Source organism: Desulfosporosinus cupriresistens (genome assembly GCF_001707885.1).
Lineage (GTDB): Bacteria > Bacillota > Desulfitobacteriia > Desulfitobacteriales > Desulfitobacteriaceae > Desulfosporosinus.
The window spans coordinates 1-57,671 of sequence record NZ_MASS01000020.1 but is presented as its reverse complement, the minus strand read 5'-3'; the positions used below and the strand labels follow the sequence as shown (position 1 = coordinate 57,671).

Below are 57,671 nucleotides of genomic sequence, written 5' to 3'. Positions count from 1 at the left end.
AAAGACCTTTACAATGGCTAATATAATTACAAAGGTACAGAGACCGACTCTCATACTCGCGCATAACAAAACATTGGCAGCTCAACTTTACAGCGAGTTTAAGGAGTACTTTCCGGAAAATGCTGTGGAGTATTTCGTGAGTTACTATGATTATTACCAACCTGAGGCTTATGTACCCTCGAGTGATACGTTCATTGAAAAAGATGCTTCTATTAACGACGAAATCGAGAAATTGCGTCACTCAGCGACCGCTTCACTGCTTGAGCGGCGCGATGTGATCGTGGTGGCTAGTGTTTCCTGTATTTACGGTTTAGGTTCACCGGAAGATTATCGTGAGCTTGTTCTTTCGTTACGGCAGGGACAAGTTATTGATCGTAACGAGATTTTACGGAAGCTGATTTCGATACAATATGACCGTAATGATATAGCGTTTGCCCGGGGAACGTTTCGTGTCCGTGGAGATGTCGTAGAGATCTATCCCGCTGCGTCCAGTGAGCGGGTAGTTCGAGTGGAGATGTTCGGGGATGAGATCGAACACATTTACGAGATAGATGTCCTGACGGGAGAGATCTTAGGAGAACGGTATCATGTTTCGATTTTCCCGAACTCTCACTATGTAACGGCTCGTGAGAAAGTCACAGAAGCTGCAGATAATATTGAAAAGGAATTGGATGAACGGCTAAAGGTCTTAGAAACCGAAAGTAAGCTGCTAGAAGCACAGCGACTTGAGCAGCGGACACGCTATGATTTGGAAATGCTTAGGGAAATGGGTTTCTGTAACGGAATTGAAAATTATTCGCGCCATTTGACGTTCCGAGAACCGGGAGAGACTCCCTACACCCTCTTGCATTACTTCCCTGAGGATTTTCTCCTCTTTGTGGATGAATCCCACGTTTCGCTACCTCAGGTACGAGGGATGTATGAAGGAGACCGTTCGCGTAAAACTACTCTAGTGAACTATGGCTTTCGTCTCCCTGTGTGCCTTGGATAATCGACCTCTGACATTTACCGAGTTTGAACGGACAATAAAGCAAAGCGTCTTTGTAAGTGCTACGCCCGGCCCGTATGAAATTGCTCATTGCCCAACCGTTGTTGAGCAGATCATTCGTCCCACTGGCTTACTAGATCCGGAAGTTATTGTGCGCCAGACGAAAGGGCAGGTGGATGATTTGCTTGGGGAGATTAGAGCGCGGATCAGTCACGATGAACGAGTCCTTGTTACGACGCTAACAAAGAAAATGGCTGAGGACCTTACAGATTACTTCAAAAACCTAGAAATTAAGGTGAAGTACCTCCATTCAGATATTAAGACACTTGAGCGTGTGGAAATCCTGCGAGAGCTTCGCTTAGGCGCGATCGACGTAGTGGTTGGGATTAACCTTTTGAGAGAGGGGCTGGACCTACCGGAAGTTTCCCTTGTTGCAATTCTTGACGCCGACAAAGAGGGATTTCTGAGGTCGGATCGTTCCCTTATTCAGACCATCGGCCGTGCAGCGCGCAACGCCCAAGGTAAGGTTATCATGTATGGTGATAAGATCACCCGCTCAATGCAGCTAGCCTTGGATGAAACAAGTCGACGTCGAGCAATACAGCTGGCTTATAACGAAAAAATGGGGATTACTCCTCAAACGATTCATAAGGCAGTTCATGACGCGCCAGAGGCAACCAAAGTCGCTGAACTAAAGAAAACCTATGGAGCAAAACTACCACCCGAAGAGCTTGCCAATCTCATAAAAAATCTGGAACAAGAAATGCGCCTTGCAGCCCGAGACCTAGACTTCGAACGAGCTGCCGAAATCCGAGATGCTATGATCGAGCTAAAAGGGGAAGAAAATAAATACAAAATGACAAGCCAACAACGAGGTAATACGCGCTATAAGCGAGAAGGCAAAAAAGAAGGTAAGAAAGCAAGGAAATAATGAATATCATTTCCATCTTTCGTGTCGTGACGAGATAGGGTACAATGAAAGCAGAGCGAACACCAGTAAGGGTTATCCCCAACTTGTGTTCTGGAAGGACGCTAAGACACTTCCTCCCCAAACAGCAACTTAGGAGGCAAATCATGACCCAAGACTACTTGCGCGTGCGTGGAGCACGTGCTCATAACTTAAAGAATATCGACATCGACATCCCACGAGACAAACTGGTGGTAATCACCGGATTATCTGGCTCGGGAAAATCATCTCTTGCGTTCGATACAATTTATGCTGAAGGACAGCGGCGTTATGTCGAGTCCCTATCAGCCTATGCCCGACAATTTTTAGGTCAAATGGACAAGCCCGATGTGGATTCCATCGAAGGACTATCGCCTGCGATTTCCATTGATCAAAAGACGACTAACCGCAACCCTCGCTCGACTGTGGGTACGGCGACAGAGGTTTCCGATTACTTGCGACTGCTTTATGCGCGGATCGGTCATCCTCATTGTCCGCAATGTGGTCGAGGGATTTCTCAGCAAACCGTTCAGCAGATGGTTGATCATGTGATGCGTTATCCTGAGCGGACTAAACTACAGATTTTAGCCCCGCTCGTTAAAGGGAAAAAAGGAGAACATCAAAAGGTCTTTGAGGATGCTCGTAAGGCTGGGTATGTTCGGGTGCGTGTGGATGGAGAGACAAGGGACCTTAGTGAAGAAATAGATTTGGTAAAGAACAAAAAACACTCAGTTGAGGTCGTAATTGACCGTATATCTCTAAAACCTGAGAGCGCTGAGCGTTTGGCGGATTCTTTAGAAACAGCCCTCAAACTCGGTGAAGGAAATGTCATTGTGGACATCACCGATGGAGAGGAGTTGCTTTTTAGCGAGAATTTCGCCTGCCCGGATTGTGGGATTGCTCTCGAAGAAATTTCGCCACGTCTATTTTCCTTTAATAGTCCCTATGGTGCTTGCCCTACGTGTACAGGACTAGGAGCAAATCTTGAAGTGGACATTGATCTGCTCCTCCCTGACCGTTCCCTGTCTTTGGCAACAGGGGCAATTGCGCCCTGGGCCAAATCAACCTCGAACTATTATCCCAAGATGATGGAAGCCGTCGCTATAAACCTAGGATTCGAGATGGATACTCCGTTGAAGGAACTCGATGAGAACCAATGGAAAGGGTTACTGTATGGCACAGAGACCCCCATTCATTTTAAATACCAAAATATTTTTGATCAGCTAAAAATATTTAATGCCAAATTTGAAGGGCTAGTGCCTTTTTTTGGACGTCGCTATCGAGAGTCAACCTCGGATATGGTGCGCCTCGAAATCGAAGGGTATATGAGTGAACATCCTTGTCCTGCCTGTCAGGGAAAACGTCTCAAACCTGAAGCGTTAGCAGTGAAGGTGGGTGGGATCTCTATTGATGATTTGACTCGCCTTTCGATTACTGAAACAATTAGCTTCTTAAATAAATTAACTCTTACGCCGAAAGAAGAAACGATCGCCCATCAAATCTTAAAGGAGATCAGGGAAAGACTGGGGTTTTTGGTAAATGTCGGGTTGGATTATCTGACGCTGGCACGTTCGGCAGGTTCGCTTTCGGGGGGAGAAGCACAACGGATCCGCTTGGCGACACAGATTGGGTCAAGCCTGATGGGTGTCCTCTATGTTTTGGATGAACCGAGCATTGGGCTCCACCAGCGGGATAATGCTCGCCTGCTTTCAACACTTAAGCGTTTACGGGACCTTGGAAATACCCTAATTGTGGTCGAGCATGATGAAGATACGATGGTTGCTGCGGACCATATTATTGATATTGGTCCCGGCGCAGGGGCCCATGGCGGGCGAGTAGTGGCCGCGGGCACAATTGAGGAAATCAAAACTATCGAGGAATCGATTACGGGGCAATATCTATGTGGCCAAAAACAGATTTTGGTGCCCGAGAACCGCCGGCAGCCTAACGGAAAGTGGCTTGAAGTTTTTGGAGCTCGAGAAAATAACTTAAAGGATATTCATGTGCGTATCCCTTTAGGTCTGTTTACCTGTGTAACCGGGGTCTCGGGGTCGGGTAAAAGTACCTTGGTCAATGAAATCATCTACAAAGGTTTAGCAACCAAGCTTGGCAGCGCCCGGCATCGTGCTGGAGCACACGAGCGCTTGGAGGGATTGGAGCATTTAGATAAGATCATTGATATTGATCAGTCTCCGATCGGACGGACTCCCCGTTCAAACCCCGCTACGTATACAGGTGTCTTTGATTTTATCCGAGAACTCTTTTCCATTACACCGGAAGCAAAGATGCGAGGATACAAACCAGGTAGGTTTAGCTTCAACGTTAAAGGCGGTCGTTGTGAGGCATGTCGTGGAGACGGAATTATTAAGATTGAAATGCACTTCCTTCCAGATGTCTACGTTCCCTGTGAAGTTTGCGAGGGAAAACGCTACAATAGGGAAACTTTGGAAGTTCGCTATAAAGGTAAAAGTATTGCTCAGGTCCTCGACATGACCGTGGATGAGGCCGTGGAGTTCTTCAAAGCGGTGCCGAAAATTTCCCGGAAATTTCAGACGATGCAAGATGTGGGCTTAGGGTACATTCGCTTAGGTCAACCGGCAACCACATTATCTGGGGGAGAAGCCCAACGGATTAAGCTGGCCACAGAATTGAGCCGACGCAGTACGGGAAAAACAATTTATATTCTCGATGAACCGACGACCGGTTTGCACACAGCGGATATCGACAAACTCCTCCAAGTGCTCCATCGTTTGGTCGATGCAGGGGATACTGTGCTCGTCATTGAGCATAATCTCGATGTTATTAAAACGGCGGACTGGCTTATTGATCTTGGACCTGAAGGGGGAAACCGCGGTGGAGAGGTACTGATAGCAGGGAAGCCAGAGGATGTTGCCGCTTTGCCAGCATCATATACAGGACAGTATCTAAAACGTTACCTAGGGCATATTTGATATTAGTAGTTCGTGGTTCGAACCACGAACTACTAATTTGTCACAAGGGGAAAGGAATGGCCTTTTCTCTGTCGAATAATATAGAATAATGCTTAGAGGCACAATGGAATATGGGATATAGGATATAGGATATTCGTAGTTCGAACTACGAACTAAGGAGTGGTAAGGTCGTGGCGATTCGGTTAATAGCTATGGATCTGGATGATACGTTGCTTAGGGATGATTGGACAATTTCCCCTCGAGTTGAGAAGGCGATTCAAAGGGCTCAGGCCCAAGGCGTTAAAGTAACAATTGCTACCGGGCGTATGCCTATTTCTACCCGTCCTTATGCAGAACAACTAAAACTGGACGTCCCGGTGATTACATATCATGGAGCGATGGTTCAACAGGCTTTAAGCGGTGATATTCTTTTTCGGCGAGTTATTCCCAGTGCTGTGGCAGCTGAAATTGTTCGGTATGTTTTAGAACAGGGGGTCTATACCCAGATTTATCTTAAAGACCGTGTCATTACGACAAAACGGAATGGATTTTCGCGCGATTATGCGCAAATTTCCAGTGTCCGTATCGAGGAAGCAGATCTCTTAATCATCCTTTCCCAAGAACCCGAAGGAATAGAGAAAATTCTTCTGATGGGAGAGGAAGCGGAGCTAGACCAAATGGCTCCTTTGTTGAGACAACGTTATGGGGAAAAGGTGAATATTACTAAGTCCAAGCCTTGTTTTCTAGAAATGACGGATTGTGCTGTCAACAAAGGGGTTGCTCTGGCCGCATTAGCCGAACGTCTAGGAATTGTCCAAGAAGATGTGATGGCGATTGGAGATAGTTTCAATGATTTAGAAATGATTAAGTACGCGGGTCTAGGTGTGGCAATGGGAAATGCTCAATCGGCAATTAAGGAACAAGCGGATATTGTGACAGTAACGAATCAGGAAGATGGGGTGGCGGAAGCCATTGAACGCTATGTTCTGGATAGAACTCTTTCAGAAACAAATAATAGTAACAGTGCTTTTGATTAATAAAGTCGCTATAGGCACGATGCATCGTATCTAACAGAAAAATGGAGGAGTATGTAATGGATATGAAAACAGTTCGCCAAACTGCCCGAGAAAAGCTTAAGGGATTTTGTAGGGTTTGTCCCGAGTGTAATGGCAAAGCCTGTGCAGGTGAAGTTCCAGGTATGGGAGGACTAGGAACCGGGGCATCTTTTAAAAGTAATGTGGAAATGCTGGCTGCATTTCGTCTTAATATGAGGACACTTCATGGTGCTAAAAATCCGGATACAACCTACAAACTTTTCGGACTAGATCTGGCTACGCCAATTCTGGGCGCACCGATTACCGGTAATGTTTATAACATGGGTGGGGCTTTGAACGAAGAAGAATGGGCAGAGGCAATAATTCAGGGGTGTCTAACTGCAGGGACTTTAGCGTGTACTGGGGATGGAGCGGACCCGGCAATGTATAATTCTGGGGTGGATGCTATAGTCAAGGGCCAAGGTCGAGGTATTCCGTTCATTAAACCTAGGGAGCAGGAAGAGGTCCTCAAATATCTGCGGCGCGCTGAGGAAGCGAGGGTCTTAGCGGTAGGTATGGACATAGATGGAGCAGGTCTAGTTACTATGGCTTTAAAGGGACAACCCGTTGGTCCTAAAACAAAAGAAGAAATGAAAGAAATCATTTCCAGCACATCTTTACCATTTATTATTAAAGGCATTATGACGGTGGACGAGGCGGAAGTGGCGATTGAAGTGGGTGCAGCAGCAATTGTCGTATCGAACCACGGCGGACGAGTGCTTGATCATACGCCCGGCACGGCTGAGATTCTGTCGGAAATTGCTGCCGCCGTTCATGGACGAATCCCAGTAATCGTTGATGGTGGAATTCGATCCGGTACAGATGTATTAAAAATGTTGGCACTCGGTGCGGATGCAGTCCTGATTGGAAGACCGCTTATTATCTCCGCATACGGTGGAGGCGCCGAGGGGATCTCTTTAGCGCTTAAAACAATGACCAATGAACTAAAACAGGCTATGATTTTGACGGGTTGTGCAACACTTGAAGAGATCAACATGGATGTGTTGTTGTAAATATAGCTGAAGAAAATGAAGACAGGCGATTATCAATAATAAGGGAATACAATTGAAGATACTTAATGGAGTTTTGAACTATATTATTCCCGTTCTAGTTAAATAAATCTAAGAGTTTGTCCGTGATCTGATATTCCAAGTACAAATAAAGTATTATATAGCGAACTACGAATTACGAACATCTAGATTGGGGGTGGGCACTATGAGGATAAAACATTGGCAGAGATGGCGTGTAACCATTGTGATGCTGACACTTCTGACAAGCGTATATATAGGGGGATGTCATCCAGTGACGACTTCTACGTCGGGAACCACCGGGCCAATTCAAACCCCTCATTCCTCAGATCCAGCAAGCACACAGGTACCAACACCGGATCAGACGACAGAGCCAATACCCGAACAAGAGGCGGAACCAATGCCCAAGCAGGAGACAGAGCCAAGGCCTGAGCAGGAGACAGCACCGATACCCGAGCAGGAGACAGAACCGTTACCTGAACAGACTACGGAACCAATACCCGAACAAGAAACCGATACCGTTCCTCCAGTTCTTGCGGACGAAAGTGATGACAATCCTGCGCCCACGCCCCCAGCGGCTCTGCCTCAGACCCCAATTCATCCCTATTATCTCTTGAGTGGTATTCCACCGAGTGCGCCGGGGCTGGCCATGCGGGTAAGAGTGTTTAATGTAGAACCGAAAAAAATTGCTTATTTGACATTTGATGACGGTCCCTACCCTCAAACTACGCCTCGTATCCTTAAGATCCTTCAGGATGAAGGTGTAAAAGCAACGTTTTTCGTAGTGGGAAGGCAAGTGGAAAAGTATCCTGACCTCTTAAAAGCCGAATATGAGCAAGGGGAGGGGATAGGAAATCACAGTTATTCCCATGATTATAATTTGCTTTATCGCAGTCCAGAGACTTTTTTGGCGGAAATTAAACAGACGGAAGAACTTATTTTTAAAACCCTTAAAGTCCGTCCCAAAATTGTTCGGGCACCGGGTGGAACTCAGGGCCATTTTCATGTCAACTATTATAATGCACTCGATGCTGCAGATTACTTGATCTATGACTGGAACGTCAGTAGCGGAGACGCTGACGCTTCTCTTGTCCTGGCAGAGCAACTCGTTCAAAACGTGGAAAATCAAGTGCCGGGTAAAGCGAGGACTATTATTTTAATGCATGACGCAGGAGCTAAGATCACAACGATTGATGCGCTACCCCAGATTATTCAATACCTCAAGCAACAAGGATATTCCTTCGGTGTAATTACGCCGAAAGTTGCTCCAATCCTTTTCCCGGGGGGATTCCAGAGCTGAAATTCAGTGTCCATGAACAAAGGAGTCCAATGCCTGTTCAGGCATTGGACCCTTTGGGGTGTCTCGTTTCGTTATTTTGTTTGCTCTCGTGCATTCTGGCACAAGAATTGCAATAAGGGGCCTAAACCGCTATACTTAAAGCGAAGGGAAGTGGCAGAATTGCGTGTTCTTTTAGTTGCCCTCAATGCAAAATATGTTCATACGAATCTAGCCCTTCGCTATTTGCGAGAAGAGGTTCGCGCAGTTTATCCGGATGTCTTGCTTCGGGAATTTAGCATTAATGAACACCTTGATCAAATTGCCGGAGAAATCTATGAAGCCAAGGCCGATGTCATTGGCTTTTCCTGTTATATTTGGAATATGAAAGAGATAGCAGCGCTGATCAGGCGTCTTCACCCAGTTTGTCCAGATACACGGTTCGTCATCGGAGGCCCAGAAGTATCGTTTGAGGCTGAGGAGTTTCTTCGCGAGCATCGAGAAGTGGATGCCCTTGTTATCGGCGAAGGGGAAAAGACATTTTTAGAGCTACTTATCGGATGGCAAAACGGTCGTGACCTTTCTCACGTAGCAGGTATAGCTTGGTCAGAAAACGGTAAGATCACGGTCAATCCTCCTAGACCAGCATCGCCTGATTTAAACGATCTCCCGCTTCCATATACAGAGATTGAAGACTTCACAGGCCGTCTTGTCTATGTTGAAACAACTAGGGGATGTCCATTTAACTGTCAGTATTGCTTGTCCTCGACGTTTAAGGGTGTTCGATTTTTAGAGCCAGAGCGGTTTCGGAGAATGTTTCGTCACTTACTGGAAAGCGGTGTGGGAACAATAAAGTTTGTGGATCGCACGTTTAATGCTAATAAGCGTCATGCTATGGAGATTTTGAATATAGTGCAGGAAGAGAGCGAGAAGCTCCCCGATGCCCACCGAATTCGTGTTCATTGTGAAATAGCAGGAGACCTATTGGATGATGAATGGATGGATTATTTTAGAAATTATCCACGTGGTTTAATCCAATTGGAAATTGGGGTACAATCGACTCATTTACCGACACTTGAGATTGTTGCGCGCCCGCAAAATTTTGAGGACTGGAAAAAATTTATACCAGAATTGCAAAGCTTTGAAATACCGCTGCACCTTGATCTGATTGCCGGATTACCGGAGGAAAACTGGTCTACTTTTCGGATCTCTTTTAACGATGTCTACCTAATAAAACCAGATATGCTCCAGCTCGGGTTTTTAAAAGTACTTAAAGGGTCGGGGCTTCGTCTGCAAAGCAAACGTTATGGTCTCGTATTCACCCCAGATCCACCCTATACGATTTTAGAAACCCCGTTCATGTCACATAGTGAGATACTTCAATTGCAACGCATGGAAGACTTAATCGATAAATACTATAATTCAAAGAAGTTCGCCCACGCCTTGCATGAAATTCTTAAACTCTTTGCAACACCGTTTGATTTTTACGATCAATTCGCAGAGTTTTGGCAGCAAGAAGGTTGGTTTTACCGACAATGGTCAGGTAAAGCCCTGTTTGACAAACTCTGGGAATTCGTGGCGAGTACAGTACCCTATGACGCTGTTTTGTGGGATAAACTCCGCGATGCCTTGCGTTTTGATTATTACATGTGGGAGCGTCCACGCAACGTTCCTGATTGGCTCGAAGTAGGCTCGGAGGCTGAGGAGGAAGCAGAGGAGTGGAGAACTGAGCAGGAGACCATTCGGCGAGCCAGTTATTGGGCAAATGTGATTCCAGAGTCAGTAGAAATGGACCGACGTCAGTGGAATCGCAACACGGCAGTGGCCCGGTTCACTTCTGATGTATTAAAGGTTGGGGAATCCAACGGGTCATGCTGGTATCTTTTTCACTATCAACATGGGAGCGTGAAGGCCTACCGGTATGACGAATGAATGGAGTGCAGTAACATGAATTCCCGAAATTTTCTGTGTAAAACCTTATTGAGTTGGTTTTGCATACTTATATTGATAGTCGTTGCCGGGTGCACGAAAACACCCCAGACAGGACAACCAGGAGGACCGGCACCCGCAGTAGTCGAAGTCTGGCATACCCTACAAGGGGCTGAGGTAGCTGCTTTACAAGGACAGATTCAAACAATCATGAAGACCCATCCTGAGGTGATCATTAAGCTCAAATATGTGCCGGAACAAAACTTTGTAGCTTTTTCTTACCAAGCCGAAGCGGGAGGGAAAGGTCCGGAAATATTTATTGCTTCGAGAGAGATACTTCGCCAACTTTACGGGCAGGGGGCGTTAGCACCTACAGCATATCTGGATCGGGATGCTTTTCCTGCAACGTTGGCTGGTTTCCGATTTGGGGGAGTGGAGTATGCTCTCCCTTGGTTGACAGATGTTCCTTTGCTTTATTTTAGAACGGATACAGCTACTGTCCCTGCCAGTTTGGCTGACCTTTTTTCAACTAAAGGAGGGGTTTCCGTTACAGCCGCGGATACCGCCACACTTTCAGCATGGTGGAGGGGGCAAGGTGGGAAGTTGATGAATGCGGGCAAACCGGTTATCAACGATCCCAGCAACGTGGCGTTTCTTCAACAACTCTTGACTTGGCAGAGTAGTAAAGTCCTGCGTATTGATCCAAACACTTTAGCGTCCTTTGCGGGTGGGCAAACACCCTACATGATAGCGGGAGCGAGTCAAGCGAAACTCTTAAATGGGCAAAATGTGCCTTGGGGAAGTATGCCGCTGGTGGAATTGGTGAGTGGGCCAGGACAACCGCTTTTGGGATCGACACTGGGAATTGCTAATTCTGTGGTTGGGACAAATGAAGCAATGATGCCAGCGATTCAAACCGTGGAAAGCGCACTGCTTGCTGTGGGAGTTGAAGGAGCTCTGATGCAAGCTGGACGTCTTCTCCCAGCCAATATGGGATATTATCGTCTTCCCGAAGTCCAGAAAGGTGTCTTTCCCCAGGCAAATAGTGCTTTGACTAAGGCCTGGGCTTTGGAAGGAGATGCCCCTGAGTGGAAGTTGATTCCCCTTCAAGATGAAGCCTGGAGAAATTCGCTGGCAGGAAACGTCTCGCCGGAGGATGCACTCGCCAGTGCTCAGGGGAAAGCTGGAAAGGCTTTATCAGCTAAGTGACAGCCGTAATTTAAAATCAGAGCAGGGGGTGAAAGTAGTGGATAAAAAAGGATTAGAGCTAGTGGTCATCACGGGTTTATCTGGTGCTGGAAGAACTCAGGCAATGCAAAGTCTTGAAGATCAAGGGTTTTTCTGTGTTGACAATTTGCCACCCACCTTTCTTGTGAAATTTGCGGAGCTTTGTGCCCAGTCCCGAGGCAAGGTTTCTAAAGCAGCGATTGTTTGTGATTTGCGCGGAGGAGAATTTTTTTCCTCACTGAGTGAAGCCTTAAGCAATTTGGAAAAGGAGGGCTTTCATCTGCGAGTCCTCTTTCTGGATTCATCGGATGAAACGTTAATCCGCCGTTACAAAGAATCGCGACGTCGGCATCCTCTTTCTCCTCGTGGTCGAGTTCTAGATGGCATTCAGGCTGAACGTCTACAACTGGAGGAGCTAAGAATCCGGGCCGACGATATTATTGACACGTCCAACTTAAGCTCTCAACAACTCCGTAGTCAAGTGGCTGAGTTATTTGGTAAAGCACAAGGTCTGGAACAAATGGCTGTTTCCGTGATATCCTTCGGCTTTAAATATGGAATTCCTATGGACGGTGATCTTGTCATGGATGTGCGTTTTTTGCCGAATCCATTTTATGTTGAGACTTTACGTCCGCTGACTGGGGAGCATAACCTGGTCCAGGAATATGTCTTTGGCAATCCAATGGCCCAAGAGTTCATGGAGAAGTACCTATCCTTACTTGAATATATCCTCCCTAATTATGTTAAAGAGGGTAAAACACACTTGGTTATTGGGATCGGGTGTACCGGTGGACAACACCGCTCCGTGGCCATTGCGGAACGGGTTGGACAATTTTTAAAGGAACGTAATTACGCCATCAGTGTTAAACATCGGGACGCCTTGAAAAATCAGAAACATGGAACGGCGCGATGAAACCAAAGATGAGTGAGGGACTCTCACGCTATCTGAAGTGGCTTTACCCCAATCTGAAAGTGAAACGGTGGTTTCTCCTGGCGGTTCTCGGAATTTTCCTGTTCGCAACTGGGTTTTCAGTCATGAATGACGGAGTTGCGCTTGGCTATGCTGAGTTACAGTTCAGAGAGGTTATCTATCGAGTGACGGGCAGTACACCGCTCACAGCTGTGCCGGCCGGTGTGGTCATCAGTGCTTTAGGGATCTTTGCTATCATTCTAGGTTTTAAACGCATGCTCTACTCTATTATTTCATCAGTACTCCCAGATAACGAAGGAAGAATCGTGGATGTGATTTACGCCCGTCATCATTTGCGCAGAGGGCCTAAGATTGTCGTTGTCGGTGGGGGGACCGGACTTTCTGCTCTTCTGCGCGGACTTAAACAGTACAGTTGTAATCTTACGGCGATTGTTACGGTTGCGGATGATGGTGGAAGCTCAGGAAAATTACGGCTTGAAATGGGTATTCAACCCCCAGGGGATGTGCGAAATTGCTTAGTCGCCTTGGCAGATACAGAGGAGATTATGGACACGCTCTTCTCTTATCGTTTTGAAAGCGGAACACTGGAAGGGCATAGTTTAGGAAACCTGCTTCTGGCAGGGCTAACCGATACGTTTGGCGATTTTCAAAAAGGAATCGAAAAAATTAGTAAAGTGTTTGCTATCCGCGGCAAGGTATTCCCTTCCACTTTGGAACAAATTGTGCTTAAGGCGGAATTTGAAGATGGCTCCCAGGTTGAAGGGGAAACAGCGGTCCGTGACACCGAAGGAAAGATTCACCGGGTTTACCTGGAACCTAGTGATTGTCACCCTTTGCCTGAAGCTTTGCAGGCCCTTGAGGAGGCAGATCTTATTGTTCTGGGTCCAGGAAGTCTATATACAAGTGTATTACCCAATTTATTGGTAGGAGGCCTCAGAGATAAAATCCGGGAAGTAAAGGCTCCTTGTGTCTATGTATGTAATGTTATGACGGAAAAAGGGGAGACAGACGGTTACCGGGTGTCCGACCACCTTAAGGCCATTCTGGACCATTGCGGTCCAAACTTTGTTGATGCGGTACTGGCCAATAAGGGGGAAGTAACAGCGACGAGTTTAATGAGGTATGTCAAGGAAGAAGCCGTACCTGTCGTTACTGATCCTAAAGACGTCGAACATCTTGGTGCCAAATATTTTGAGGCACATTTAGTGCAAGAAGGGGACGTCATTCGCCATGATTCAGATCGGTTGGCAAAGGAACTAGTGCGGTTACTTTTTCGTTTAAAACCTATGGGAGAGAGAATTGCTTTAGTTGATGCGTATTTGCTCTCTCAGAAGCTCCGCGAATAGCGAAGCACGAAGTACGATGCACGACGCACGAATGGAGATGTTCGATATCGGGACGTTCAAAGTTCCCAGTCGAACCTCGTGCCTCGAGCCTCGAGCCTCGACATAAGGGGGTTGGAAAATTGTCCTTTAGTGCTGTCACCAAAGAAGAACTTGCACGTTTAGGCGGTCAGAAATCTTGTTGCGAGTTAGCAGAACTAGCGGCTTTGGTCCGCATGGACGGAACATTCCAAATTAGTGCAAATCAACAGTATGCCTTGAATGTAATTACAGAGAGTGCTCCAGTTGCACGTAAGATCTTTCGCTTGGCTAAGGATGTGTTAAAGCGTCCGGTGGATATTGTAGTTCGCCGTAAACTTAGGCTTCGTAAAAATAATTCATATTTAGTCAAAATCTATCTCCGGGGCCTAGAAGACTTACAAAACTTGGGCCTGGTTGATGAAGCAGGACAAATTTATCCTGGAATCTCTCCTAACCTTATAAAAAAGCGCTGTGATCAAAAAGCTTATTTGCGAGGAGCTTTTTTGGCGGGAGGTTCGATCAATAACCCTGAAGGCGAATATCACCTGGAAATTGTCAGTAATGATGCGCAACATGCTAAAGCATTATGTCAGTTGGTTAACCGATTTAAATTAGGGGCTAAAGTGAGCATGCGCAAGCATTGGTATGTAGTATATATCAAAGAGAGTGAACACATTGTAGAGTTTATTGGCTTTATAGGAGCTCACCGTGCCCTTTTGGAATTTGAAAACGTTCGAGTGCTTAAAGGGGTCCGGAATCAAGTGAATCGTTTAGTGAATTGTGAGACTGCTAATCTGGATAAAATTGTCGATGCCGCAGTGCGCCAGCTGGAAAATATTCAACTTATTGTAGATACGATTGGATTACAGTCTTTGCCACCCGCACTTAGGGATATGGCGGAGCTTCGGTTGGAATATCCAGATGCCAGTTTAAAAGAACTTGGAGAAATGCTACGGCCAAAAGTCGGTAAATCAGGAGTCAATCACCGGATGAGGAAGATTGATGAATTGGCGGAGCGAGTCAGGAACAAAAAATAGAACCCTAAAGTTAGGCACATGGGAAGACAACCTAAAATCAGAGATGGTGGGGGGAAATAAGGTGCGGTTAGGGTATGGACTAAGTATAGAGCAAACTCAAAAACTTATTATGACTCCGGAATTGCGTCAGGCAATTACTATTTTACAGTTGTCCGCACTTGACCTTTCCACGTATGTTGAGGATCAGCTTATGGAAAATCCTTTGCTGGAAACTCAAGAAGAAATTATGAACAGTAAAGAGGATGCAGAGCCCCCTGTGGCTGAAGAAAGTATCGCCGATGAGAAATGGGATGTAGACTGGCAGGATTATTTTCAGGATCAGGACGAAAATCGTGTTCGTCAGGAACGGGTGGTGGTGGAGGACAAACAACGATTTGATCCCTTTATAGCTTCAGCGCCAACTTTATTGGAGCACTTGCTCGAACAACTACATGTTCAGAAAGTCTCTGCTTCTTTATCCGTAGCGGAGTACATTGTTGGGAATTTGGATGACAATGGGTGTCTAACTCTGTCATTAGAAGATATTGCTCGTGAAACAAATGTCTCACTCGAAACAGCCGAAGAAGCGCTAGCCTTAGTGCAGACCCTGGACCCGTTAGGGGTGGGAGCACGAAATCTAGAGGAATGTCTTCGGTTACAATTACCGCTTCTGGGCAACTATCCGCCTGAGTTCCCGGAGTTTTTAAAGCATCTTGAAGATTTGGGGGCAGGACGTTTGCAAAGAATTGCTCATGCTTTGAAAATTTCGCTGTGCCAAGTCCAAGAAATGGCCGATCTGGTCCGCAAACTGGACCCTAAACCAGGTCTCAGATTTTCCACTCCCGGAGAGGTGCGCTATGTTGTCCCTGATGTCGTGATTGAAGAAATAGGTGGAGAGTTTATTATCCTGGTAAATGACATCACAGTACCCCGCTTAGGGATAAACAAGGCCTACCGTGATGTCTTAAGCCATGAGGAGGGTACAGACACCCGCAAATTTGTTGAGCAGAAATTGAACGCGGCGGCCTGGCTCATTCGTAGTATTGAGCAGCGACGTCTAACCCTTTATAAAGTAGCAAATGCCATCGTGAAGTGGCAAACAGAATTTCTTCGCTATGGGACCCGTCATTTGAGACCGCTTACGTTAAGAGATATTGCAGAGGAAATTGGAGTTCATGAATCGACCGTCAGTCGAGCCACATCTCATAAATACGTACAAACACCCCGGGGGATTTACGAATTTAAATTCTTTTTTGCAAATAGCATGGGGCGAGGTCATAATAACGAATCTAGTATAACGACTGAGGAAATCAAACTGGCTTTGCGTGATATCATTACGTCAGAAAATCCTAAAAACCCTTATTCTGATCAAAAAATAGCTGAACTTTTAAAGGCCAAAGATATGGGGATCTCCAGGCGCACGGTTGCTAAGTACCGTGATGAGCTGGGGATTGGGGCGACAACGGTTAGAAAACGCTACTAGGGAAAGTCGTATGGACACGCTCACTCCATCCGTTCGTAGGCCAAACTAAAGCTCCGTATAACATGCAAGAGCGAGTACCGGCCAAATTCGGCATCCGACGGCCATGACTCAAACAAGACGTTTGAGATTAGAGCACCGCCCGAAGACACTGTCTTCGCACGTATTAGCCCTTCTTGCAGGATGGCGGGGGACCGTGCCGCAATGCGGCTGAGAACGGTGAAAGATGAGTTTATCGGGGTTAGGAAGCATGAAGATTAAGATAGAGAGATGAGAAGTCACTGGAGAAAGCGTTGTTTGCGGTTTCTCCAGTGACTTTTATGTTTTAGAACAAGTCATATCATTTTATGAGCTTTCTGGTGAATAGGAGTGAGACATAAATTTATAAAGCACCCTGTCTTGAATATGAATTATCAGAATATTTAATCAATACCTTTAGGATGGCGTTACGAAACTTCTGGTTCCACAATATAATAAGTTAACTTTATTCGATGGCTAACCGCAGTTCAAGTAGCACTATCAAGGATCGAATATAGAATATAGAGTATCAAATTTGCCCTCTGGAATTTGCACGCAGATAATTTTGCTTTATTCATTGAATCTAAAGGAAAGAGGTGTGATGTATGGGAATGTTTCGTACATCAGGTTATGACCGGGTCTTGCTAAATTTGCGTGTGATGACGGTGGAGCTGGCGGAAGCTGTGAGAAATCAAATAAGTGCGGTGCTGGAAGCGTTTGAGCATGGTGAGGCAGTTCGAGATTGTGAACAACGTGATGATGTGATCGATCAAATACGAGACAGTATCGTCAATCGTAGTTTCGACATTATGAGTTTACAACAATTGCGGAGTCAGGATTTGCGTTGGATTCTCGGATTTCAAAGAATGGCCCAGGAGCTCGAACGGGTCGCCGATTACGCATGCGATATTGCTGAGCTGAGTGAGCTCAAGCCGGAGGGGAATTGGTCGCCAGATATTCAACGGATGGCCAAACAATTGCTAGCAATGACGAATTACACTCTGGCCATATTGAAAGAGGAGGTAGAGATCACCATAGATTTAACAGACCAGGATGATCTCTTGGACCATGTGTATGCCAATTTAAAAGTAGCTTTGCTTGAAGGCAGCCAAACTAAAAGCAATGACGGCCAATTAGGGTTGGGACTGGTGGTGGCTAGGACACTGGAGCGTATGGGGGACCATATCGTTAATGTAGCGGAGACACTTTTATTTATTCGAACAGGAAGTAGACGATTAGCCGGCGAGTTTCCTGTTACAACTCCAGACGGAGCAAACCTTCGTAGGCAATAGAAAAAGAGGGTAGAAATAAGAAACCAGTAGAGGAGTTGATGAACTATCAGCATGCTGGGGCCTGTTTTTATATTTCTGGGCGGTTTGGGACTTTTTATGTATGGAGTTCACACAACATCAGACGGCTTGCAAAAGTTTGCGGCCAACCGTCTGAAACAAATTCTCAACTCCTTAACAGAAAAAACGTTTCTTGCAGTTTTGCTGGGTATGGTCGTGACAGTGGCCCTTCAAAGCTCTGCCGCAACAACTGTTTTAGTCGTAGAGTTTGTTAATGCAGGTATGATGAGTCTAGCTCAGGCTTTGGGAATCGTCTTGGGATCCGCTGTAGGAACCTCTATTGTAATTCAGCTGATTGCCTTTAAGATGCTCAACATCGCCCTAGGTGCAATCTTTTTAGGATTTATATTGCATGTTTTCGGCCGTGGTCAGTGGAAGCATCTGGGTCAGTCCTTGATTGGGTTTGGGATTATCTTCGTCGGGATGGCCAATATGTCGGAGGCTTCAGCGCCCCTTAAAAATATTCCGGAGGTTTATACATTCCTTACCCAGATAGGGGCTCAACCACTCTTGGCCCTTTTGGTTGGGCTTCTCTTAACGACGGTAATTCAGAGCAGCACGGCGTTATTTGCGATTATGATGTCTTTAGCTGGCCAACAACTTTTGCATTTAAATGTCATGGTTCCTTTAGTGCTTGGCGCGCACATTGGGGGGACAATGACTACCTTGCTCTCTAGTTTTACGGCTCAGCAAAGGGATGCTCGGCGGGCGGCGCTGGCTAATACAGGTTATAAAGTTGTAGCCGCTATCGTAGTATTCCCCTTTCTCTCTGAATTCGCTCAACTGATCACTTGGACAACTCGCGACTTGCAGCGCCAAGTAGCCAATGCCCATTTGCTGTTTGCCCTCTTTATGGTTTTCATCTTTCTCCCTTTCAACACGTGGATCGCAAAGGCCTTAAAGTGGGGCATACCAGACAATCCGGATCAAAACCTTAACCCGAAGTTCAAAGTGCTCGATAAATCCTCGCTAGAAGTACCGACCGTTGCTCTAAATCAAGTGGAGGTTGAAATTATCGCTCTTGGGGACCTTATTCTAGAAAAAATGATGCAAGAAGTTCCAGCCGTAGTCCTGGAGCTGGATGAGGAGCGTGCAGTTGAATTTGCAGCGACTGAAGAAAAAGTCGCTTGGTATTACAGGCATATAACACGGTTTCTTACAGCTTTATCTCATAAGGGGTTAACGGAGGAGCAAGCGGAAGAATGTCTAAATGCTCAATTTATCTTGAAGGAAATGGACTACATCGAGGATATCTTTATCTCCATTAGGCAACTGATTCAAAAACTGCATCGGGATAAAATAACTCTTCCATTCGAAGACTGGGAACAGTTGCAGGAGCTTCATAACTCGATCACAAAAAACTTCGCCAGGATGATTCAAGCACTCCATAAATGGGATGTCGACTTGGCTGCCGAGGTAATCCGTGAGCATCCGGAAATCATGCGTCTTCAACGCAGTCTACAGTTTAGTGCCTTAGCCCAAACTCCGCACTGTGATCTGGACGAAGATAATTGCCTTAACCAAGAAAAACTTTGTTATGCGGTGGTAGATTTAATTAATCTTCTATATACGATTGATGATCATGTGGTCAATATTGCGCAAGTAGTCATGGGGATTGTGTGAGGTTTAGTCTCAAGGTCAAAGATTTGGCGGGTTCAGGCCTACGGTTGCCGAGAATCGCGCGGGGGGAGATTCTACGGTATGGCAGGAGTCATGGGGGACGGAGGGGCGAGGACTTGAGCATCAGATTGTGTCGAATAGATGAAGAAAGGGGAAGAAAATAAAAAAATTCCCCCAAAAGGTATTGAAATATCAGAAAAAAAGCAATATACTACAATTACAGTTTATCTTCATCTCAATCTTGCTCGCATCGAGAAGATGAAGAGGAGTACTTGAGTAAAGATCCATATTCCTCTAAGTATTGAAAAAAATAATATAATTAGGCTAGAGAGTATTAGAGAAGCCGAAGTATGCTAAAAATTCTATTTTTGAGTTTTAGCGACTTTGGCTTCTTGTTTTTTTCTTTTTTCTAATGAAAAGGAAAAAAAGAGAATATAAGGATCTTAATCTTGGCCTAGAGGTAAATAATAACCATACCCCTCTAGATCTACCGATACTCTAAGGTTCTACACTGGGTCGAGTTTAAGAAAGGGAGGGGGGCTGTGGATGTTGGGAAAGGCCAGCATTACAAACTAAGGTGGTCGTGGAGTTACTATCAAACCTGAGTGCTTGGAAATTGGTATCTCGGATTGACAAGGATGTAAATAGTTAATACGAACTTTAACAGGGGAGAGAGATCTTAATTTTACGTAATTTGAGGGGGAATCGTTAAATGGCAGCAAAGTTTTTAGCGGAAATGCTGGGTACTATGATTATACTTTTGTTCGGTTCGGGGGTAGTCGCTAACGTCGTATTAAACAAGACTAAAGGAAATAACGGTGGCTTTTTTATGATTACTTTAGGCTGGGCAGTTGGAGTTCTCTTGGCGATTTATGCCACAGGCCCAATAAGTGGAGCACACTTAAACCCAGCTGTAACGATTGGGCTGGCGACAATCGGATTGTTTCCTTGGGCAGACTTCCAACATATATTGCGGCCCAGTTCTTGGGAGCATTCATAGGCGCAGTGCTAGTTTACTTGCCCATTTGAAGCAATGGGCGGCAACCCCAGATCAGGGCGCTAAATTGGCCGTTTTTAGTACGGGACCAGAAATTCGAAATTATTCAGCGAACTTGCTGACTGAAATCATAGGTACTTTCATATTGGTCTTTGTAGGACTTTCCATTGGAATTTCGAAATCGGCAACGACTACTGGCCTTAATCCACTTTTGTGGGGTTTCCTAGTGTGGGGACTCGGTGTATCTTTCGGCGGACCTACTGGCTATGCTATCAATCCAGCACGTGACTTGGGACCCAGAATCGCTCACTTTTTGTTGCCAATAGCGGGAAAAGGATCATCAGATTGGGGTTACTCCTGGGTGCCTGTTGTCGGACCAATTATTGGTGGAGTACTTGGCGCTGTTCTATATAAAATAGTCTATATGGGCTAGAAATTCTTGAATATCAAGAATAAAATCAAGAGATGGAGTGATTTGCAATGAAAAAATACGTTATGGCTCTCGATCAAGGTACTACAAGTTGCCGTGCAATCCTTTTTGACCAAGAAAGTAAGATTGTTGGAGTTACACAAAAGGAATTTGCCCAAATCTATCCGAAGGCGGGTTGGGTTGAGCATGATGCAGAAGAAATTTGGAGTACTCAATATGGTGTGATTGCAGAGCTCATAGCTAAGACCGGGATTAAAGTTGATGAAATTGCAGCCATTGGGATTACTAATCAGCGTGAGACGACGGTAGTCTGGGATAAAAATACTGGTAAACCTGTGTACAATGCCATTGTCTGGCAGTGTCGTAGAACAACAGCTATTTGCGACGATCTCAAGGCCAAGGGTTATGAAGAGATGGTACAGGAAAAAACGGGTCTCGTGGTAGACGCTTATTTTTCGGGAACGAAAGTAAAATGGATTTTAGATAATGTAGAAGGAGCCCGTGCTAAAGCTGAAAACGGCGAATTGCTGTTTGGAACGACGGATACCTGGCTTATCTGGAAGCTCACTGGTGGAAAAGTACATGTCACGGATTATTCAAATGCTTCCCGAACTATGATGTTTAATATTCGTGAATTGCATTGGGATAATGAATTATTGAAAATACTTGACGTACCTCAAGTAATGCTGCCTGAGGTCCACAATTCCAGCGAAGTCTATGGTAATACCGATGCAGGAGTATTCTTAGGCTATGAGATTCCTATTGCCGGCGTTGCTGGTGATCAGCAAGCAGCTTTGTTTGGCCAAGCATGCTACGAGCCTGGGGATGCCAAAAATACCTACGGTACAGGTTGTTTTATGCTGATGAATACAGGAAGCAAAATACACGCCTCGAAACATGGCTTGTTGACAACCATTGCGTGGGGTATCGATGGTAAGGTAGAATATGCCTTAGAAGGCAGCATCTTTATTGCGGGGGCAGCAATTCAGTGGTTGCGAGATGGTTTAAAAATGATTGATGTAGCCCCGGATTCGGAGTATTTTGCTAAAAAAGTCAAAGATACCGATGGCGTTTACTTTGTCCCCGCTTTTGTCGGTTTGGGCGCTCCTTATTGGGATATGCGCGCTAGGGGAGGAATTTTTGGTCTGACTCGAGGAACAACAAAATCCCATATTATTCGGGCGGCTTTGGACTCCTTGGCTTATCAAACTAAAGATGTTTTAGGGTCTATGGAGGCCGACTCTGGAATCGCGTTAAAGTCCCTGAAAGTTGATGGCGGTGCGGTAGCGAATAATTTACTGATGCAGTTCCAAGCAGATATTTTGGGAACTCAGGTTGATCGACCCGAAATCATTGAGACGACAGCCTTAGGCGCTGCTTATTTAGCGGGTCTAGCAGTCGGCTTCTGGGCCAGCAAAGAAGAATTGGCAAGTCGTTGGTTGCTTGATCGGCGTTTTGAGCCTGATATGGCAGAAGAGAAGAGAGCAAAACTCTATAAGGGCTGGTTGAAAGCAGTCGAGCGTAGCAAAGATTGGGAAGAAGACTAAGAGTCAAGACGCTGCTTGAGGTATTTAGAAAGTGTTCAAGCGATGATGAGATTGTATAGCAGGGTAAAAGCATATAAGGCGGCTTGAGAATAAGTGAAGCCACCAAAGAGGCCATTGTGAAACAACGGTTTCTTTGGTGGTTCTTAATTTCAGGCAAGGAGGTAATACGGATGCGTGAAATCGATACCCAGGTCGTAGTAATTGGAGGAGGAGCAACAGGGGTTGGCATATTGAGAGACCTTAGTCTGCGTGGAATACCGGCGCTCTTGTTAGAACAAGGAGATTTAGCACATGGGACAAGTTCACGCTTTCATGGCCTTTTGCACAGTGGCGGTCGTTATGTGGTCAAAGATGATAAGGCTGCGCAGGAGTGTATCGAGGAAAATAGAATTTTGAAACGCATTGCAGCGCATTGCATTGAAGATACTTCAGGGTGGTTTGTATATCTAAATGGGGATGATCCAAGCTATTTGGAGTTGTGGATCAAAGGGTGCGCACAAGCAGGAATACCGGTTAAAGAGGTTCCGCTGGAAGAGGCTTTTCGGCTCGAGCCCTTATTGACACGCAAGGCGGCAAGGGTCTTTGAAGTTCCTGATGCCACCGTCGATGGTTTTAAATTGCTCTGGGCGAACGTGAAGTCCGCAGAAAAATACGGAGGAAATTATCAAACGTATTGTAAAGTTCAGTCGCTTTGGCTAGAACAGGGGCAAGTAATAGGAGTCTATGCCGAAGATCTTATCACAGGTGAAACGATCCAAGTGCGTAGCAAGATCGTCGTGAATGCTGCAGGACCTTGGTCTTCTGAGATTGCGGCAATGTCCGGCTTTGATGTGCACATCCAAAAAGACAGGGGGGCTCTCCTTGTATTCAACCAACGGATGTTTAAGCGAGTCATTAATCGTTTAAGAACACCGGGTGATGGTGATATTTTTGTACCACATGAGACCGTAACTATTTTTGGGACGACTTCCCAAACAGTGGACTTGCCCGACGATCATCAGGTTAATGAACAAGATGTAATGGATTTAATAGAGATCGGTCATAACTTGGTAGAAGAGATTGAACAGCAGAGAGTTGTCCGAGCGTTTGCTGGAATTCGCCCTTTGTATGAAAGCGTTGATGCCTCAGATCATGAAGGGCGTGGAGTTAGCCGGAATTTCTCGCTTATCGATCATGAGAAGAAGGACGGAGTTCGTGGGCTCGTTAGTATTGTAGGTGGCAAGTTAACGACTTACCGCTTGATGGCCGAGAAAGTAACCGATTGGGTTGTTGCGAAATTAGGGGTGCAAACGGTATGCCGTACTGCAGAAGAACCCTTGCAAAATGAACTAGCAACAGAAGTTTGGGATAAGGCTCGCCAGTTATTAGGTGCCGCGGCTGCAGACAAGATGATGGAACGATTAAACGAACAAGCCGAATCCGTCGTTGAGGCTATAGCTCGTCAACCCCTGCTGGGACAGTATGTTTGCGAATGTGAAATGGTCACGCAAGCAGAAGTGCTTCATGCTCTGCAAGATCCCTCGATTCACTCGCTTGATGATCTCCGTCGGCAGACTCGACTGGGAATGGGGACGTGTCAAGGCACCTATTGTACCTATCGGGCGACCCCTATGATTCAAGAGAGGTTTGGTGGTTGGGAGAGAACTATCCAAGAATATCAAATCCTCTTAGGCGAACGTTGGCGAGGAATAATGCCAGTTCTTTGGGGAGAGCAACTTCGCGAAAGTGAATTAGCACGGGCTTTGTTTTTGAACGTTCTGAATTTCAAAGCCGAAGAAAGTGAGGGATGAACGAGATGTGGGATGCCATAGTGGTGGGGGGAGGTCTAGCTGGTTGGACAGCAGGAATTCGAGCCGCCCAACGAGGCAAAAAAGTTCTTTTAGTTACGGAAGGGGTCGGAACACTCTTTTATTTCTCGGGGATTTTTGATTATGGAGACGTTGAGGGTCTGCGGCATTTGCCGAAACACCCCTATACCTTATTCGATTCACAGGCCATACTTCAAGGCCAACACTTTGTTCAGAAGATCTGTCCGGAGTATGTTGTGAGTGACCTGCCCCAGACTGCTTTTACTGTCTTAGGTACTGTGCGTCAAGGCGACCTCATGCCGCGTAGCATGGTTCTTCCCGACCGTCAAGGGCAGGGAACGTTCGTCCTTTTAGTGCCCGAAGGATTGAAGGATTTTTTCCCGGAGATCGTGGCAGCTAACATGACACGCGAATTTCCAGGTTGGCAGGTGAGCGTGAAGAAGATGCAAGTGGAGGCTCTTGCAGAATGGACCAGACTGGGTAAAAATGTGTCGAGCATTGATTATGCAGCCATCTGGAGGTCCGAAGCAGGGCAAAGAGCCCTTGCTCAGGAGATCGAAGAGATCAAAAGACAGTACCAGGAGGCGGGTAAGTCGACAAGCCAGATTGTCGTAGTTCTGCCCAGTTTGGTTAGGGGATACTTTGACTCTTCGCGCACAAAGCCCTTTAGGAACGAAATCTCTCTGCCTGTAATGGAAATGAGTTCTTTTGTACCCAGCCCACATGGTCGTTATTTGGCAGAGTATCTCAAGCATACCTTTACCGATTTAGGCGGAGAGCTGATGATCGGAGCACGTGCGGTATCTATAAACGGAGAGGCGACGGCTGAAGGTCAGGCTAAAGCCGGTCAAGAACTAATAGTCCACAGTATGGGCAAATCGTTGCGGTTAAAAGGCAAGAAGTTCATCTTAGCGACAGGTGGACTGTTGGGTGGGGGAATCAAAGTGAGTATGGCGAGAAAATCAATTAGTGAAGGCGTTTTTGATCTGCCTCTTTATGTGCCAAACGAGTGGAGTGGACCCAAGTTTTTTGCTCCTCAACCGTTTACTCAGGTCGGCGTAGAAACAGATGAATTCATGCGGCCCCTCGATCCTACAAGTGGACAAGTAGTTTGGGGTAATGTCCATGTCGTGGGAAGAATGCTTGCTCACTGGGATCCTTGGACTCAAAGGTGTGGTGGAGGGGTTTCGGTCACATCTGGTTACGTTGCAGCTGAATTAATTTAGTGAGCGGAGCATTTTAGAAAGGGAGGGGATCCTTGACTGTGGATTCAAGAGATGAATTGGCAGCTCGATTGGATGCTTGTCAAAAATGTAATGTGTGTACAGCTCAGTGTCCGGTGGCTAAAGTTAACCCGCATTTTATTGGACCAAAAGGGTTAGGACCGGATATGGAACGGTTTCGTATGGGCCAGATCATTCAAGGTGAAACAACCTTAGATGATTGCTCTAATTGCAAGACATGTGAACTGACTTGTCCATCCGGCGTCAAAATAACGGAGATGATTCTTAGTGCCCGGAGAGCCGCTCGTCAAGCGCCGAACAGTAACACATTGAGTCTAAAATTACGTTTGAGGGGTTATGTTTTGGGTCGGGCGGAATATCTGGGTAAGCTCGGGGTCATATGGCCGTCTTTGACAAATCAGGTCTTAAAGATTAAACTTGTCCGCGTGGCTCTCGATAGAGTAATGTCAATTAGTGAGAGTGGTCCCTTACCAGCTTATGCCAAACCTCTGGAACTGCAGGGTGACAAAGGTGGAAAGATTGGAGCAAGTACTCATAAACAGGTTGTTTATTTCCCAGGTTGTTATACACGCTATAATGAGGCCGATACAGGTCGGATTATGATCAAAGTCTTAGAGCATCTGGGGTATAAGACCATAGTACCTAATTTTCACTGCTGCGGTTTACCACTAGAGGCGAACGGCCAGTTTGAGCAGGCTCATAGAAACGGTCTTTATAACTTGGAATTAATGCGACCTTATCTGGAAGCGGGGCTGCCGATTATTACATCTTGTACGAGCTGCGGTTTGACACTGAAAGAAGATTACCCAAAATTGCAGACGACATCGGCCCAGCTCATCGGAACCCAGACGTATGATTTGTTCGAATTTCTGTGGCAACTATATGAAAAGGGAGAATTACCCCTTGATTTTCAGGAAGTTAAGGCATCATACGGTTATCATCCTCCCTGCCACTTAAAGGCCCAAGGAATTGGAACGCCTGCTCTGCGCATTTTGGGATTAATTCCCGGAGTAAAAATCCGCAATCTTGATGCTGGTTGTTGTGGCTTATCGGGTAGTTATGGCTTTAAGGCTGAAAAATATGATAAAGCAATGAAAATTGGCAGCACACTTTTTGAAGCGATTAACGTGGGGGCAGGTCGCGGCGATTTTCAAGGTATGACGACTGAATGTGGAGTGTGTAAAGTGCAAATTCAGCACGGCACGGGCCTGCCTACAGAGCATCCTGTGCGCATCCTGGCCAAAGCATATCGTCTGATAAACTAAATCAAGCAATATTCTTAAACGTTAATTCTAATGTTGCATTCCAACCTATGAGTGCTTAAGCATCAATTTAAGGTATTCTTCAGAAAATATTTGAAATGAGAACTCGGTGAATTGATTTTCCGCTAAGATCTGATAAACTAACAAGCAAAACCATGGTAGGGGTAGTTATTAGGAGGTTTCCTTCTCAACCCAAAGTAACGCGCAAGATGAGATAGGATACGATAGAAACTTGGCGCTTAAAAGAGGAGGTCAAAAGGGCATGTTAAAGTATTTGGCATTACTTTGTGCTTATTTCCTAGGGGCCATACCATTTGCTTATTTAGCTGGGCGTATCAGACGCGTGGATATTCGCTCACAAGGAAGTGGCAACATTGGCTCAACGAATGCTTTTCGATTGTTAGGTGCAAAATATGGCTTGGCTGTGTTTGCGGGGGATGCTTTGAAGGGTGTCTTAGCAACAGCGCTTTGTCTAAATTTGTGGGGTCCTTGGGGTGGCGTAGGCGGTGGTATCCTGGCAATTATAGGTCATAGTTGGAATCCCTTTTTTAAATTTAAGCCCACGGGCAAGGGTGTGGCAACGGGTTTCGGCGTTATTACAGTTCTAGTTCCAGGGATATCCCTCATTGCCATTAGTGTTTTTGTTTTAGTCACATTTGTTACTCGTTATGTTTCGCTGGGGTCTACTCTAGGAGCTGCAACGGCTGTTTTATTGACCCTTATTTCACCAGCCCCTGTCGCTTATAAAGCGTTCGTTTTCGTGGCAGGCATGTTGGTTTTCGTACGTCATCGCGCTAATTATCAGCGTTTATTGAAAGGGACAGAATCTAAGCTCAAATATTAAGGCGAATCGGTCGAGTATGTGTTTCCGCTGAGCCCTTCTTATCCACGGTATCCCATTCTACAGTTGATGGAGGAAGAGATAGTTACTCACTTAGCCGGAGAAAAAGCAAATGAAACGTATATCGGCAAATATGGCATTCCGGCTAAAGTGAGTATTCTTTTATGGATATAAATTATAAGGACTATGATGCGTTGCGTCATCTAATAATTAAGCTTAGAATTTGATAATGGGTTAGGAGTAAAGGAGATAACCTCTGATAAGTAGTTCCAATAGGAAGTACTCTATTAGAGGTTGTATTTTTTGATAGGAAATGGTCTAAGGTGGTCATGTGATCACAAACTATATCCAATTAAATAAGGGGAGATTATTTTAATGAGTATTCGTGTAGCAATTAATGGTTTCTAGCATAATAAGGACAATGAGAAAAACGGATATTTAGGCGTTTTATACGGGGAGAAGGGGGATGGGAAAATGGATTTTTTAAAAACTGTTATGTTGAACAAGAAAATTGGGGCAACGATTCGTAGGGTAGAGGATCTAAATGAAGCAATCCACCATCCCAATATTGGTACGATCTTTCTATTAGGTGCAGACATTAATGTACTACCCTCCATCATAAAAAAGATTCACGCTGATAATAAGGTTTTACTTGTCCACTTGGATATGCTGGAAGGAGCGGGCAAGGATAGAGCGGGGATACACCTCCTGGCGAGAATGGGTTTGCGTGGTCTTGTGACGACCAAACCGAACTTGGTCAAATATGCCAGAGGAGAAGGTATGGTGGTTATTCAGCGCCTGTTTGTCTTAGATTCAGAGTCAGTCAAAACAGGCATTAAGATGGCATCTGCGGTAAAGCCCGATGCAGTTGAAATCTTACCCGCGACCGTTCCTCAGTTTGTAATTCAGGAAATGAAGGATGCTCTGGGCGTGCCGGTTCTCGGTGGCGGTCTATTGAGAACCGAAGAGGACGTAAGGCTTGCTGTTTCCAAGGGGATCGATGCTGTATCTACAAGCTTGCGGCATTTATGGAATATGAACTTCTAAGCAAACTCAAAACTCGGTTTATAGGGATGGATAAGGAAGGATACGGAAATGAGAAGGACAAAAATTATTTGTACGATTGGTCCTGCAAGCGAATCCAGAGAAAGAATCCAACAGCTGTTGACGGCAGGGATGAATGTTGCCCGTTTGAATTTCTCCCACGGAACCCATGAAGAACATGGCGTGCGAATTTCCGACTTAAAAGAAGAAGCTGCGAAGGCGGGGAAATATCTAGGCATCCTGCTCGATACTAAAGGTCCAGAAATCCGTACAGGTATGGTGCCAGAGACGGGAATTATACTTACTAATGCTGCGGAGTTTATTTTAGACACGAAATCTGCTCTGGGCTCCTCCGAAAGAGTAGGAATAACCTATCCGGAATTATGGCAAGACGTTGTTCCCGGGTCACATATTTTAATTGATGACGGACAGCTGGATTTGGAAGTCATCTCGGTACAGCAAGAACAGATTAAGACGCGGGTGTGTAATGGTGGTATCTTAAAATCACAAAAGGGAGTCAATGTCCCTGGGGTTTCGATTAGATTACCTGGCGTGACTGAAAAGGATATTGAAGATATACGTTTCGGTGTTACCCAGGGGATAGATTTTATTGCCGCCTCGTTTACTCGTAAAGCGTCTGATATCTTGGCGGTGCGGAGAATTGTCGAGGAAATGGGAGCAACGGTTCAGATTATTGCTAAAATAGAAAGTCAAGAAGGAATTAACAATCTGGATTCTATTTTAGAAGTTGTCGATGGGTTAATGGTTGCGCGCGGAGACTTGGGAGTTGAAGTCCCGGTTGAAGAAGTCCCAGTTTATCAGAAAGAAATGATTCAAAAATGTAATTTACTCGGGAAGCCGGTTATTGTGGCAACCCAAATGCTTGATTCTATGATCCGGCAACCCCGGCCTACTCGGGCGGAGACCAGTGATGTTGCGAATGCCATCTTAGATGGAGCGGATGCCATTATGCTGTCTGGCGAAACAGCAGCCGGACAATTCCCTATTGAAGCAGTGCGCATGATGGATAAAATCGCTAAACGAACAGAAACAACCCTTTTAGAAACTAAGGCAACACGCCATCCCCATCTTAATGTCGCGGAGTCCATTAGCTATGCTAGCTACAGTATCGCTGGTGACCTCAACGCGACGGCTATTTTAACTCCCACTCAATCCGGTATCACTGCGCGGATGATTTCTAAATATCGTCCTAAAGCTCTTATAGTAGCTGCTACACCTTTTCCGGAGGTTGCGCGAAAGCTCGCGTTACAATGGGGGATTGAACCGCTTGTGGTTCCGGAAAGCCCGGGAACCGACCAGTTATTGTCAGTAGCAGTAACGGCAGCGTTAGATAAAAGATACATTCGAACGGGGGATATTGTCGTAATTACGGCAGGGGTTCCTGTTGGTAAGGTTGGCACGACGAATATGATTAAAGTCCAAGTGGTAGGAGGGATACTAGCTAAGGGGAAGGGTATTGGGAGAAAATCATATATGGGGACCGCCCGGATGGTCCATCAACCTGAGCATGATACGTTTAACAAGGGTGACATTCTTGTTGCTTGCTCCACCGATGCTCGGTATGTTCCGCTCATGGCGCTGGCTGGGGCATTAGTCATTCAAGAATCTGGTTTAACATCTCATGCCGCCATTGCGGCTTTAGAATATGGCATCCCGGCGATTATAGGTTTACCTGAAATTATGACTACAATTTCCGAGGGACAGAGGATAACGGTTGATGCTTTTGCTGGAGTTATTTATGAGGGAACTGTGAGTATTTTGTAATATAGGCTGGAATCAGCCTTGTCCGGCAGGAAACCGCAGGTTAATGGAGAAGTAGTGAATAAAGCGTTCTCAACTAGAGAATTGCTCCGATCAATTGATTGAAAGTTCGGGAGAGTAGGAAGTTTCTTTTTTCGGTATACTAAGGTATATTTATAGAAATAGTAAAACAAACTGATTGCAATCCGAACCCTAGCTCAACGGGAAAGGGGATTTTGGTATGAACAAAAAGAGTGTAAAAGATGTCGAGGTGCAGGGAAAACGCGTTCTTGTTCGAGCGGACTTTAATGTACCTCTGGACGAGCAGCGACAGATAACGGATGATACGCGCATACGAGCCTCTCTGCCTACAATAGAATATCTCGTCCAACAGGGTGCTCGCGTGATTTTGGCATCTCACCTGGGCCGTCCTAAAGGCCAGGTCAATCCGAAGTATTCTTTAGATTCAGTAGCTCAACGTTTGAGCGAGAAGTTGGGACAAAACGTGAGCCTTGTTGGAGACTGTGTCGGGTCAGTGGCGGCAGAAGCCGTTAGCAAGCTGCAAAATGGGCAGGTTCTATTGTTGGAAAATGTCCGTTTCCATGCGGAGGAAGAGAAAAACGACCCAGCGTTTGCCCGTGACATGTCTGCACTCGCCGACCTGTTTGTCAATGATGCTTTCGGAACTGCCCATCGTGCTCATGCGTCAACTGAAGGGGTCACCCACTATATACCAGCCGTGGCGGGTTTACTTATGCAAAAAGAAGTTGAATTTATGGGTAATGCTTTGGAAAGGCCGGAACGTCCCTTTGTGGCCATTATCGGCGGTGCCAAAGTGAGCGATAAGATTGGTGTGATTGAAAACCTCCTGGCAAAGGTCGATGCATTAATTATAGGCGGAGGCATGGCGAATACGTTTCTGAAAGCTCAAGGTTATAATGTGGGAAAATCTCTTCTTGAAGAGGATAAAGTGGATTTGGCAAAACAACTTATCGAAAAAGCCAAAGCAAAAGGCGTGGAATTAGAATTGCCAATCGATATAGTGGTGGCCAAAGCCTTTGCGGCTGATGCCCCACACCGTACGGTAAGTGTGTCAGAGATTCTAGACGATGAAATGGCTTTAGATATAGGTTTGGCGAGTGCCGAGAAGTTTGAGGCCCGCATTTCGACAGCTCGGACGGTGATCTGGAACGGTCCCATGGGCGTTTTTGAAATGGATGCCTTTGCTAAAGGAACAGAGGGGGTTGCTCAGGCAGTTGCCTCCTGTGGGGGGATCACAATTGTTGGTGGCGGGGATTCTGTGGCCGCTGTAGAGAAAATGGGCGTTGCAGACCAAATGACCCATATTTCAACAGGGGGTGGCGCCTCACTTGAATTTCTGGAAGGGAAAGTATTGCCTGGCGTTGCCGCCCTTCAGGACAAAGCGTAATCGAGGCCTGATACCCGTAGTGTAGATTTAAGGTTAAAATTCATTTTGAAGGTAGATTCTAGAGGTGAAGTATAGTTTGGAGGTCAGAGAGGGCTGAATATCAGATTGCGCCTCAAACCTCGTAATGACCTCGTATTATGAAGTGGAGGAATAAAAAAGTGGCAACTCGTCGACCAATCATCGCTGGCAATTGGAAAATGTATAAGACTGTCAGCGAAGCAGAGGACTATGCAGTAAAATTTTTGGAAGAGGTTAAGGATGTTACAGACCTTGATATTATCCTGTGTGCACCCTTTACAGCACTTTATCCCTTGAAAAATGAATTAGAAGAAAGTATTGTGCACTTGGGGGCCCAAAACATGTCCTGGGCAGACCAAGGGGCCTACACTGGCGAGATATCTGCTCAGATGCTGCTGGATGTCGCCTGTACCTATGTCATACTTGGCCACTCTGAACGGCGCGAGCTGTTCGGAGAAACAGATGAAGCGATTGCGAAGAAATTGCAGAAAGCGTTAGCTGTAGGACTTAAACCGATCCTTTGTGTCGGGGAAAATCTGAACATCCGTGAAGAAGGAAAAGCAGCTGAGAAGGTCCAGGGTCAGGTATCTCGTGCTCTTGCTGGCTTACCTCCAGAGGAGCTAAGCCGAATAGTCGTGGCTTATGAGCCGATATGGGCGATTGGCACTGGGAAAACGGCTTCTAGTAAAGATGCCCAAGAAATGTGTGCAGCAATCCGAACCACCTTGACTGGTCTCATGGGGTCTGGCGCCGAAAAAGTTCCCATTCTTTACGGTGGAAGTGTCAAAGCGGAAAACATAGCCGAGCTAATGACCGAGTCGGATGTTGACGGTGCTTTGGTAGGTGGAGCAAGCCTTGATCCTCAAAGTTTTGCTAAACTAATATTTAACGCGGGTTCTCCTGTAGCGCGCGTGGAAGGGATATAATGATGGAGGTTGCCAAACCAGTTCTGCTGATGATTTTGGATGGGTGGGGTCATCGCGAGGTCATCGAAGGAAACGCCATTGCCCAAGCAGATTTGCCAAATTTTCGTCGCTTGGAAGAAACATATCCCCACACTACCCTTCAGGCATCAGGGGAGGCCGTGGGGCTACCAGACGGCCAAATGGGAAATTCTGAAGTTGGCCATCTGAATATGGGGGCAGGCCGGGTCGTCTATCAAGAGTTAACCCGGATCTTTAAAGCGATTAAAGATGGAACTTTACTTAAGAATCCCGTCCTAGTTGAAGCTATGAATCATGCCCGTCTCGATAATAAGGCCTTCCACCTTTTAGGCTTACTCTCTGACGGAGGAGTTCATTCTCATATAGAGCATCTATTTGCCCTTTTAGAGATGGCAAAGGAACAGGGGTTAGAGAAAGTATATGTCCATGCTATTCTCGATGGCCGCGATGTTCTCCCACAGAGTGCCAAACTTTATATCGCTCAACTAGAACAGAAATTTAGTGATCTGGGGATTGGTAAACTTGCTTCGGTAAGTGGCCGTTATTACGTGATGGATCGAGACCATCGCTGGGAACGTTTAGAAAAAGGCTACCGAGCCTTGGCTTTGGGCGAAGGAAAATGCGCCGCTAGTGCTTTAGCTGCGGTAGAGAGTTCCTATGATGTGCGCGTGACGGATGAATTCGTGCTCCCAACGGTGATTGTGGATGAAGAGGGGAAACCAGTAGGCACTATTCAAGAGGGGGACAGCGTACTCTTCTTTAACTTCCGCTCAGATCGGGCGCGGGAAATTGCTCATGCCTTCGTAGACGATGAGGTTACAGAGTTTGAATGCCCAGTTCACCCGCGTGTCCACTTTGTGTGCATGACTTCATATGAGGACACAATCTGCGCACCGATTGCGTTCCCGCAACAGAACTTAAAAAATACGTTGGGAGAGGTTCTCTCACACCATGGATTAAAACAATTACGGATTGCAGAAACTGAAAAATATGCGCATGTGACGTTCTTTTTTAATGGTGGAATTGAAGAATCTGATCCAGGCGAAGAACGAATTCTTATTCCTTCACCCAAAGTTTCGACATATAACCTCCAGCCTGAGATGAGTGCCCCAGAATTAACGCGAACACTTCTAGAACAACTGAGGGAAAATACATATGATGTGATTATTCTTAACTTCGCTAACCCGGATATGGTAGGACATAGTGGTGTGTTTGAGGCAACGGTCAAGGCCGTGGAGGCGGTCGACAAATGCTTGGGCGAGATTTATGATGAGCTACAAAAAGTGGGCGGGACCCTCCTTATAACAGCTGATCATGGGAACGCTGAAGAAAAGGTCGATCCTGAGACGAAGCTTCCTCTGACGGCCCACTCCACAAATTTAGTGCCGTTCATTTTGGTTAATGATACCTTCAAAGGGCAACTGCTGCATGAAGGTGGTGCTTTGTGCGATGTTGCGCCCACCATTCTCGAATTGCTCAATATTCCCGTACCGAAGGAAATGACGGGAAAATCGTTACTTAAATCGTAAATGTAAAGCAGTCCAGACCAGCTTAAACTCTTTGAACTATTTTAAGGGCTAAAGGGCACTTGAGGAAGTAAGGACTCCAAAATTCGGGGTTTTTCTTAAAAATGAAAGGGGATATATAAATGAATTTCATTACAGATGTTTATGCACGTGAGATATTGGATTCTCGAGGAAACCCAACGATAGAAGTAGATGTTGTCCTCACCGATGGGATTATAGGTCGTGCCGCTGTTCCTTCAGGCGCTTCTACGGGGGCTTTTGAAGCAGTTGAACTTAGGGATGGCGATAAAACCCGTTATATGGGCAAAGGCGTACTGAAAGCACTCGAGAATGTTAACTCGTTAATTGCTCCAGAAGTAGAAGGACTGAATCCGTTCGACCAACCGGGATTAGACCGGACCTTAATTGAACTTGATGGAACTGAAAATAAAGGGAAACTGGGCGCGAACGCGATCCTTGGAGTGTCTTTAGCAGCAGCTAAAGCGGCTGCGGAGTCGTTAGGGTTACCACTTTATCAATACTTAGGTGGGGTAAATGCCAAAGAGCTTCCGGTACCGATGATGAATATTTTGAATGGTGGTAGTCATGCCGATAACAATGTGGACATTCAGGAATTTATGGTTATGCCAGTCGGAGCGTCGAGCTTTGCTGAGGCCTTGCGCATGGGGACAGAAGTATACCACAGTCTGAAAGCCGTTTTAAAAGAAAAAACCCTAGCAACAGCAGTCGGGGATGAAGGCGGTTTTGCGCCTAACCTCGAATCTAACGAAGATGCGCTACTTTGCATTGTTGACGCTATTCAAAGGGCAGGATACGTTCCAGGAGAAGATGTGGCTTTAGCCCTTGATGTCGCAGCCTCAGAAATTTACGAAAATGGAATCTATAATTTAGCTGGTGAGGGGCTCAAGAAGACCTCGGACGAGATGATTGATTTCTATGAGGGACTGATCAAACGGTATCCGATAGTTTCTATAGAAGATGGACTGCATGAAGACGATTGGGATGGCTGGCATAAGTTGACCGAGCGCTTAGGAGATCGTGTTCAGCTCGTTGGGGACGATTTATTTGTGACCAACCCGGAGCGCTTGGCTCGTGGAATTAAGGAGAAATGTGCCAACTCGATTCTCATTAAGCTCAACCAAATCGGAACCTTAACTGAAACTTTGGATGCCATCGAGATGGCCAAACGGGCAGGATATACGGCAGTAGTCTCTCATCGTTCAGGAGAGACGGAAGACGTCACTCTCGCCCATGTGGCGGTTGCTGTCAATGCAGGCATGATTAAAACAGGGGCTCCGGCACGGACAGAACGGGTGGCCAAGTACAACGAACTACTCCGAATTGAGGAAGAACTTGGAGAGAGCGCAGTTTATCGCGGTAGGAGAGCGTTGGCTAGGTAGGCAGAGATAGTTCACTTAACCTGAAGTTTCTTGAGTTTTACTGAAGCATGTGCTAAAATAATTCTGTTACTTAGTAAGTAGTTTGATCAAATGGTGACCTAGGGTTGCCTTAGGGAGTGTGTAAATTGGTAATTGCTTTGGTTATACTTTTGGTCCTTAGCTCTATAGGACTCATTGCGACGGTATTGCTTCAGTCTGGAAGGAGTGCTGGGTTGTCAGGCGTGATTGCAGGGGCTGGCGAATCAGTGTTTGGGAAAAAGAAAGGCATAGATGAATTATTCGCGAAACTTACGGCCGTTTTAGCGGGTGTATTTTTGCTGAGTTCTTTGGGTCTAGCTATCCTTAAATAGTAAAACCTGATCAATGCTCTATTCTTCCAGTTATAATGTCAATCAAGAGGGGCACTTCAAATGAGGTGCCCCTTTCGTGCTATTATTCAAGACTTTTCGAAGACAGGCTTTGAAAAGGAAAGCAGGGATGGTTTTGGTTGAACCAACAAAACGCTTAGTTGAGCCCTTTAATTTCCCCGGAAACCATGTTGGGTGCTTACTAATTCATGGGTTTTCAGGATCTCCTTCGGAAATGCGCTTGATCGGTAAACGGTTAGCTACATTTGGGTGGTCAGTCCTAGGGATACGGCTTTCCGGGCATGGTACGACTCCAGAAGAGATGGCCAAAACACGCTGGGAGGACTGGGTTAAAGATGCAGAAGCTGGCGTAAAAGAGCTGAGAAAGTCTTGCCACACCGTGATCGTGGTGGGTCTTTCCATGGGGGGATTGTTAGCACTTCATCTGGCTACTCTAGGTTTGATCGAAGGGACCGTTTCCATGAATGCACCTATGGTGCTGGTTAACCAGCAAACCAGATATGTCCGCCTTCTTCGTCCCTTCAAAGCGTTTGTAAGAAAGCCGAAGAAGCATTACTTAGGATCAGCTTCTCAGCCGGAAAATGAGCGTTTTGTCTATGAGAGGGTTCCCGTGGATGCTTTGATTTCTCTGAACGGTGCAATTCGCAAGGTGCGACGTAACCTAAATAAGATTAAGTGTCCGACATTACTGATGCAAAGCGACAAAGATCTTACAGTCAACCCCATTAGCGTCCAAATTATTAAGAATGAACTGCAGCAGATAAAGCCGGAGGTTCTTAATTGGAGAAAATCTGGACATATTTTAACCCTCGGACCGGAACGGGAAGAGGTTGCTCTAAAAGTTCATGAATTTCTCCAACGGTTTGAATCGATAGGGCTTAAATCATAAGTGTTTAGGGCGAACGAGTCGAATCTTGGCAAGCTAAAGGCATGTCTAAGCATTATATTAATATCGGAACACAATTATTTGATTAACTTTTGGAGAAAGATGCTAAGAAAAAAGTACTAGAAAAAGATCAATGGTTCAATGGTTTGAAATGTGTGCGAGCTGAAAATTCACAAGTTTAGCTTTTGGATATATAAGGAAACCTGTGGTATACTGAGATACTAGGTGAGAGGAGGAATAGCTATGCCTCACGAGGGGATTAAAATTATCTCTGAAAATCGTAAAGCCTTCCACGATTATTTTATTGAAGATAGAGTTGAGGCTGGAATCATCCTTACTGGGACAGAAATAAAATCGATTCGTAACGGGAAAGTGAATTTGAAAGACAGTTATGCCCGTTTGAACGATGGTGAAGTCTGGGTTCATCAGATGCATATAAGCCCTTATGAACAAGGAAATCGCTTTAACCATGATCCGTTGCGACCGCGTAAATTATTACTGCACCGTGCTGAAATTAATAAATTAGTCGGGAAAATTCAGCTACAAGGCTTAACTCTCATACCAATTAAAATTTATCTAAAGAAAGGCTTGGCTAAAGTTGAATTGGCGGTTGGGCAAGGAAAGAAAAATTACGACAAGCGTCAATCTCTTGCCGAACGTGAAGGTAAACGTGATATTGAGCGGGCTTTAAGAGATCGTAATAAAGCATATTAAAATGAATACAAGTCGTAATTTAAATATTTAATAGTTTTGTTGCTTAAAGACTTAAAAAAGATATCGATTTAATTCTTTCCACTAAAATGCAGAGATTCCAAAGATATTTAGCTATTCTTTACACGCAAATGTGTTATACTATGCGTGTTAGAACTTTTACATGGGGGCGTTCTAGACTCGCTCGGGGAAGCGGTGGCAAGAGTTGCGCGTCGAGATTCCACCTGGTCTCGTTAAACGGTGGACCTAATAGTTAACGAAAATAATTACGCCCTAGCTGCTTAAGTGCCGCTAGCATCCTGCCTTCTGTAACCTACGGTGAAGGGCCAGGGTGTCAAATAAGTAGGTTGCTCTAATGTCAATGCTCGGAGACGTTAGCTAAGATTATCGAGCTAGCCTGAACTGAATCCTCTCCTTTAGGAGTCAAGACTGGCGAAACTTAAAATAAAGGATACACGCGTAGACGCTTTTGTGGCAGCTCTTCGATACAGGGGTGCAAATCCCCTCGCCTCCACCATTGAAGCACCTAACACATAATTCTATAATAGTTTGGTCATTGACTGTATTAATGACAACTTTATCAACATATTCCTTAAAGACTTGTTTTCTATCTTCTTCATTTGAGGATAGAAGCTGGTCTTTTTTTGCTTTAAGCACTTTTATAAGGATAGCTTCGTCAATCGTTTGGCTTGATGCTATTACATTCATTTTTGTAAGTTGAGATTCAAGAAGGGTTTTCCTTTCGTTGGCCTCACTTACTTTTTGGGCAAATAACCGTTTATCGGGTGTTCCTTCTCCTATTAGCTCAAGCCAATTATCAATTTTAAGCTCTAGTTTGCGGATCTCATTCTTTATGGGCGCAATTTCGCTGTCGATGTTCTTTTTTCGGTCTGCGTATAACTTTTTAACGTTGTCTTTGATTTCTTCCATACCTTCCTCGCTGAAGCATGTTTTTTCTAGCATTTCAGAAATCATTTTTTCTAGTTTATATTTGTCAACTCCATTATTTCCGCATTTTCCTGAGCATTTGTAATAAGCGTAGTGCCTACCTCTACTGTTGTAGCCTTCTCCGAAATAATTAGCGCCGCATGAACCGCAAGTAATCTTGCCACTAAGTAAATAAGTTTCTTTTGCTGTCATACTTCCACCTGTTCGTTGACGTTCTTTCATTAAGGCATTCACCCTTTCCCATAATTCAGTTGGAATAATGGCTGGTATCACACCAGGGATTATTGTTTGCTCTTCAATAGGCTTTTTAGCATGGCTATTTCTTTTGCCTTCTGCATCTTTTTTGGTTGCGACATCCCAGGCATAATCTCCTTTGTATTTTCGATTATTTGCCCATGTGTCAAAACTAGTTACCTTGAATTTATCGCCTGTATAGGTTCTAAAGCCTTCAGCGTTAATACGTCGGGCTATTTCTGCTAGGGGAATACCAGCAGCTACGCCATTAAAGTACATCTGTACAGCTTTGTAGCGTGTCTCATCGATTTCGTACTTTCTGGTTATTGGGTTGACTTTTAAGCCGTATGGCGTGCGGCCTCCGTTATGTATTCCGGCTTTAGCATTTTCTAATAATCCTTTACGAACTTCGCGGGCAAGGTTTTTGCTATAGTATTCGGCCATGCCCTCCAGGACTGATTCTAAGATTACAGACTCGGGCGAATCGTCAAGCTGCTCTAAAACGCTCTCAAGGCGAACCTTGTTGATTTTAAGTTTCCGTTTGTAGGAAGCTGAATCATATCTATTGCGCGCGAATCTGTCAAATTTGTGGACAACAACTACATTAAATAGTTTTAGCTCGCTGTCGGTAATCATTTGCTGGAATCCTTTTCTGTGATCGTTGGTCGCCGTCTTAGCTTCATCTGTGTATACGTTTGTTAGTATGTATCCCTTTTTCTGGCAGTAATCTTTTATGGCGTTGAGTTGTGCGGACAAAGATTCTTCTCTTTGGTTGTCTGAACTGTATCTCGCATAGGCTGCTGCATTAATGATATTCATATTTTCACCTCTTTGTAAAATCGAATCATTTCGGCAGGAATGCCTTTCCTTTTGAATAGTTGGCTTATAGTTTCATCAGGTAGAATTTTAGAGTTCTTTAAAAGTAGTTGAACTGCAAATTGATTGGCTTGTCTTTCGTACTTGTTAGTGTTTAGAAGTGAACATTCATCTAGGAAAAATCTGTTTAATCCTCGGTGTAATCTATCGTGCGCCAATTCGTGAGCGCATATGAAGCGCTGCCAGTGGGAGTTTAGTCTAGAGTTAATTACTATAAATCTTCGTCTGAGTTTATTATAGTAAATACCACGTGTGTTCTCGCCAAGGTCAGCAAAGCGGATATGTATGTTAAGATGTTCAGCAATAGTGAAGGGACAAATAGTATCATACTTACGTATCAAGGTGTGTATAAGCTTGTCCATACTTAATAAGCACTCCTTCAATAGAAAAACGGCACCAGGGATTATTTCTTGGTGTCGTTCGTGCTGTCCGTTTTCTTTTTTCGTTTGTTCATCTGTTTCGCTTCCCAAAATAGTCCGGTAAGAACGTCTTTGATTCTCTGGCGGTCTTCGTTTTCAATGGGAACACCATCAAACATTAAGTCATCATCTTCTTCGAGCATTTTTTTGAAGTCGCGCTTATCTTTTGCTGTGGCCCAGGATGGGGTTGTTTTAACATTGTCGTGCCCTAGCAAATAATCCGTTGAAATCATAAAGAACTCGGCTAGCCTTCTTAGTGTGTCGTGATCTGGTTCTCTTTTTCCTGCTTCATAGTTGCTGTATGCCTGACGGGTAATTCCTAGCATATCAGCCATTTCTTGATGAGTTAAACCCTTTGAAGTTCTCAGTGTGGAGAGTCTGTCAGGAAACATTTTACAGGTCCTCCTGTTTTTACTTACTTTATTACATTATATAGGCAACTTTATGTTGCGTAAAGACTTGGCAACAAAATGTTGCGAATTATATTTACAACAACAATATGTTGCGGTATAATAAGGTATAGCAACAAATCGTTGCAAGGGAATTGCTAGACGGAGGCGGTGATGATGATTCGATTTTGGTTATCAAATATACGGCTAGATGCAGGAATGACGCACGATGAGGTTGCCAAAAATGTAGGGGTAAAAAGGCAATATTATAGCATGATTGAGAACGGGGAAAGAACGCCTAGTGTAAAAGTGGCTCGGAAAATCGGAGAAGTGTTAAATTTTAACTGGACTCTTTTTTTTGAGGGAATTGGCAACGAAATGAAACGTGCATAATTTTAGGTGTCATACATTATTTAGCTACTTTATGGAAATCGGATTACGCACGAGGAGGGGAAGAGATTGCCACGTAAACCACGGGAGTCAAAGATTACGATAATTGTTAAGGTTGTTCCGCATCCAGACCCGGAAAGAGCACTTAATTTGATTGCTGGTATTTTTCTTAAAGAATATCTCAAAGAAGAGGAGAGGATGAATAAGAATGGCAAACGTTAGTGAAAGAGTTAATCAAGTAATTAAAACTGAAGTCAAGAAATTCACTTTAGATTCTTTTCAAAGATTTTGTTGGAATTCTCCCTTGGTTGGTGATGAAGACTTTAGTTCTATTGTCTCTAAGTTCTTTGACTGTGCATCTGCTGAAGTTCATAAAGACGTAATTATTTTAACTGATGACAAAGGGCATACACGTTGGGCCAGGACCGCTGAGATTAATTATTTCTTGGATTATGCTTCTTCTCAATATTTGAATTTAGATGAAGTTAAATTGGAAGAGAAACCGATGGATTATGCAAGGTTTAATGAGGAATCTGGTTCAATTGTTTGCGAGCTTGAGGGATATATAAGGGCGCAGAATAGGGATTCAGGGGGGGCGAGTGATCTTCATAATGAGCTATTAGCAAACTTTGTTCGTGAGCAAATTCTTCGAGTCAAGCCATATTTTGATTATCTGGAATCAGAAGTTTACTTAAAAGTAAACGTAAACCAAAGTAAACCATTGATTATAGGCGGGCCAATAGTTTACCACGAAAAAGGGAGGTTATGTCATGGCAGATGAAACATGGAGTGCTAAGGTTTCACCTGAAATTAAAGAGGAGTTAGTTCAATTAGTTAAGGAATCAGGACTCTCAAGCAAGGAATTTCTTGAGCAATTACTATCAACCCATAAGGCCGGGCTTCTGCAAGCAAGTGACGTTCATAGGTCAGAGGACATCCAGCAGGTTACTTATCACTTGGATAAAATCAAGTCATCTTTTATTGGGTTAGTAGAAAAGGGTATTGATTTGAAGGCCAAATTTACCGAGTCGCTTGAACAAGAATCCATCCTTCATAAATCCATTACTGATCAACAGCAGCTGGCAGTTAAACAAGCCCAAGAAGAACGAGACAAGGCAATTATTGACAAGTCGGCACTTGAAAAGTCCATGACGGACATTACCGCTGGTAACTCCGAACTTGTAGAAATTAACGCTTCTCAGAGGATTACAATCCAAATGCAGATGGAAAAGTTGAATCAGCTAGAGTCACGAATTGAATCCGTTCTTGAGCTCGAAGCAGAACTTGGCCGGATTAATCAAAGTAATCAGAGTCAGGCTGAAACCATTGAATTATTAGAGCAGCAAAGCAAGGATTATAAACGCCAATTAGAACAAGCCCAGGCATTAAAAGAGGTTCAAGAGAGGGAGACAATACAAGCACTTGAACAAATGGAAAAAGTTCATGCCTTGGAGAAGCAGAGTGCGATATTAGAAGTGCAGAAAAAAATGCTTGAAGAGAACCAGGCAATCAAAGACGAATATTTCTTGAAAATTGAAGTTTTAACAAGTAAAAATCAGGAACTAACAGAGAAGCTCCATCAAGTTGAATTGGGGAAAAAGGACTTAGTAGTCCCAAAGAACAAGGTAAAAACTAAGTCTGGTGTAATACAACCAGATGTTGCGGCCGATGTACGCGATTAGGGAGGATATTTTATGTTAAAAAAATTATGGTCTTTGGTTAATAATGCACAAACTTTAAATGATGTTAATATTGCGGAATTAGAAATTAGAAAAGCTGATATCTCTATCGTTGATTATGATGATTTGATGATGTCGTTATCTTATGTATCACGTGAATTACATCGGCAATCATAATATTCATAACTCCGCCTGATGATGGCCATTTGGGACGTGGCCGAAACCGATGAACCAGGACAATTCCTGGGGAGGTCGCGGGGACCCGCTAAGTAATGAGATAGGGAGGGAAAAATAATGTCTTATTTGAGAGACTTTTGCTTGCAAGTATTGGTAGAGAACACATGGTGTAATTATAGCTTGGTAAGAAGCTTGGAAAGTGCAATAACCATGGCCTTTGTAGAACTTATCGGATGTACATTTCGATTACTGGAATATAAAGGCGGTAAATGGATTGAAATTCTTATTAGTGGGTCAATGCTCTCGGTTGAAAATAAAGACTTTCGAGTCTTGACAGCATAGAGGCTTAATTCATGAACAATCGGGCTTGTCAAGTATAAAACACATGCATATATCATTCGTTTTTTATGCCTTGACAAGCAAATCTCGCCAAAATACTTAGAGACGGGGAAGTCTCTTCGACCTGCAGAGACAGGCCACAAAGCAAGGAGAGACTTCCCCTGGCCTCGCCGAGTGCAGGGGGATTATTAAGGGGGACAGCGTCCCTCTTGAGTACACACCTACATACATGCCTAGTCGTTCCTTTCCTAGGTCCGAACACACCTACATGAATCCTAAGACCCAAGTACACCTACATGCACGCCTAAGACCCAAGTACACCTACATGCACGCCTAAGACCCAAGTACACCTACATGCACGCCTAAGGCCCAAGTACACCTACATGCACGCCTAAGACCCAAGTACACCTACATGCACGCCTAAGACCCGAGCACACCTACATGCACGCCTAAGACCCGAGCACACCTGCATTGCATCCCTAGACCCAAGCACGCCTATGCACCCCTAGACCCGAACACACCCACATAAGACATGCACAAGAATCCCGGAGGAGCGCGACCGCAGGGAGCGAGTGCGAAGCACCGAGGGCGAATGCCCGAGTCCGGAGTGGTGACTCCCAAGCACCAAAATAAACGTAACCAATCCCCACGTAAAAGCGTTATTGAATGTTGAGCCATAGGAAGGAGGGCTATCTGTAATGGCAACGATATGGAGACTTAGCGGATTTTGTCCTGAGTGTAAAAAATCGGTTTGTGTAATGGAATCGGAAAAGATCAAAACCGTTGAGCACTTTGTGAAATACTATTCAAAGATGGAGAAAGATAATAGGGCAACATTGAAGTGCGAAAAGTGTGGTGCTCATCTTGAATCATTTGTAGTGAATCCAGTCTGGAAAAGGCCTGAGAAAGTAAGAGAGAGGTGTAGCAAATGAAATGTCCAAAATGTGGTAAAGAGGAATTGTTACTTTTTCTTGGAGAGTTTATTTGTCCAAAATGCGGCTATACCTGCTAGTAGTTAACATTGTCAGATATCTCAGAAGCAACGTTAGGAGTGGTCAGATGAAGTCAATTATGATGATGCCAAATGGGTTTTTTGGAACCTCTCTATATTACCGAATCGCTTTTTCAAATAGTTACTACTATAGATTTAGTCACATGTTTTCAAAATTCCCGGAAAATATTTACGAAATAGTTAATAGTTCAAAATATCCATGGAGTAAATAGGAGGAAAAAACAAATGCAAAAGCAAATCTCCTTCGAACTAAATCTGTCTCAAGAACTGGTGCCCCCGGCAAGTAACACGGGGGCACAATCTACAGGTCTGCGAATCCTCATCGACTGGTTTGCTTTCACAGTTCCCACCTGGGTCGACATCTTTGAAGTCATCGGAATACCCGGCTCAGAATGGATGCCCATCGAAACGAAAGCCTTGGGATATGATTGCATGTATGTTCACGGACAAATGAAAGTCTATAAATCAGACCGCGAAGACATGGGTTCACACTGTGAGTTCAGCGGCAATGCCTGCAGAGAATACGAATTCTTCTTTGACGGAAAATGGCTAGACCTAATACAACGCATCCGAACTAATTGCGGCCAGTTTTCCCGCATTGACTTAGCCATTGACGATTTTGACGGAATATTTACCCTGGAGCAAATCAAGAAAAAAATCAAAAAGAGCGAACTATTATCCTATTTCCGTAAAGGACGAATCCTCGAAGAATACAATCTCTCGGCCAAAGACAATCTTGGCCAAACGATCTACTTTGGATCGCCTCAATCCCGCATCCGTATTCGCATATATGACAAAGCCATAGAACAACTACTTAAAGACCAGGCCAGTCGAGAAGCGGAAGCAATACGTAAAGAATCAGAAGCCAAACTATCTCAAAAAGAGCGCAAAGAAAACAAGCAACAACGAGAAGAAATCTACCGTCAAGAACGTCTAAGCCATGACCAAATCTGGAATCGAACCGAAATCCAAAGTCGTGACGAACGTGCCAATGCCATAGCGGACTATATCCTAGCCAATATCGAATTGGGCGAAGTTGCCTTTGGCATCCTTAAAAACTATCTCAACTTTGTAGAACCATCAACAACCGACAGCAACAAATCACGCTGGGACATTTCACCTTTTTGGCAAGAATTTCTTGGCGAAGTTGAGAAATTAAAGCTTACCACAGAAAAAATACAAAACACCATCAAGCGTGTAAAGAATTGGATTATTAAGCAAGTCGCGCCAAGCCTTGCCTTATTAAGCATGGATAAAGATTTCAAAGTAAATCTAGAAGAGCTAGTCGAAATCATCCTATTTGCCAAAAATAGGCTCAAAAAGCGTCATTATGCAATGCTCCAGGCGAGCTGAAAATAAATTTAAGGTTTAAACCCCTTTTTGTTATTATGACCTCAGTAAAACAAAGAAACAAAAGAAAGGGGTTAAAACAATGGTTGTAACGATTAAAGGTGTCGTTCTGGAAGTCAAAGCAAAGGAAGATAAAAAAGCAACGGATGTCACGCTTTATCAACCCGGCGAACGCTATAATCCAGTCGTCAGAATTGTTGATGGATTACCAGTCCCTAAAGTAGGCGAAACCTATCAAACCACAGGCAGCTTGCTCCAATGGGCTACCAAAGGCGGCGGCGTAGGTTCCATGGTCTCAGTCCGAGAACTGGTCAAATGATTAGCGCCGATATTACCGGAACTATAGACCCCATAACCGGTAATGCAATATTACACATAAGCTTCCAAGGCTTCGAGTTATTCCTTGGGGCAATCCTCGGTGGTATAGCTGCTGTCGTCATCTGGATAACCCTTAAAAATTTCGCAAAATAAAAAGACATCGTGCAAAGCATAAAACACTGACATCATGCTTCTGGAAATAGGGAGGGATTGAAACATGGACGTACAGCAGCTACAACTAGGGTTCACTTTATCCTTCAGTTGCTTATTTATAGCAGGATTTTCAGCATGGGGGATAAGTGCCATATGTAACTTTTTCAAAATGCTGAGTGGAGGGTGATTAAATGTTCAATAATGTAATGAATCGTGCCAAACGATTTGCCCCTGCAGTTATCGGTTCAAGTGCCTTTGCTTTGGGATCGGCTGCAAAAGTTGCCTTGTGTGAAGGGGTCGCAGACACTGCCGTAACAGGTGCCTTTACAGGGATGGGTGATAACATTGTCGCTACGATGGGAACTGTCGCGCCTTATGCCATTGGTGTCATGGCCTGCATTCTCGGCTTTAAGTACGGCAAAAAAATCTTTAAAGTTATCGCCAACGGCTAATCAAACGATCTCATCCTAATTGCATAATAAAAGTACATACGTACCTGCTAGCGTATGTGCTTTTTTATTTCTCAAGGAGGTTTGAAAAATGTTAAGAAAATCATTATCAGTATTATTAATGGCGATAATTTTATGTTCAACTATTATATTTAATGCTAAACCAGCGAGCGCACTGTTGCCTGCGATTCCTATTCAAATGGCTAAACCTATATTGGCTCGCTTGCTTACTTTGATCGAAGCAGGGGCTGATATCAATTCATTTATCAGTGGTGTAGATATTGCGGAAAGATATTATGAGTCTGGCGTTACAGCGCCTAGTTGGGATGCTGAAGGAAATTTGACGATCGACGTTCAAGCGATTGATAACGCACGAAATTGGCTAGACGCAACACTCCCCGGCTTACCTGCAATGATACAAGTAGATGGTGGATTAACTTACATTGGACAAACGTTACCAGCAATAGAACCATACAGTGCCGAACATTCTCAAAGAACCTTATTTTCAGACCATGACTTTAGTGCTCCCGGATTATATCAGATTAATATCTTAAACTTTGGTTCGATTACCGCCTGGATGGATTATGAGAATACTGGTGGATCATCCTATGAACCACCCGAAATTCCATCCATTACATTTCCATCATTACCGACAACTTATAGCTGCAATGGGCATTTAATCGTAGGTGATACATCGGTATCATCAGATAAATTATCCTTAAAACTCTTTAATTATGTCGATGATGGATCGATTGATTTGTATTTGCTAAATAGCAATACGATTAAGGCCAATAAGGCAATGAGTATCTATACCTATACCTTAGTGAATGGAGCATGGGTATCGGGTGGATCGTTATATTCTAGTACGTTTTGTAGTACATTTGATGGGCTAGTTTATCAATCGACAGATAGTATTTACAATGACAATACCTTGACCAATTTATTTTATCCGTATCAAGCCCCATCGACTGGCTCAAATAATTGTGTCATGTCTTTAACGGATGGTGAAACATTAGATCATTATGATTTGGATTTATCGATGGAAACAGCCTTTGCTAGTTGGGGATTTCCTGGCGGCTCGACGAACGTCAATTATTTAGTCGATAGTTTAGGATTATGTGATCAAATGAGATGGAATATATCCTCGAATCCGAGCATTGATCAACCCGATAAATGTGATTTAACTATCTGGCCGAGCTTTCACGACATGTATTATGGATGGTCTGATTCTGACCAAATGCCGACCTTTACCTTTGAGAATACCTCGGCAACTAACATCAATCTATCTATCGACGCATCCCCCATGGATACTATCCAGGCGCAAATGCAGTATTTTGGCTCGTATCCAAAAACAGATATCGTGCTTGTTGATAAGAAAACTACCGACCAAAAAGTTGGTACACCTACCTATTGGAATAATTTAATTGTACCACCACTAGAAGTATCTCCTGGCACGGATATATTAAATGATATTCTCACTGTGAATCCTGATGATTCGATAGATTTTTCAAAATTGAGAATAGCAGGTGATTTATTATCCAGTAAGTTCCCATTCTCCTTACCGTGGGATCTAAAAAATATGATTTCCACCTTTGGCGCAGGTACACCAGTAGCACCGACGATTCCCATTGGTATAGGAAACATAACGGGTGAAATAAAATTAAGTCAATTTGATGGCTTGGCAGCAGCTGTACGAGTCTTAGAACTCTTTGCATTCAATATAGGCTTGCTTTTTGGTACTAGGAAATTAGTAGGGGGTGCTTCCTAATGGGTTTCATAGCCTCGCTCATCAATTCATTATTAAGCCTTATCGCAGCTGCTATATCTGCAATCTTGTCGCTCCTTCCATCTTCGCCATTTATGTGGAACCTTGATGGAGCATCACCAGTGCTAACGTGGATTTTTTGGCTCATACCGATTCCCCAAATGTTGACGACAATGACGTTATATATCTCAGCAGTCTTAGCCTATTTTGTAATTCGCATAGCCCTAAGATGGCTTAAGGTGGTGGGATCATGAGCATATCTTTTTACAGTGGTACTCCAGGCAGCGGCAAATCTTACAACGCTATATGTCAAATCCTTTGGGCATTACGGCTCAATAAAATGGTCATAGCCAACTTCCCCATAAAATTCACCGACAAGGAAATAAAACGCGGCTATGACAAACGGTTTTTCTACCTACCCAACGAGCAAATAACGGTAGAAAGTCTGGTGGTCTTTGCCATAGAACACGGCATGATCGAAAAGAAAAAAGAGTCCCAATGCCTGGTAGTCATTGACGAAGCAGGGGGGCGCTTTAACTGTCGGGAGTCTCTAAAAACGGATCGTGCAGAATGGATTGATTTTTTTTCACAGTACAGAAAATTGGGTTATTACTTCATACTCGTTGCCCAGAATGACCGAATGATTGACAAGCAGATAAGGGGGTTTGTCGAGTATGAAATGATTCATAGGAAAGTCAATCGTTTCGGCCCTTTTCGGATCTTACCGTTTACCCTGTTTGTTTGCGTAGAAAAATGGTATGTAGTCAAGCAAAAAGTAGGAGCAGAATTTATCCTTTATCGCAAACGGATTGCCAATCGATATGATACCTACGCAATGTTTACCGGGTTCAAGCTAAGTCAGACATTACTCGATAAGATTACAAACATACGAGCACCAGTGCCGTTAAATCAGCAAGTCCCTGTTACAGCTATATTTGATAAATCTGGGATGAACGAATAATACAAAAGACTATGTGCCAGTGAGTGGGGTACTCGGGGGTTCCCGCCACTGGCATATTGTCTTAACTTGAGTCTTTATTATATGAGTGTTAAGGGCAAGCAAGATATTATTCCCAAAAACCGTAACTTCAAATTAAAACTTTGAAATGGAAATACTGTTTGTTTGACTGTTGAAGGTTTTAATTAATTTTGCCAAGAGTAGTACAAATCGGACAGAAGAAGAAGGGTTTTCTGGATCTAGGATAGAATTGGATCATATAGTCACAGAATAAAGTAGGTTGAGTACTGATAACCTTTGTTAAAGGAGACAACTTTGCTTCCTTTGAGTCTCCTGGCGAACATCTTTACAAAATACGAGATTCCTGCGCTTGGCATAGATTATGTGATCAAGGGGATATGGGTATGTGTGAATTTAATGCCCTTGCTATCACGGGAGGATTAGATGAGAGAACATACTATTATAGTGAATCAAGAGTGGTTAGGCCCTATTTCTTATTACGAGGAACTTAACGACTGCATTGAAAAATTATGGGGAGATGTTTTCAGATTATTTACTAATTTCGAAATAGTTAGAGATAAGCACAATTTTTATATAAATATTGAATGGGATCAGCTTCGAAATGTAGTATCTCATGAGCTTAAATATAGCATTTCTATATCTGAGTATAAAAAACTGAGTAATAAAGCAAAGAAAGAATATGATGAACAAAGTAGCATGGATAAAAAAGTATCGTTAAAGTGTAAAGTTAAGACACCTTCTAAAAACTTAGGTACTAGAATAGTTTCGTACTACTTAGAGCTTTTCTTTTACGAATTATTTTTAGTTTTGAATCTATCTGGGCCAGGTTGCTGTAATTTTTCAAAGACAAATATTAGTAGTAATACAGTACGCAATAGGTTTAATCATCAACTTAATCTTTCTTCTAATTTTTTTGAAAATGCTTGGGATATTTATTTCAATGAAAAGTGGCCAATCGTTAAATGCATACCTTTAAATAATTCATGGAATTGGTACCAAAGTTTAAATATTGGGACTAAGCAATTGGCAAACACAAGAATCGAAAGAGTTCTTTTTGCGCTAATGACTATTTCTAAAAATAGTATCTTTGATGCGACAAATGTAATATGGTTAGCACATGCTTTAGAAGCGTTATATGGTAATCCTCAAAGAAATATTAAACAATTGTTGGTTGAAAGAATTCGTATGTTTCTTAAGCCAGAAAGAAAAGGAATTGAAACTAAAATAAGAAAATTTTATAAGTATAGAAGTTGTTTTGTTCATGGGGATCTAGGTACAAAAAATCCAATTAATAATAGTTTATTCGAATTTAATAATGAAATATCTGACTATGACTGTAGGTTAAATAGTGAAACTGATTTTTCATTTGCTATTGTTCTTTCTACAATACAAAAGCTAATTTTAAGTAATTTGTATGAAATTGAATTTTAACGTTTTCAAATTGTTCAAATGTAAGGTTTTGTGATGACACAAAACAAAATAGCTTCGGCGTTAATCAAAAGGCGTGATAAGGCAGGAAAAATGACGATAAAAACAGAAAGCCATCTCTTGTAAAAGAATACAAGGAGATGCCTTCAGGCTTCATCATTTAGTAGGCATGGGAGTAAAGAGTTTTGGCGGCCCTTCTCCCAATTCCATTCAACAAAGTTTTGCCGAGTATGAAATGATTCAAAGGAAATTAAACCGTTTTGGGCCTTTCCGTATCTTGCCCTTTACCCTGTTTGTTTGCGTCGAGAAATGGTATGTCGTCAAGAAAAAAGTTGGCGCTGAGTTTATCTTGTATCGTAAACTAATTGCCAATCGCTATGACACCTATGCCATGTTTATCGGGTTAAAGCTTAGTCAAATATTACTTGATAAAATTACAAATATTCGTGCGCCAGTACCTTCAAATATGCAAGTATCCGTCACAGCTATATTCGACAAATCTGGAGTGAATGATTAACAAATAGAAAATAGACTATGTGCCAGTGAGTGGGGTACTCGGGGGTCCCCGCCACAGGCACATAGTCTTAACTATAATAGTATTGTACAATTATTTAGAAGATAACCCGTTATTTTCTAAATAGGAAGATATAACTTTAGTATCTACTTAATATACATAAATTGATAAACGCAATTTAATAATATCATGAATAAATAAAAAAGTACTTTGGGTCTGAAAGGAGGATAAAATTGGGTTGTTGTGTCAATTGTTTTAATGATAAAGATCTAATAAGTTATATTAAAAGAAGAGGTGTGGTTGATAAGTGTTGTTATTGTGAAAGTGATAATGTTAAATGTTTGACAGAAGAAAATCTTAAAGTACTATTTGAAGGTGTATTTGATTTATATACAAAATGCGATAATGTATTTGAAGAACACTATCGTGTAAAGAATAAAATTCCACAACCCGAAAGTCTTGTTTCATTAATGCAGGAAGATTGGAATATTTTTAATGGGGAATTATTGGATAATAAGAATATTGCAAAAGTTATTTATAACATTTCTCCGGAAATATTTGATTTTTCAAGTGAAGCGTTAGCTTCTGTATGGTATAGAGAAAGTGACAGGTATTATGGATACTTTACAAATAAAGATTGGGAGATTTTTTGTAACAACATAAAACATAAATGTAGGTTTAATTATAATGACATTGACGAAAACGGTTTTGATCCTAATCAAGTATTTGATAAGGAATTATTTGGTTATGCACATAATCAGATTAAAAAGGGAATGATTCTTTATCGGGCACGAGATGGATATATAATAGATAAAGTAAAAGGTGTAATTAAACCTTTTCCTCCGAAAAAAATGGGAATACCTAATAATAGGATAATATCAAATGGTGGGAGAGCTAATCCTCCAGGGATTAATTACTTATACACTTCTGATGACATTTCAACAGTACTTTCTGAAATTAGGGCATGGAAAGGTTCAATTAACTCTGTAGCAAAGATAGCTATAACAAAGGATCTAGAAATATTTGATCTAACCAATAAATTCGAAATAATCTCTCCTTTCTTCACTATGTTTTCATCGTTAAGAAAAGAAATTGAAGTAATTAGCATTCTTAACGCATTTGCTAATGATCTATCAAAGCCTGTAAATCCTAATATTTCTGCGATAGATTATATTCCAACACAGTATATTTGTGAACTAATAAAAGTTGTAGGATTTGAGGGAATTAAATTCAAAAGTTCTTTAGGTAATGGGAATAATATTATATTTTTTACTGATGAGAATGTTAGAATTCGAGAAGTGAAATTAGTTCAAGTGAAAAATATTAGTTATGAATCTGATGAATACGTTTCTCAGGTATGACGTGGTCATTTTTAGTTAAATTAAGCTTTATAATGCAGGTTTATGAATAGGGTAAGAGGTCGCCTTCACTGATTTATAGTCTATTATCTGATGTACAGGAATGTTAGGTGCTTCAGCAGTGTCAGGTCGCCTCCACCATTAAAAACCCTGTAGGTTATTTCAGCATCAAGAGTGTTAATATTATCGGATGGGTTGATTTTAATTCGATTGACATATTCCTGAAGGACTCTCTTCTTTTCCGCTACGTCGACGGAAAAGAGAGAGTTCTTTTTTTGTCTTAAGATGGAATAGATGTCTTCACTATTAAGTTCATTATGCTTCTTTATAGCCTCAATACGTAAAAGCTCCCCTTGTAGGAATTCATTTTTGTTTTGAGCTTCAATGATTTTATCCTCCAGGCCTTTTATACCTTTCCCTAAGGCTTGAATCCAATTTTCTACAGAAGTCTCAATTTCTTTAATCTCTTTTTGTATAGGCTCCACATCTGATTCATATTCCTTTTTACGTGAAAGGTATAATTCCTTTACTGATATTACGATATCATCCATTGCCTTGGGAGAAAAACATTGAGAAATAAGTTGCTCCGTGACTACTTGCTCTAAATTTTCCTTTCTGACGCTAGAATTTTTGCATTTATTGGAGCATTTATAATAGCTTAGTAACGTATTGTTCTTACTTTTTGAGTTGCGGTATGAATTACCATTATAGGGGGCTCCGCATTGACCGCAAAACACTTTGCCAGAAAGTAAATAGTTTACATCGGCTTTCATTTTGCCAGGTTGGCGTTTTCTTGAGTCCATCTTTAAACTAACCTCCCAAAACAAATCTGGTTCTATAATCTTGGGAATGATACCTTGTTTTATAATTTGTTCTTCAATAGGTTTTTTCTTGCTGCTATTTCTTCGTCCGTCAGCATGTTTTGAACTAGCAACATTCCAAACATAATCTCCTATATATTTACGATTTCTTGCCCATCCAAAGAAACTATTCTTTGTAAATTCCTTGCCCTCTTGGGTTCGATAGCCCAGATTATTCAGTTTTGTTGCAATTCTGCTTAGGGAGAAATTATCTCTGATACCTTCGAAATAAATTTGCACTGCCTGATAAGTTTTTTCGTCAATTTCATACATCTGAGTTTCGGGGTTAATTTTTAGACCATAAGGGGGCCTGCCGCCGATATGAATACCCTGCTCGGCGTTTTCGTGCATTCCTTTCATGACTTCACGAGCAAGGTTTTTGCTGTAATACTCTGCCATACCTTCCAATACTGATTCAAGGATTATAGATTCAGGGGAATCATCTAACTGCTCTAAAACGCTTTCAACTTTTACGCCATTAAGCTTTAATTTACGTTTTTAATAAGCTGAATCATAACGGTTTCTCGCAAAACGATCATATTTATGGACTATCACAACATCAAAGATACCTAGGGAGCTGTCTTCGATCATGCGCTGAAAATTAGACCTGTTATCTGTTGTAGCGCTTTTGGCTTCGTCAGGATAGATTTTTACAAGAACATAGTTTTTTCTTTTACAGTATTCCTCAATCGCTCTTAGTTGAGCAGAAATAGACTCTTCGCGTTGGTTGTCTGAGCTATATCGCGGGTATGCTGCTGCGCGAATCATTAGTGATTCCTCCTTTCAAATCCATTCTTTCAGAAGCTTTTATAGAAATACTTGGTCATTTCGGTTGGAACACTATTTCGAAGAAAAAATTGTTCAATAGTTTCACCAGCCTGTATGTTTGTTGTGGATAAAAGTAATCGAACAGCGAATTGGTTAGCCTGTCTTTCATACCTATCTGTGTTTAAAAAAGAATATTCATCGATGAAAAATCGATTTATACCCCTGTGAAGCCTGTCGTGTGCTAATTCGTGAGCGCATATGAAACGTTGCCAGTGTGAATTTAATCTAGAGTTAATTACAATAAATCGGCGTCTGAGTTTACTATAATAAATACCACGGGTGTGGCCGCCAAGATCAGCAAAACGAATATGAATGTTAAGGTGTTCAGCAATAGTGAAGGGGCAATTGGTATTATACTTACGTATTAATGTATGTATAAGCTTGTCCATAATTAATAAGCACCCCTTTAATAAAAAAACGACACCAGGGATTATTTCTTGGTGTCGTTCGTGCTGTCATTTTTCTTTTTTCGTTTGTTCATCTGTTTCGCTTCCCAAAATAGTCCGGTAAGTACGTCTTTGATTCTCTGGCGGTCTTCGTTTTCGATGGGAACACCATCAAACATTAAGTCATCATCTTCTTCGAGCATTTTTTTGAAGTCGCGCTTATCTTTTGCCGTGGCCCAGGGTGGAGTTGTTTCCTCTCCCATTAACGAAGAGAGTTTGATGTGAAGTGCGTCCGCAATAGCTTTTAGTGTTTCAACACTAGGATTATATCTATCACGTTCAATATCGGCTAGATAAGAACGTGACATATTCGATAGATTAGCCAACTCATTTTGTGTCAACTTTTTTTGTTTCCGATAAAACTTAATATTTTCACCTAATGTCATGAGATATCTCTCCTTTGGTCGGCAATGCCGACATTTGATTCTTATTATAAGTAATAAAAGTCGGACATACAAGTGTTAAAAAGACGTAAATACAAGCGTTTCTAAGCATATTGACGCGAATACAAGTATTTTGGCTGTGCTCTTTAAATTTACTGCTATTTGTGAGAATATAGAGTTTTACAAAATGTCGTGAATACCGTACAATTATTATATCGAAGAGGTTGGAGGTAACGAAAATGTTAGACAAAAAAGCTCTAGGGGAATTCATTAAGCAAAAGCGTAAAGAAAAGGGCTTACGTCAGAATCAAGTATCTTTAATTGCAAATTTATCAAGAAATTATGTATCTGATATTGAGAATGGGAGGTATATGCCTAGCGTTGAAACTCTTTCAAGACTCGCAACTTGTTTAGACCTTGATTTAAATTCGTTAAAAATGACGGAAATACAAGTTAGCAACATTCAGCAACAAGTCCGTCATGTTTCTAGTGATTAGATAAGTGTCCAGTGTAGCAACGATAGGAGGGGAAGAGATTGCCACGTAAACCGCGAGAGATAACACTCAAAGTTACGATTAAGCTTGTGCCACATCCAGATCCGGAAAGAGCTAAACGTGTAATTGCAGAAATTGTACTTAATCAGTTACTTAAGGAAAAGGCAGAAAGCAAGTAGTGCAAGTGAAAGGTGGGGCAGAAAATGGATTTATCGGCTCTGACAGGAGTGGAATTGCCGAAAAAGGTTGTACAGGTGATAGAAGAAGATCTTCAATTTTATTCAGGGGTATTAGAAATATTGGATCATAATATTCGCACATTGTCGGGAAAATCGTCAAGCGCCCTTCATTATTTGTATTTATGTATCAGAGACAATGATCAGCGGTTATCGTTTCTTATGAATGTTGATTGGATCGACTATCTTAGTGATGCAAAGGAGGACCTAGGCTCAATACATGTCTCAAGGCTGCACGCAAATGATTTTCGTATATTTAAAGAATTGCTGCCTGAGTTATCTGAGATTTAATGAAGGAGGTTAAATCTTTATGAGCTGTATAATCTCTCATGCTCCTTCCTATGAATCACTGCCAGACTTCCTCACCCATAAAGAACTTTGTCAATACTTACGCATAGGCCATAACCGAGCCTATGCATTGTCCCAGCGAATCGACTTCCCCAAAGTACCCTTCGGCAATCGATACGTCTTCCCCAAGCAGCAAGTCAAAGAATGGATGGAGAGACAAGCTGAAGCCCATAGAAACCCCAAAGCATTAAAAGCACTCGGTAAATAATTGGATTTGCTTCTTGGAGCCAAAACGTTATCCAAGAAGCTTTTCCCGTCTTCATTAAACAAGAAGAAGGAGTGAAAGACAATGAATTACTTAAGAGACTATTGCTTGCAAGTATTAGTGGAGAACGTATGGCTGAACTATAGCCTAGTAAGAACCCTAGAACAATCAATAAAAATGGCCTTTGAAGAACTTAACAGACATCCATTTCGAGTATTGCAATATAAAGACGGGAAATGGATTGAATGTCTCATTAGCGGGTCAATGCTATCAGTCGAAAATAGTGATTTTCGAGCCCTAAAAGCGTAGGTAATCTTTTTGAGTTGAAAGAGGTGTATCTACGGGATATAAGAAAGCATAACATTATATCTGGAAATTCGACATAATCCGTGAACTAACGGGCTTGTCAAGTATAAAACACATTCATTCATCATTCGTTTTTTATGCCTTGACAAGCTGATCTCGCCAAAATACTTAGAGACGGGGAAGTCTCGAAGACCAGCAGAGACAACCCCAAAGCAAAGAGAGACTTTCCCTGCCACACGGCGAGTGCAGGGGGATTATTAAGGGGGACAGCGTCCCTCTTGAGCAAAGAGCAGCATGCAGGCCTAAGACCGGAACACGCCCACATGCAGGCCTAAGACCGGAACACGCCCACATGCAGGCCTAAGACCGGAACACGCCCACATGCAGGCCTAAGACCGGAACACACCCACATGCAGGCCTAAGACCGGAACACGCCCACATGCAGGCCTAAGACCGGAACACACCCACATGCAGGCCTAAGACCGGAACACACCCACATGCAGCCCCAAGACCGATACACACCCACATGCAGGCCTAAGACCGGAACACCCCCGCATACACCCCTAAGACCGAAACACACATTCAAAAGACCCAGGGGTAAAGCCTAGAGGATTTAGTCCGAAGGACCGAGCGAATAGCGAGTCCGGAAGGGTTTTCGCATACTCACCCAAATAAACGTAACCAAAACCCAAACTATAGCTAACCGGATAATTAGCCACAGAAAGAGAGGTAATTTACCATCGCAACGCTATGGAAATTGAGAGGATATTGCCCTGAATGTAAAATGTCGATTTGTGTCATGGAATCAGAGAAAATTAAAACAGTGGAGCATTATCACAAATACTACTCAGAAATGGAAAAGGAAGATAGGGCAACATTGAAGTGTGAAAAATGTGGCGCTCATCTCGAATCGTTTGTATTGAATCCAGCTTGGATAAGACCAAAAAAGCTAAGAGAGAGGTGTTTCAAATGAAGTGTCCAAACTGTGGAAAACATAAATTGCTTCTATTTTTAGGAGAGTTTCTTTGTCCTGGCTGTGGCTATACCTGTTAAAATCGTGCGCAAATAGGGGAATTAAAGGAGCGATATAAATGCAAAAGCAAATCTCCTTCGAACTAAATCCAACCCAAGAGCTAGTGCCCCCGGCAAGTAACACGGGGGCACAATCTACGGGTCAGCGCATACTCATCGACTGGTTCGCCTTCACACTACCCCACGGCTCCAAAATCTTCGAAGTCTTAAATATCCCCGGCAAAGAATGGGTCCCCATCGAAACAAAAGCCATGGGCTATGACCGCATGTATATGCACGGACAAATGAAAGTCTATGAATCCGAACGAGAAGACATGGGAGTCCACTGTGAACTCAGTGGAAGC

The 57,671-nt window shown here is 43.4% G+C and carries 54 protein-coding genes, 1 other RNA gene and 3 pseudogenes (1 of these 58 running past the window's edge); 51 read left to right on the top strand and 7 right to left on the bottom strand.

The window, feature by feature from the left end; genetic code table 11:
- The 29 genes and pseudogenes from uvrB to ssrA all read left to right on the top strand — a co-directional run.
- Window positions 1-1,919: pseudogene (gene uvrB / locus DSBG_RS10135) on the top strand (excinuclease ABC subunit UvrB); it begins 125 nt to the left of the window's first position.
- Between the two features lie 143 nt (window positions 1,920-2,062).
- Window positions 2,063-4,885, top strand: a complete 2,823-nt coding sequence (uvrA, locus tag DSBG_RS10130; RefSeq protein ID WP_068964130.1) for an excinuclease ABC subunit UvrA — start codon at window positions 2,063-2,065, stop codon at window positions 4,883-4,885.
- 170 nt (window positions 4,886-5,055) lie between these two features.
- Window positions 5,056-5,901 (top strand): Cof-type HAD-IIB family hydrolase, encoded by an 846-nt coding sequence (locus DSBG_RS10125; protein WP_068964128.1) that lies wholly within the window; start codon window positions 5,056-5,058, stop codon window positions 5,899-5,901.
- 56 nt (window positions 5,902-5,957) lie between these two features.
- Window positions 5,958-6,971: an alpha-hydroxy-acid oxidizing protein gene (locus DSBG_RS10120; RefSeq protein ID WP_068964127.1), complete on the top strand. Its 1,014-nt coding sequence runs from the start codon at window positions 5,958-5,960 to the stop codon at window positions 6,969-6,971.
- 202 nt (window positions 6,972-7,173) lie between these two features.
- Window positions 7,174-8,286 (top strand): polysaccharide deacetylase family protein, encoded by a 1,113-nt coding sequence (locus DSBG_RS10115; protein ID WP_068964125.1) that lies wholly within the window; start codon window positions 7,174-7,176, stop codon window positions 8,284-8,286.
- 159 nt (window positions 8,287-8,445) lie between these two features.
- Entirely contained in the window at window positions 8,446-10,194 is a 1,749-nt protein-coding gene (locus tag DSBG_RS10110) for a B12-binding domain-containing radical SAM protein (RefSeq protein ID WP_068964123.1), read from the top strand.
- A gap of 15 nt (window positions 10,195-10,209) precedes the next feature.
- A complete protein-coding gene (locus DSBG_RS10105) occupies window positions 10,210-11,400 on the top strand; it encodes an ABC transporter substrate-binding protein (protein ID WP_068964121.1) in 1,191 nt (396 codons plus the stop codon).
- Between the two features lie 37 nt (window positions 11,401-11,437).
- Window positions 11,438-12,331 (top strand): RNase adapter RapZ, encoded by an 894-nt coding sequence (gene rapZ, locus DSBG_RS10100; protein ID WP_068964119.1) that lies wholly within the window; start codon window positions 11,438-11,440, stop codon window positions 12,329-12,331.
- Complete coding sequence (locus DSBG_RS10095) at window positions 12,328-13,695, top strand: gluconeogenesis factor YvcK family protein (protein WP_068964117.1); 1,368 nt, start codon at window positions 12,328-12,330, stop codon at window positions 13,693-13,695. Before rapZ ends, DSBG_RS10095 begins: the two co-directional genes overlap by 4 nt.
- 119 nt (window positions 13,696-13,814) lie before the next feature.
- Complete coding sequence (gene whiA / locus DSBG_RS10090) at window positions 13,815-14,750, top strand: DNA-binding protein WhiA (RefSeq protein ID WP_009623652.1); 936 nt, start codon at window positions 13,815-13,817, stop codon at window positions 14,748-14,750.
- Window positions 14,751-14,811: 61 nt separating this feature from the next.
- Entirely contained in the window at window positions 14,812-16,212 is a 1,401-nt protein-coding gene (gene rpoN / locus DSBG_RS10085) for an RNA polymerase factor sigma-54 (RefSeq protein ID WP_068964161.1), read from the top strand.
- Between the two features lie 620 nt (window positions 16,213-16,832).
- The gene (locus DSBG_RS10080) at window positions 16,833-17,519 is read left to right on the top strand and encodes a phosphate signaling complex PhoU family protein (RefSeq protein ID WP_083236807.1); all 687 of its coding nucleotides are present in this window, start codon (window positions 16,833-16,835) and stop codon (window positions 17,517-17,519) included.
- Between the two features lie 51 nt (window positions 17,520-17,570).
- Window positions 17,571-19,199 (top strand): Na/Pi cotransporter family protein, encoded by a 1,629-nt coding sequence (locus tag DSBG_RS10075; RefSeq protein ID WP_068964115.1) that lies wholly within the window; start codon window positions 17,571-17,573, stop codon window positions 19,197-19,199.
- A gap of 709 nt (window positions 19,200-19,908) precedes the next feature.
- A pseudogene (locus DSBG_RS10070) lies at window positions 19,909-20,626 on the top strand (MIP/aquaporin family protein).
- Between the two features lie 47 nt (window positions 20,627-20,673).
- Window positions 20,674-22,170, top strand: coding sequence for a glycerol kinase GlpK (glpK, locus tag DSBG_RS10065; RefSeq protein WP_068964113.1), 1,497 nt, complete (start codon window positions 20,674-20,676; stop codon window positions 22,168-22,170).
- Between the two features lie 170 nt (window positions 22,171-22,340).
- Window positions 22,341-23,960, top strand: coding sequence for an anaerobic glycerol-3-phosphate dehydrogenase subunit GlpA (gene glpA / locus DSBG_RS10060; protein ID WP_068964111.1), 1,620 nt, complete (start codon window positions 22,341-22,343; stop codon window positions 23,958-23,960).
- Window positions 23,957-25,204: an FAD-binding protein gene (locus DSBG_RS10055; protein WP_242877527.1), complete on the top strand. Its 1,248-nt coding sequence runs from the start codon at window positions 23,957-23,959 to the stop codon at window positions 25,202-25,204. The genes glpA and DSBG_RS10055 overlap by 4 nt, the downstream gene beginning before the upstream one ends.
- 38 nt (window positions 25,205-25,242) lie before the next feature.
- Window positions 25,243-26,487 (top strand): anaerobic glycerol-3-phosphate dehydrogenase subunit C, encoded by a 1,245-nt coding sequence (locus DSBG_RS10050; RefSeq protein WP_068964155.1) that lies wholly within the window; start codon window positions 25,243-25,245, stop codon window positions 26,485-26,487.
- A gap of 259 nt (window positions 26,488-26,746) precedes the next feature.
- The gene (plsY, locus tag DSBG_RS10045; protein WP_068964109.1) at window positions 26,747-27,328 is read left to right on the top strand and encodes a glycerol-3-phosphate 1-O-acyltransferase PlsY; all 582 of its coding nucleotides are present in this window, start codon (window positions 26,747-26,749) and stop codon (window positions 27,326-27,328) included.
- Window positions 27,329-27,799: 471 nt separating this feature from the next.
- Window positions 27,800-28,372 (top strand): glycerol-3-phosphate responsive antiterminator, encoded by a 573-nt coding sequence (locus DSBG_RS10040; protein ID WP_068964108.1) that lies wholly within the window; start codon window positions 27,800-27,802, stop codon window positions 28,370-28,372.
- A gap of 48 nt (window positions 28,373-28,420) precedes the next feature.
- Window positions 28,421-30,154 carry a pyruvate kinase gene (gene pyk / locus DSBG_RS10035; protein WP_068964106.1) on the top strand — a complete coding sequence of 578 codons (1,734 nt, stop codon included), beginning with the start codon at window positions 28,421-28,423 and terminating at the stop codon, window positions 30,152-30,154.
- Between the two features lie 217 nt (window positions 30,155-30,371).
- On the top strand, window positions 30,372-31,559 hold the full coding sequence (locus DSBG_RS10030) for a phosphoglycerate kinase (protein WP_068964104.1): 1,188 nt from the start codon (window positions 30,372-30,374) through the stop codon (window positions 31,557-31,559).
- A gap of 158 nt (window positions 31,560-31,717) precedes the next feature.
- Window positions 31,718-32,503 carry a triose-phosphate isomerase gene (gene tpiA, locus DSBG_RS10025; protein ID WP_068964102.1) on the top strand — a complete coding sequence of 262 codons (786 nt, stop codon included), beginning with the start codon at window positions 31,718-31,720 and terminating at the stop codon, window positions 32,501-32,503.
- Window positions 32,504-32,505: 2 nt separating this feature from the next.
- A complete protein-coding gene (gene gpmI / locus DSBG_RS10020; RefSeq protein WP_141694288.1) occupies window positions 32,506-34,050 on the top strand; it encodes a 2,3-bisphosphoglycerate-independent phosphoglycerate mutase in 1,545 nt (514 codons plus the stop codon).
- 119 nt (window positions 34,051-34,169) lie between these two features.
- Entirely contained in the window at window positions 34,170-35,447 is a 1,278-nt protein-coding gene (gene eno, locus DSBG_RS10015) for a phosphopyruvate hydratase (RefSeq protein ID WP_068964098.1), read from the top strand.
- Window positions 35,448-35,572: 125 nt separating this feature from the next.
- Window positions 35,573-35,797, top strand: coding sequence for a preprotein translocase subunit SecG (gene secG, locus DSBG_RS10010; RefSeq protein ID WP_068964095.1), 225 nt, complete (start codon window positions 35,573-35,575; stop codon window positions 35,795-35,797).
- A 133-nt stretch (window positions 35,798-35,930) separates the two neighbouring features.
- A complete protein-coding gene (locus DSBG_RS10005) occupies window positions 35,931-36,704 on the top strand; it encodes an alpha/beta hydrolase (protein ID WP_083236809.1) in 774 nt (257 codons plus the stop codon).
- Between the two features lie 240 nt (window positions 36,705-36,944).
- Window positions 36,945-37,415 (top strand): SsrA-binding protein SmpB, encoded by a 471-nt coding sequence (smpB, locus tag DSBG_RS10000; RefSeq protein WP_068964093.1) that lies wholly within the window; start codon window positions 36,945-36,947, stop codon window positions 37,413-37,415.
- 162 nt (window positions 37,416-37,577) lie between these two features.
- Window positions 37,578-37,929: a transfer-messenger RNA gene (ssrA, locus tag DSBG_RS09995) on the top strand.
- Between the two features lie 500 nt (window positions 37,930-38,429).
- On the opposite strand, the pseudogene DSBG_RS24310 reads toward ssrA, so the two are convergent.
- From DSBG_RS24310 to DSBG_RS09985, 3 genes and pseudogenes are all read right to left on the bottom strand, one after another.
- Window positions 38,430-39,413: pseudogene (locus DSBG_RS24310) on the bottom strand (recombinase family protein); the annotation flags it as partial.
- A complete protein-coding gene (locus DSBG_RS09990; RefSeq protein WP_068964090.1) occupies window positions 39,410-39,832 on the bottom strand; it encodes an ImmA/IrrE family metallo-endopeptidase in 423 nt (140 codons plus the stop codon). The pseudogene DSBG_RS24310 and the gene DSBG_RS09990, both read right to left, overlap by 4 nt.
- A gap of 41 nt (window positions 39,833-39,873) precedes the next feature.
- A complete protein-coding gene (locus DSBG_RS09985; protein WP_068964088.1) occupies window positions 39,874-40,281 on the bottom strand; it encodes a helix-turn-helix domain-containing protein in 408 nt (135 codons plus the stop codon).
- 171 nt (window positions 40,282-40,452) lie between these two features.
- Between DSBG_RS09985 and DSBG_RS09980 the strand changes: the two genes are divergently transcribed.
- From DSBG_RS09980 to DSBG_RS09915, 16 genes are all read left to right on the top strand, one after another.
- The gene (locus DSBG_RS09980; RefSeq protein ID WP_242877525.1) at window positions 40,453-40,671 is read left to right on the top strand and encodes a helix-turn-helix transcriptional regulator; all 219 of its coding nucleotides are present in this window, start codon (window positions 40,453-40,455) and stop codon (window positions 40,669-40,671) included.
- A 66-nt stretch (window positions 40,672-40,737) separates the two neighbouring features.
- On the top strand, window positions 40,738-40,890 hold the full coding sequence (locus DSBG_RS23050; protein WP_176716241.1) for a hypothetical protein: 153 nt from the start codon (window positions 40,738-40,740) through the stop codon (window positions 40,888-40,890).
- Window positions 40,877-41,449, top strand: coding sequence for a hypothetical protein (locus tag DSBG_RS09975; protein WP_068964085.1), 573 nt, complete (start codon window positions 40,877-40,879; stop codon window positions 41,447-41,449). Before DSBG_RS23050 ends, DSBG_RS09975 begins: the two co-directional genes overlap by 14 nt.
- On the top strand, window positions 41,439-42,350 hold the full coding sequence (locus tag DSBG_RS09970; protein WP_068964083.1) for a hypothetical protein: 912 nt from the start codon (window positions 41,439-41,441) through the stop codon (window positions 42,348-42,350). Before DSBG_RS09975 ends, DSBG_RS09970 begins: the two co-directional genes overlap by 11 nt.
- Before the next feature lie 12 nt (window positions 42,351-42,362).
- The gene (locus DSBG_RS23045) at window positions 42,363-42,524 is read left to right on the top strand and encodes a hypothetical protein (RefSeq protein WP_176716240.1); all 162 of its coding nucleotides are present in this window, start codon (window positions 42,363-42,365) and stop codon (window positions 42,522-42,524) included.
- 117 nt (window positions 42,525-42,641) lie between these two features.
- Window positions 42,642-42,866 carry a hypothetical protein gene (locus DSBG_RS09965; protein WP_068964081.1) on the top strand — a complete coding sequence of 75 codons (225 nt, stop codon included), beginning with the start codon at window positions 42,642-42,644 and terminating at the stop codon, window positions 42,864-42,866.
- A 695-nt stretch (window positions 42,867-43,561) separates the two neighbouring features.
- The gene (locus DSBG_RS09960; protein ID WP_068964079.1) at window positions 43,562-43,795 is read left to right on the top strand and encodes a hypothetical protein; all 234 of its coding nucleotides are present in this window, start codon (window positions 43,562-43,564) and stop codon (window positions 43,793-43,795) included.
- 305 nt (window positions 43,796-44,100) lie between these two features.
- Window positions 44,101-45,228, top strand: coding sequence for a replication initiation factor domain-containing protein (locus tag DSBG_RS09955; RefSeq protein WP_068964077.1), 1,128 nt, complete (start codon window positions 44,101-44,103; stop codon window positions 45,226-45,228).
- Window positions 45,229-45,307: 79 nt separating this feature from the next.
- Window positions 45,308-45,544 carry a hypothetical protein gene (locus tag DSBG_RS09950; protein ID WP_068964075.1) on the top strand — a complete coding sequence of 79 codons (237 nt, stop codon included), beginning with the start codon at window positions 45,308-45,310 and terminating at the stop codon, window positions 45,542-45,544.
- 343 nt (window positions 45,545-45,887) lie between these two features.
- Window positions 45,888-46,148: a hypothetical protein gene (locus tag DSBG_RS09945; protein WP_068964073.1), complete on the top strand. Its 261-nt coding sequence runs from the start codon at window positions 45,888-45,890 to the stop codon at window positions 46,146-46,148.
- Between the two features lie 88 nt (window positions 46,149-46,236).
- Complete coding sequence (locus DSBG_RS09940) at window positions 46,237-47,913, top strand: hypothetical protein (protein ID WP_068964071.1); 1,677 nt, start codon at window positions 46,237-46,239, stop codon at window positions 47,911-47,913.
- Window positions 47,913-48,164 (top strand): hypothetical protein, encoded by a 252-nt coding sequence (locus tag DSBG_RS09935; protein ID WP_068964069.1) that lies wholly within the window; start codon window positions 47,913-47,915, stop codon window positions 48,162-48,164. The genes DSBG_RS09940 and DSBG_RS09935 overlap by 1 nt, the downstream gene beginning before the upstream one ends.
- Window positions 48,161-48,871: a zonular occludens toxin domain-containing protein gene (locus DSBG_RS09930; protein WP_068964068.1), complete on the top strand. Its 711-nt coding sequence runs from the start codon at window positions 48,161-48,163 to the stop codon at window positions 48,869-48,871. Before DSBG_RS09935 ends, DSBG_RS09930 begins: the two co-directional genes overlap by 4 nt.
- 441 nt (window positions 48,872-49,312) lie before the next feature.
- Window positions 49,313-50,320, top strand: coding sequence for a HEPN domain-containing protein (locus tag DSBG_RS09925; RefSeq protein WP_068964066.1), 1,008 nt, complete (start codon window positions 49,313-49,315; stop codon window positions 50,318-50,320).
- 166 nt (window positions 50,321-50,486) lie between these two features.
- Window positions 50,487-50,834, top strand: coding sequence for a hypothetical protein (locus DSBG_RS09920; protein ID WP_068964064.1), 348 nt, complete (start codon window positions 50,487-50,489; stop codon window positions 50,832-50,834).
- A gap of 338 nt (window positions 50,835-51,172) precedes the next feature.
- Window positions 51,173-52,192, top strand: a complete 1,020-nt coding sequence (locus tag DSBG_RS09915) for an RES family NAD+ phosphorylase (protein ID WP_141694285.1) — start codon at window positions 51,173-51,175, stop codon at window positions 52,190-52,192.
- An 83-nt stretch (window positions 52,193-52,275) separates the two neighbouring features.
- Here DSBG_RS09915 and DSBG_RS09910 read toward each other — a convergent pair whose 3' ends face one another.
- From DSBG_RS09910 to DSBG_RS09900, 4 genes are all read right to left on the bottom strand, one after another.
- Complete coding sequence (locus DSBG_RS09910; protein WP_242877531.1) at window positions 52,276-53,448, bottom strand: recombinase family protein; 1,173 nt, start codon at window positions 53,446-53,448, stop codon at window positions 52,276-52,278.
- A gap of 99 nt (window positions 53,449-53,547) precedes the next feature.
- Window positions 53,548-53,817, bottom strand: coding sequence for a recombinase family protein (locus DSBG_RS23670; RefSeq protein ID WP_242877523.1), 270 nt, complete (start codon window positions 53,815-53,817; stop codon window positions 53,548-53,550).
- Between the two features lie 29 nt (window positions 53,818-53,846).
- Complete coding sequence (locus tag DSBG_RS09905; RefSeq protein WP_068964059.1) at window positions 53,847-54,266, bottom strand: ImmA/IrrE family metallo-endopeptidase; 420 nt, start codon at window positions 54,264-54,266, stop codon at window positions 53,847-53,849.
- A 41-nt stretch (window positions 54,267-54,307) separates the two neighbouring features.
- Window positions 54,308-54,709: a helix-turn-helix domain-containing protein gene (locus DSBG_RS09900; protein ID WP_068964058.1), complete on the bottom strand. Its 402-nt coding sequence runs from the start codon at window positions 54,707-54,709 to the stop codon at window positions 54,308-54,310.
- Between the two features lie 236 nt (window positions 54,710-54,945).
- Here DSBG_RS09900 and DSBG_RS09895 point away from each other — a divergent pair, with 236 nt between their 5' ends.
- The 6 genes from DSBG_RS09895 to DSBG_RS09875 form a co-directional block, all read left to right on the top strand.
- Window positions 54,946-55,203 (top strand): helix-turn-helix domain-containing protein, encoded by a 258-nt coding sequence (locus DSBG_RS09895; RefSeq protein ID WP_068964055.1) that lies wholly within the window; start codon window positions 54,946-54,948, stop codon window positions 55,201-55,203.
- A 38-nt stretch (window positions 55,204-55,241) separates the two neighbouring features.
- On the top strand, window positions 55,242-55,379 hold the full coding sequence (locus DSBG_RS23040) for a hypothetical protein (RefSeq protein ID WP_176716239.1): 138 nt from the start codon (window positions 55,242-55,244) through the stop codon (window positions 55,377-55,379).
- 24 nt (window positions 55,380-55,403) lie between these two features.
- A complete protein-coding gene (locus DSBG_RS09890; protein ID WP_068964053.1) occupies window positions 55,404-55,727 on the top strand; it encodes a hypothetical protein in 324 nt (107 codons plus the stop codon).
- 19 nt (window positions 55,728-55,746) lie between these two features.
- Window positions 55,747-55,992 carry a helix-turn-helix domain-containing protein gene (locus DSBG_RS09885; RefSeq protein WP_068964051.1) on the top strand — a complete coding sequence of 82 codons (246 nt, stop codon included), beginning with the start codon at window positions 55,747-55,749 and terminating at the stop codon, window positions 55,990-55,992.
- 81 nt (window positions 55,993-56,073) lie between these two features.
- Window positions 56,074-56,298, top strand: a complete 225-nt coding sequence (locus tag DSBG_RS09880) for a hypothetical protein (RefSeq protein WP_068964049.1) — start codon at window positions 56,074-56,076, stop codon at window positions 56,296-56,298.
- A gap of 1,088 nt (window positions 56,299-57,386) precedes the next feature.
- Window positions 57,387-57,671 (top strand): hypothetical protein (locus DSBG_RS09875; RefSeq protein WP_141694284.1); only part of this gene is annotated, 285 nt, incomplete at its 3' end.

Excerpts from the sequence above, each read along its gene's own strand:
- uvrA (WP_068964130.1), top strand. The coding sequence starts at position 2,063 with ATGACCCAAGACTACTTGCGCGTGCGTGGAGCACGTGCTCATAACTTA.
- DSBG_RS10120 (WP_068964127.1), top strand. The coding sequence starts at position 5,958 with ATGGATATGAAAACAGTTCGCCAAACTGCCCGAGAAAAGCTTAAGGGA.
- DSBG_RS10115 (WP_068964125.1), top strand. The coding sequence starts at position 7,174 with ATGAGGATAAAACATTGGCAGAGATGGCGTGTAACCATTGTGATGCTG.
- DSBG_RS10105 (WP_068964121.1), top strand. The coding sequence starts at position 10,210 with ATGAATTCCCGAAATTTTCTGTGTAAAACCTTATTGAGTTGGTTTTGC.
- DSBG_RS10095 (WP_068964117.1), top strand. The coding sequence starts at position 12,328 with ATGAAACCAAAGATGAGTGAGGGACTCTCACGCTATCTGAAGTGGCTT.
- DSBG_RS10080 (WP_083236807.1), top strand. The coding sequence starts at position 16,833 with ATGGGAATGTTTCGTACATCAGGTTATGACCGGGTCTTGCTAAATTTG.
- DSBG_RS10075 (WP_068964115.1), top strand. The coding sequence starts at position 17,571 with ATGCTGGGGCCTGTTTTTATATTTCTGGGCGGTTTGGGACTTTTTATG.
- glpK (WP_068964113.1), top strand. The coding sequence starts at position 20,674 with ATGAAAAAATACGTTATGGCTCTCGATCAAGGTACTACAAGTTGCCGT.
- glpA (WP_068964111.1), top strand. The coding sequence starts at position 22,341 with ATGCGTGAAATCGATACCCAGGTCGTAGTAATTGGAGGAGGAGCAACA.
- DSBG_RS10055 (WP_242877527.1), top strand. The coding sequence starts at position 23,957 with ATGAACGAGATGTGGGATGCCATAGTGGTGGGGGGAGGTCTAGCTGGT.
- plsY (WP_068964109.1), top strand. The coding sequence starts at position 26,747 with ATGTTAAAGTATTTGGCATTACTTTGTGCTTATTTCCTAGGGGCCATA.
- DSBG_RS10040 (WP_068964108.1), top strand. The coding sequence starts at position 27,800 with ATGGATTTTTTAAAAACTGTTATGTTGAACAAGAAAATTGGGGCAACG.
- pyk (WP_068964106.1), top strand. The coding sequence starts at position 28,421 with ATGAGAAGGACAAAAATTATTTGTACGATTGGTCCTGCAAGCGAATCC.
- DSBG_RS10030 (WP_068964104.1), top strand. The coding sequence starts at position 30,372 with ATGAACAAAAAGAGTGTAAAAGATGTCGAGGTGCAGGGAAAACGCGTT.
- gpmI (WP_141694288.1), top strand. The coding sequence starts at position 32,506 with ATGGAGGTTGCCAAACCAGTTCTGCTGATGATTTTGGATGGGTGGGGT.
- eno (WP_068964098.1), top strand. The coding sequence starts at position 34,170 with ATGAATTTCATTACAGATGTTTATGCACGTGAGATATTGGATTCTCGA.
- smpB (WP_068964093.1), top strand. The coding sequence starts at position 36,945 with ATGCCTCACGAGGGGATTAAAATTATCTCTGAAAATCGTAAAGCCTTC.
- DSBG_RS09990 (WP_068964090.1), bottom strand. The coding sequence starts at position 39,832 with ATGGACAAGCTTATACACACCTTGATACGTAAGTATGATACTATTTGT.
- DSBG_RS09985 (WP_068964088.1), bottom strand. The coding sequence starts at position 40,281 with ATGTTTCCTGACAGACTCTCCACACTGAGAACTTCAAAGGGTTTAACT.
- DSBG_RS09980 (WP_242877525.1), top strand. The coding sequence starts at position 40,453 with ATGATGATTCGATTTTGGTTATCAAATATACGGCTAGATGCAGGAATG.
- DSBG_RS09975 (WP_068964085.1), top strand. The coding sequence starts at position 40,877 with ATGGCAAACGTTAGTGAAAGAGTTAATCAAGTAATTAAAACTGAAGTC.
- DSBG_RS09970 (WP_068964083.1), top strand. The coding sequence starts at position 41,439 with ATGGCAGATGAAACATGGAGTGCTAAGGTTTCACCTGAAATTAAAGAG.
- DSBG_RS23045 (WP_176716240.1), top strand. The coding sequence starts at position 42,363 with ATGTTAAAAAAATTATGGTCTTTGGTTAATAATGCACAAACTTTAAAT.
- DSBG_RS09965 (WP_068964081.1), top strand. The coding sequence starts at position 42,642 with ATGTCTTATTTGAGAGACTTTTGCTTGCAAGTATTGGTAGAGAACACA.
- DSBG_RS09960 (WP_068964079.1), top strand. The coding sequence starts at position 43,562 with ATGGCAACGATATGGAGACTTAGCGGATTTTGTCCTGAGTGTAAAAAA.
- DSBG_RS09955 (WP_068964077.1), top strand. The coding sequence starts at position 44,101 with ATGCAAAAGCAAATCTCCTTCGAACTAAATCTGTCTCAAGAACTGGTG.
- DSBG_RS09950 (WP_068964075.1), top strand. The coding sequence starts at position 45,308 with ATGGTTGTAACGATTAAAGGTGTCGTTCTGGAAGTCAAAGCAAAGGAA.
- DSBG_RS09945 (WP_068964073.1), top strand. The coding sequence starts at position 45,888 with ATGTTCAATAATGTAATGAATCGTGCCAAACGATTTGCCCCTGCAGTT.
- DSBG_RS09940 (WP_068964071.1), top strand. The coding sequence starts at position 46,237 with ATGTTAAGAAAATCATTATCAGTATTATTAATGGCGATAATTTTATGT.
- DSBG_RS09935 (WP_068964069.1), top strand. The coding sequence starts at position 47,913 with ATGGGTTTCATAGCCTCGCTCATCAATTCATTATTAAGCCTTATCGCA.
- DSBG_RS09930 (WP_068964068.1), top strand. The coding sequence starts at position 48,161 with ATGAGCATATCTTTTTACAGTGGTACTCCAGGCAGCGGCAAATCTTAC.
- DSBG_RS09925 (WP_068964066.1), top strand. The coding sequence starts at position 49,313 with ATGAGAGAACATACTATTATAGTGAATCAAGAGTGGTTAGGCCCTATT.
- DSBG_RS09920 (WP_068964064.1), top strand. The coding sequence starts at position 50,487 with ATGGGAGTAAAGAGTTTTGGCGGCCCTTCTCCCAATTCCATTCAACAA.
- DSBG_RS09910 (WP_242877531.1), bottom strand. The coding sequence starts at position 53,448 with ATGGCAGAGTATTACAGCAAAAACCTTGCTCGTGAAGTCATGAAAGGA.
- DSBG_RS23670 (WP_242877523.1), bottom strand. The coding sequence starts at position 53,817 with ATGATTCGCGCAGCAGCATACCCGCGATATAGCTCAGACAACCAACGC.
- DSBG_RS09905 (WP_068964059.1), bottom strand. The coding sequence starts at position 54,266 with ATGGACAAGCTTATACATACATTAATACGTAAGTATAATACCAATTGC.
- DSBG_RS09900 (WP_068964058.1), bottom strand. The coding sequence starts at position 54,709 with ATGACATTAGGTGAAAATATTAAGTTTTATCGGAAACAAAAAAAGTTG.
- DSBG_RS09895 (WP_068964055.1), top strand. The coding sequence starts at position 54,946 with ATGTTAGACAAAAAAGCTCTAGGGGAATTCATTAAGCAAAAGCGTAAA.
- DSBG_RS09890 (WP_068964053.1), top strand. The coding sequence starts at position 55,404 with ATGGATTTATCGGCTCTGACAGGAGTGGAATTGCCGAAAAAGGTTGTA.
- DSBG_RS09885 (WP_068964051.1), top strand. The coding sequence starts at position 55,747 with ATGAGCTGTATAATCTCTCATGCTCCTTCCTATGAATCACTGCCAGAC.
- DSBG_RS09880 (WP_068964049.1), top strand. The coding sequence starts at position 56,074 with ATGAATTACTTAAGAGACTATTGCTTGCAAGTATTAGTGGAGAACGTA.